Genomic DNA, 56,918 nt, shown 5'->3' on the forward strand with positions numbered 1-56,918 from the left:
ACGCCGTCAAGAAGTACAAGCACGTCTGATGACATTCGACGCGTCACCAGCGGTCGTGGCCGCGGGGGAAGACCGAGGTCGGTGAGATGGAGAAGGTCAGGACTCGGACCGGTCCGCGGGACGTGGGCAAGGTACGGCCCGTGAGCGGTCAGGACCCCCGGCCCGGGGTGGTCCGGTGGTTCCAGAAGTACGGCTTTGTCATCGGATTCCTGGTGCTGCCGGTCTCGTTGTACGCGGTCTTCGTGATCTCGCCGTTCGTCCAGGCCATCCTCTACTCGTTCACCGACTGGACCGGCCTGAGCTCCGACTTCAAGATGGTCGGGTTCGACAACTACGACTGGCTGCTCCACGACGACCTCTTCTGGAAGGCGGTCGGGCACAACGTCCTGCTGCTGCTGGTCGTACCGCTGGTGACGCTCGGCCTCGGGCTCTTCTTCGCCTTCATGCTCAACGTGGGCGGCCGGGGCCGGAAGAACTCGGCCGTGTCCGGAGTGCGCGGATCGAGCCTCTACAAGGTCGTGTACTTCTTCCCGCAGGTGCTGTCGATCGCGATCGTCGCCCTGCTGTTCCAGTTCACCTACAACCCGCGCAACGGGGCGCTCAACGCCTTCCTGGGCGGTATCGGGCTGGGCGCCCTGGAGCAGCAGTGGCTGGCCGATCCGAAGCTGGCCCTGTGGTGCCTGATGGTCGTGATGGTCTGGTGCAACGTCGGTTTCTACGTCGTGCTGTTCTCCGCCGGGATGAGCTCCATCCCCAAGGACTTCTACGAGGCGGCGCTGCTGGACGGGGCGAACCGGATCACCACCTTCTTCCGGATCACCCTGCCGCTGCTGTGGGACACGGTCCAGACCGGCTGGATCTACATGGGCATCCTCGCCCTCGACGCCTTCGCGGTCGTCCAGATCATGACCGTGGGGCCGGGCGGACCCGCCGATTCCACCCAGGTGCTGGGCTACTACGTCTACACCAAGACCTTCCGCGACGGGCAGGCCGGCCGCGCGACCTCGATCGGGGTGGCGATGCTCATCGTCACCATGATCTTCGCGGTCGTGGTGTCCAGGCTGGGCCGGCGCGAACGGCTGGAGTACTGATGCCCGGGCCGTCCACGCACGTCCATGACCACGACCGCCGCCCGACCGACGATCCGGGGGTATCGCAGTGACCTCACCCGCACAGCCCTCGGAACTCCGCGGCGCCGCCAAGGACGACGCCGCCCCGCATGAGCCCGCCGGGGACCAGCTGCCCCCGCGCTACACCCCCGAGGGCCGGATCGGCAGCGAGGGCAAGGTCCTCAACGTCTTCTCCCACGGGATGCTGGTGCTCTGGGCGCTCCTGGTCACCATGCCGCTGCTGTGGGCGGTGATGAGCTCCCTGAAGACCGACAAGGAGATCTTCACCTCCCCCTGGGGGCTGCCCGGCACCCTGCACTTCGACAACTGGTCGCGCGCCTGGAGCAAGTCGAACATCGGTGACTTCTTCGTCAACACCGTCGTGGTGGTGGGGTGCTCACTGGTCGGCACCATGCTGCTGGGCGCCATGGCGGCGTACGTCCTGGCCCGCTTCGAGTTCCCGGGCCGGCGCGTCGTCTACTTCATGTTCGTGGGCGGGATGAGCTTCCCGATCATCCTGGCGCTGGTACCGCTGTTCTTCGTGATGAAGAACCTGGCCCTGCTGAACACCTTCCACGGACTGATCCTGGTCTACATCGCCTATTCGCTGCCGTTCACCGTCTTCTTCCTCACCTCGTTCTTCAAGACCCTGCCGAGCTCGGTGGCGGAGGCCGCCCTGATCGACGGGGCCTCCCAGACCCGCACCTTCTTCCAGGTGATGCTGCCGATGGCCAAACCGGGCCTGATCAGCGTGGGGATCTTCAACTTCCTGGGGCAGTGGAACCAGTACATGCTGCCGACGGTGCTGAACACCGAGGAGGACAAGCGGGTGCTCACCCAGGGTCTGGTGCAGCTCGCGGCCAGTCAGCAGTACAAGGGCGACTGGTCGGCGCTGTTCGCCGGGCTGGTGCTGGCGATGCTGCCGGTGCTGGGTGTCTACATCATCTTCCAGCGGCAGGTCCAGGCCGGGCTGACGGCGGGCGCGATCAAGTAGCGGCGCCTCCTTACACCGGTTGACGGGGCGCCCCCGCCGTTCGGCGGGGGCGCCCCGTACCCTTGCGGAACAGTGGTGCCCCGGCGCGGAACGTCGCACATCAGTACGTTGGCCGCACACCGGCGCGGCGCCGTGCGCACCGTGGTGTCCGGGAGCCGTCCGGAAGGTGTCAAGGACTTGACGTGGGACAACCGAGGCGGCTCATCTTAGAGTTCACATGTTGGAGACACTGTCGGGCCTCACTGTTGCGGCCCGGCCGGCGGAGCGGTCGTCGTGCCGCCCGTGAAGGCGGGAGTGGATGGGCGTGGAGACTCCGGGATCGCAGTCGTCGCTGCACCGGGCCAACCTCGAGCGGGTGGTGCGGGCGGTGCGCATGGCGGGCTCGCTCACCCAGGCGGAGATCGCCCGGAGCACGGGGCTGTCCGCCGCCACGGTCTCCAATATCGTCCGTGAGCTCAAGGACGGGGGAACGGTCGAGGTCACGCCCACCTCGGCGGGTGGCCGCCGGGCCCGCAGCGTCTCCCTGAGCGGGGACGCGGGCATCGTCGTCGGCGTGGACTTCGGCCACACCCACCTGCGGGTCGCCGTCGGCAACCTCGCCCATCAGGTGCTGGCCGAGGAATCCGAGCCGCTGGATGTCGACGCATCCGCCTCACAGGGGCTGGACCGGGCCGAGCAGCTGGTCAGCAGGCTGATCGCGGCCACCGGACTGCGGCAGGACAAGGTGGTCGGCGTCGGCCTCGGTGTGCCCGCGCCGATCGACGTCGAGACGGGCACGCTGGGCTCCACGGCGATCCTGCCGGGCTGGGCGGGCACCAATCCGCGCGATGACCTCGCCCAGCGGCTCGGGGTGCCGGTGCACGTCGACAACGACGCAAACCTCGGCGCCCTCGGCGAGCTGGTGTGGGGATCCGGGCGGGGAGTCGCCGACCTCGCGTACATCAAGGTCGCCGACGGTGTCGGCGCCGGTCTGGTGATCAGCGGACAGATCTACCGCGGTCCGGGCGGCACGGCGGGCGAGATCGGGCACATCACCCTGGACGAGTCGGGTCCGGTCTGCCGCTGCGGCAACCGCGGCTGTCTGGAGACCTTCACCGCGGCCCGCTACATCCTGCCGCTGCTCTACTCCAGCCACGGCATGGATCTGACCGTTGAACGCATGGTGCAGCTGGCCCGCGAGGGCGACCCCGGCTGCCGACGGGTGATCGCGGACGTCGGGCGCCATATCGGCAGCGGAGTGGCGAATCTGTGCAATCTGATCAACCCGAGCCGCATGGTGCTCGGCGGTCAGCTCGCCGAGGCGGGGGAGCTGGTGCTCGCCCCGATCCGCGAATCCGTGGCCCGCTACGCCATCCCCAGCGCCGCACGGCAGCTCTCGGTGATGCCCGGGGCCCTCGGCGGCCGGGCCGAAGTGCTGGGCGCGCTGGCGCTGGTGCTGAGCGAGATGGGCGACTCGACGCTGCTGGACGGAGCCGCCGGTGCGGCGGGGCCGGTTCCGGCCGGAGCGCCTGCCCTGACCTGACCACCTTTGTCCGGTCACGCTGTGTCTATGCGGCCTCGTCCGGCTGCGTTCACTCAGATAACGAATGGCACCGTTGCCATCTCGTTAAGGATTTACTTCTTGACGTCATGCGGGCGGCCGAGTTGACTTCCAGCCACCTCGGCCGCGTGGACGCGGCCTCGTCAGGGAGGTCACCCCCAATATGAACGCAACGATGCGTCGCGTCGCCATCGCCAGTGCTGTCGTGTCCATGGCGGTCTCGCTTGCCGCCTGCGGTTCGGCGAAGGAAGCCGGCGACGACAAGTCGGACGGCAAGAAGAAGACCGGCCCCCTCACCATCGGACTGCTCCTGCCCGAGGACCAGACCGCGAGATACGAGAACTTCGACCGGCCGCTGATCACGAAGAAGATCAAGGCGCTCTGCGCGGAGTGCAAGGTCGTCTACGTCAACGCCAAGTCCGACCCCGCGCTCCAGCAGCAGCAGGTCGACTCGATGATCACCAAGAAGGTCGACGCGATCATCCTGGACGCGGTGGACTCCGAGGCCATCGCCGGCTCGGTCAAGAAGGCCGACGAGGCCGACATCCCGGTCGTCGCCTACGACCGGCTCGCCCAGGGCCCGGTCTCCGGGTACACCTCCTTCGACAACGAGAAGGTCGGCAAGGTCCAGGGCGAGGCGCTGCTGAAGGCGCTGGGCGACAAGGCCAAGGACGGCAAGATCGTCATGCTCAACGGCTGGGAGGCGGACCCCAACGCCGCGATGTTCAAGAAGGGCGCGCTCTCCGTCCTCAAGGGCAAGGTCGACATCGGCAAGAGCTACGACGTCGACCGCTGGCTCGCCGACGAGGCCAACAAGAACATGAACGGCGCCATCTCCTCCCTGGGCAAGAACAACATCATCGGTGTCTACTCCGCCAACGACACCATGGCCGGCGGTGCGATCACCTCGCTCAAGAGCGGCGGCGTGGACCCGCTGCCCCCGGTCACCGGACAGGACGCCGAACTCGCCGGTGTGCAGCGCATCCTGGCCGGCACCCAGTACATGAGCGTCTACAAGCCGTACGAGCCGGAGGCCACCGCCGCCGCCGAGATGGTCATCGCGCTCGGCCGGGGTGAGAAGCCCAACGAGTCCAACACGGTGGACAGCCCGACCACCAAGGGGATCCCGGCCACGCTGATCACCCCGGTCTCGCTGACCAAGGACAACATCAAGGACACCGTCGTCAAGGACGGTCTCTACAAGGTCGACAAGATCTGCACCGCCAAGTACAAGGCCGCCTGCGAAGAGGCCGGTCTCCTCAAGTAGTAGCGCCCGGTGGGCCGCCCGCGACCTGCGCGGGCGGCCCGCAACGGCCCCCTGACACCCCCCAGTCGAGGGGAGAGAGCGCTCTCCCCTCCGTTATGCAGCAGGGCTCGCCCTGCCCGGAACGGAGATGGCCATCGTGCCGAACGAACCCGTGTTGGCGTTGCGCGGGATCTCCAAGCGATTTGGCGCTGTCCAGGCGCTGAGCGACATCCACCTGGAGGTCCATGCCGGTGAAGTTGTCGCCCTGGTGGGCGACAACGGCGCGGGCAAGTCCACCCTCGTCAAGACCATCGCCGGAGTCGGCCCCGCCGACGAGGGCGTCCTCGCCTGGCAGGGCCGGCCGGTCCAGATCAACCGGCCGCACGACGCCCAGGAGCTGGGCATCGCGACCGTCTACCAGGACCTCGCCCTCTGCGACAACATCGACGTCGTCGGCAACCTCTTCCTCGGGCGCGAGATCCTGCGCGGCGGAGTGCTGGACGAGGTCGAGATGGAGCGCCGCGCCCGTGAGCTGCTCCAGACCCTGTCCATCCGGATCCCCAGCGTCCGGATTCCGATCGCCTCGCTCTCCGGCGGTCAGCGGCAGACCGTCGCCATCGCGCGGTCGATGCTGGGCGAGCCCAAGCTGGTGATCCTGGACGAGCCGACCGCCGCCCTGGGCGTCGAGCAGACCGCCCAGGTGCTGGACCTGGTCGAGCGGCTGCGCGAACGCGGTCTCGCCGTGATCCTCATCAGCCACAACATGGCCGACGTCAAGGCGGTCGCGGACCGGGTCGCGGTGCTGCGCCTGGGCCGCAACAACGGCACCTTCGAGGTCCGTTCCACCTCTCAGGAAGAGATCATTTCCGCCATCACCGGCGCCACGGACAACGCCGTGACCCGCCGCAAGGCGCGCACCGGGGAGGTCGCGAAGTGACCACCAACGTCCACAGGAAGAACGGCGGCAACAAGGGGAACGGCGGTGCGGCCGACCCCAACCCGGTCGCGAAGGACGCCGTCACCGTGGTCGACCCGCGGCTGCTGGTGCGCCAGGAGGGCTTCAAGGGCTATCTGACGGAGTTCAGCCGCAAGATGCGCAGCGGTGATCTGGGCGCGGTCCCGGTCATCGTCGGCATCGCCATCATCTGGGCGGTCTTCCAGTGGAAGGACAGCGCCTTCCTCTCGCCCAAGAACCTCTCCGACCTGTCCGTCCTGATCGGCGGCACCGGCATGATCTCGGTCGGGATCGTGTTCGTCCTGCTGCTGGGTGAGATCGATCTCTCCGTCGGCTCGGTCAGCGGTCTGGCCGCGGCCACCCTGGCGGTGCTCAACGTCAACCACGGGGTGCCCGAGGGCATAGCCGTGGCCGCGGCGCTGGGTGCCGGTGCGGTCCTGGGCGCGATCCACGGCTTCTTCTTCGCCAAGATCGGTGTACCGGCGTTCGTGGTCACCCTGGCCGGTCTGCTGGCCTGGAACGGACTGATGCTCCAGGTGCTGGGCACCACCGGCACCATCGGCATCGACGACGACAGCTTCGTCCGCACCCTGACCGATCACTACTTCACCCAGCTGGCCGCCGCGTACGGGGCTGCCACGGTCGCGGTGGTGGGCTTCTTCCTCGCCCAGTTCGCCGACACCAGGCGGCGCAAGGCGGCCGGCGTCCCGTCCCGACCGCTGAGCGAGATCGTGGTGCGCACCGTGGTGCTCGCGGCGATCCTCTTCACGGCGGCCTGGCGGCTGAACGAGTACAAGGGTCTGCCGCTCGGCCTGGTGATCTTCGTGGCGGTGCTGGTGCTGCTGGACTTCGTGGTCCGCCGCACCGCCTACGGACGCAAGGTGATCGCGCTCGGCGGCAGCGTCGAGGCGGCGCGGCGCGCGGGCATCAACGTCGCAGCCATCCGGGTGTCGGTCTTCGCCCTCGCCGGGCTGATGGCCGCCTGCGGTGGTCTCATGATCGCCTCCCGGGTGGGTTCCGCCAGCCAGCAGGCCGGTACCGGCAACCTGCTGATGGAGGCCATCGCGGCGGCGGTCATCGGTGGCACCAGCCTCTTCGGCGGCCGGGGCTCGGTCTGGTCGGCGATGCTCGGCATGCTGGTCATCGGTTCGATCTCGTCCGGGATGAGCCTCCTGGGTGTGGCCAACTCCGTGCAGTACATGATCACCGGCGGGGTGCTGCTGGCCGCCGTCGTGATCGACTCGGTGTCGCGCAGAACACAACGCTCCGCCGGACGCGGCTGATCCGCGGCGTCCGCGGGACCATGGCCCGGCACCGCCCCTGGGGCGGTGCCGGGCTCGTCCGTTCGCGTGACCGACATCGCATGGGCCGGGGTCTTCGGCACAGAGCGGAACACTAGACTCGGGCGGACCGGCAAGGCTCGATGGAGACGCTCGAAGCAAGGAGGCACGGGTGCTGCTGACCCGCATCAGGGGACCGCGCGATCTGGACCGGCTCGCTCCGGAGGAGCTGAACCAGCTGGCCGCGGAGATCCGCACCTTTCTCGTCGACGCCGTCTCCAAGACCGGTGGCCACCTCGGCCCCAACCTCGGTGTGGTCGAGCTGACCATCGCCCTGCACCGGGTCTTCGACTCCCCCCGGGACAAGGTGCTGCTGGACACCGGCCACCAGTCCTACGTCCACAAGCTGCTCACCGGCCGCCAGGACTTCTCCAGGCTCAAGAGCAAGGGCGGACTGTCCGGTTACCCCTCGCGTGCCGAGTCCGAGCACGACGTCATCGAGAACAGCCACGCCTCGACCGTCCTCGGCTGGGCCGAGGGCCTGGCCAAGGCCAACGAGCTGCTCAAGAAGCAGGACCACGTGGTCGCCGTGATCGGTGACGGGGCGCTCACCGGCGGTATGGCCTGGGAGGCGCTCAACAACATCGCCGCCGCCAAGAACCGTCCGCTGGTCATCGTCGTCAACGACAACGAGCGCTCCTACGGACCGACCATCGGCGGCCTCGCCAACCACCTCGCCACACTGCGCACCACCGACGGGTACGAGCGCTTCCTCGCCCGCGGCAAGGACCTGCTGGAGCGCACCCCGGTCGTCGGCCGGCCGCTCTACGAGACCCTGCACGGCGCCAAGAAGGGGCTGAAGGACTTCATCACCCCGCAGGGCATGTTCGAGGATCTGGGGCTGAAGTACGTCGGCCCGATCGACGGCCATGACATCGAGGCCCTGGAGTCCGCGCTGCAGCGCGCCAAGCGGTTCGGCGGCCCGGTCATCGTGCACTGCCTCACCGAGAAGGGCCGCGGCTACCAGCCCGCCCTCCAGGACGAGGCGGACCGGTTCCACGCGGTCGGCAAGATCCACCCCGACACCGGTCTGCCGATCTCCGCCTCCGGCGCGGACTGGACCTCGGTCTTCGGTGAGGAGATGGTCAAGCTCGGTGAGGAGCGCGAGGACATCGTGGCCATCACCGCGGCCATGCTGCACCCGGTGGGCCTCACCGAGTTCGCCAAGCGCTTCCCGGAGCGGGTCTACGACGTCGGCATCGCCGAGCAGCACGCGGCCGTATCGGCGGCGGGCCTGGCCACCGGCGGTCTGCACCCGGTCTTCGCGGTCTACGCCACCTTCCTCAACCGCGCCTTCGACCAGGTCCTGATGGACGTGGCGCTGCACAAGTGCGGGGTGACCTTCGTCCTGGACCGGGCGGGGATCACCGGTACGGACGGTGCCTCGCACAACGGCATGTGGGACATGTCGATCCTCCAGGTGATCCCGGGGGTGCGGATCGCCGCCCCGCGCGACGCCGACCAGGTCCGCGCCCAGCTGCGGGAAGCCGTCCAGGTCGATGACGCGCCGACCGTGGTCCGCTACTCCAAGGGCGCGGTGGGTCCCGCGGTGGCCGCCGTCGGCCGGATCGGCGGGATGGACGTGCTGCGCGAGCCCGCGCGGGCCGACCGCGAGCGGCCGGACGTGCTGCTGGTCTCGGTCGGGGCGCTCGCCCCGATGTGCCTGGAGGTTGCCGACCTTCTCGACAAACAGGGCATTTCCACCACGGTAGTGGACCCTCGCTGGGTCAAGCCGGTCGACGAGGAGCTGCCCGCGCTCGCCGAGCGCCACCGCGTCGTGGTCACCGTCGAGGACAACAGCCGGGTCGGCGGTGTGGGTTCCGCCATCGCCCAGGCGCTGCGCGACTCCGGTGTCGACATGCCGGTGCGTGACTTCGGCATCCCGCCGCGGTTCCTGGACCACGCCTCCCGCAAGGAGGTCATGGCCGAGATCGGGCTGACCGCCCCGGACATCGCCCGCCAGGTGACCGGCCTGGTCTCCCGGATCGGCAACCGCGACGACGACGGCGCGGCCGGGACCACCGGCCCGGCCGGTGCGGACCGGGACGCACAGGTGGCGCAGCGGACGTCCGCCGGGGAGCCGGTGCGCGACTAGACCCGGCCGTCACATCCTCCAGGGCCGGTCGGAGCCTCGTGCTCCGACCGGCCCAGCGCGTATCCCGCGGGCCCGCCCCATCGGGTGAATCGGCGGGGGCCCGGAGTGTGCCCCCGCCCGCTCCTCACCGGTTGGCTGAACCATGGGCCCGCACGGGGCACGGGCAGGCGTGGAGGTGGCACCGGTGAGCGAGCAGAAACCCGACGGCGGCTCCGCGGGCCGTGGTACCAGGGTCAGGGCCCGGCCGGACTATCTGCGGACCAAGTCCGTCGAGCAGTCCATCCAGGACACCGAGGAGCCCGAGCACGCGCTGACCCGGTCCCTCTCCGCCCTGGACCTCACCGTCTTCGGCGTCGGCGTCATCATCGGGACCGGCATCTTCGTGCTGACCGGATCCGTCGCCAAGGAGCAGGCGGGCCCGGCGACCGCCCTCGCCTTCGTCGTCGCGGGCATCGTCTGCGCGCTCGCGGCCCTGTGCTACGCCGAGTTCGCCTCCACCGTGCCGGTGGCCGGGTCCGCGTACACCTTCTCCTACGCCTCGCTCGGCGAACTGCCCGCCTGGATCATCGGCTGGGACCTGGTGCTGGAGTTCGCGCTCGGCACCGCCGTGGTCGCGGTCGGCTGGTCCGGCTATATGCGCTCGCTGATGGACAACGCCGGATGGCACCTCCCGGCCGCCCTCTCCGGCCCCGAGGCGGCCCACGGCTTCGGCTTCGACCTGCTCGCCTTCCTGCTGGTGCTCGTGCTCACCGTGATCCTGGTCGTCGGCATGAAGCTGTCCGCGCGGGTGACCTCCGTGGTCGTGGCGGTGAAGGTCACCGTGGTGCTGCTGGTCATCATCGCGGGCGCGTTCTTCATCAAGCCCGGGAACTACGACCCCTTCATCCCCGAGCCCAAGGGCACCGTCGAGGGCTCCGGACTCACCGCGCCGTTGATCCAGCTGATGTTCGGCTACGAGCCGACCACCTACGGCGTCCAGGGCATCTTCGCCGCCGCCGCGGTGGTCTTCTTCGCCTTCATCGGCTTCGACATCGTGGCCACCGCGGCCGAGGAGACCCGCAACCCGCAGCGCGACATGCCGCGCGGCATCCTCGGCTCGCTCCTCATCTGCACCCTGCTGTACGTCGCGGTGTCCATCGTGGTCACCGGGATGCGCAAGTACACCGAGCTGTCGATCGACGCCCCCCTCGCCGACGCCTTCAAGGAGACCGGCCATCCGTTCTACGCGGGCCTGATCAGTTTCGGCGCGGCCGTCGGCCTCACCACGGTGTGCATGATCCTGCTGCTCGGCCAGAGCCGGGTGTTCTTCGCGATGAGCCGGGACGGGCTGCTGCCGAGGGTCTTCTCCAAGGTGCATCCGCGGTTCGCCACGCCCTACCGGTCCACCGTCCTGCTGGGCGTGATCATCGCGATCGTGGCGGGGTTCACCAGCATCTCCGAACTGGCGGCGCTGGTGAACATCGGCACCCTCTTCGCCTTCGTCGTGGTCGCCCTCGGCGTGATCATCCTGCGCCGCACCCGCCCCGATCTGCCGCGTTCCTTCCGCACCCCCTGGGTGCCGGTGCTGCCGCTGGTGTCGGTGGCCGCCTCACTGTGGCTGATGCTCAATCTGCCCGCCGAGACCTGGCTGCGGTTCGGGGTGTGGATGGCCATCGGCTTCGTCGTCTACTTCCTCTACGGACGCCGGCACAGCCGGATGAACCTCCCGGCCGGGCGCTGACCCTCAACTCCCGGGGCGCACCGTCCGCGGGCCGGTGACCTCCGCGCCCAGCTCCCGCACCCGGGCGCGCAGCCCCCGGTCGGCGGTCACCACCAGGCACGGGCGGTCCGGCCCCCGCTCCGCGACGAGCTCCACGATCCGGTCGTCGCCGCTGCCCGGGGCGGCGACCACCCGGACCCCCGCCACCGACTCCACCCCGCGGGCCGCACCCTCGACCACCAGGACCAGGTCCAGCGGTGGACCGGTCGCCCAGGCGGGGACGCCCGGCGCCACGGGGAGGCCGTCGGAGGCGGGGGCGGCCAGCCGGTCGCGCAGCCGCTCGGCCGCGCCACGGCGGTCGCGCCACCAGCCGTCGGGCACCGAACCGACCACGTTCGCCGCGTCCACGACCACCAGACCGGGGGCCGGACCGGGACCGGCGTCAGAACCGTTCATAGACCAGGCAAAATACTATGGACGGGGTGTGAACACGGCGACAGTGCCGGGGAGGGTGGCGGCGGGCCATGGCGTTGCGGTTGCTCCGCGGCAAGGACGGCAGGCTCACGGCCTACGCACCGGTGGCGGGAGGTGTCGCCCGCTGGACCGAGGACCGTCCGGGAGGGCCGTCGTGGACGGGCCCCTGGCTGATAGCCGCCCCGGACCTCGGCGCGGTGACGGTCGCTCAGGGTGCCGACGGCTATGCGCATCTGGTGGGGCTGCGGCGCAAGCCCGGCCCCGGGGGCGAGCCCCCACGGATCGACGTCGTCCATGCCACCCAGTTCCAGACGGGCCGTCCGCTGACCGCGTGGCACGCGCTCGGCACCCCGCACCCCAAGGACCGGGGGAAGGCGGCGCGCACCGGTGCCCCCGCCGTGGCCGTGGACTCCTCGGGCGCGGTGCACGTCTTCGTCCGCAACGCCGGGCGCGGGGTGAGCTGCCGCCGCCAGGACGCCAAGGGCAAATGGGGCGGCTGGACCGATCTCAAGGGCAAGGACGTGCTCGACGGGCTGTCCGCCGCCGCGACCGCCGATGGCCGGGTCGAACTCCTCGCCCCGGCCGGTGCGGGAGCCGCCCTGCGCTGGTTCCAGCCGGAGCCCGGCGGCACCCTGCGCCGCGGGGACGACATACCGGCGCGTGTCCAGGCGTGGTCCGCCTCCGCCGTGGAGAGCAGCCGGGACACCGTCACCCACTACTGGCGGGACGCGGACGGCGGCGGGCTGCTCGCCTGGCGCCCGGAGACCGGGGACACCGTGGCCCTGGGCGGGGAGGAGGGCTCCGGACCGGTCGCCGTGCTGCGCGCCCCGGTGGACGGCCACGACTGCACCGTCCTGGTCCACCGCGACACCGGGAGCGGAAGGCTGTCCGTCGCCGCCCATCCGACGGAGGACGAGACGGCGGGCGTGTGGTGGACGCCCTCGGGCGAACAGGGCGCGCATGACCCGGCGCTCGCCCTCGACAGCCTGGGACGGGTGGTGCTGGCCGCCCTCTCCCTGGACGGCGCGCTGCTGGTGGCCCGTCAGAAGACCGATGAGCGCGGTCTGGCCCTCCGGGCCTGGAGCCGTGTCGGCGGCCGCTGAGCGGGCCGCCTGCGGCCCAGGAGACGCCAGAGGACGCCGACGGGCGCCGGACGGATCGTCAGGGATCCGTCCGGCGCCCGTGGATCAGGGGCCCGGAGGCCGCCGTCAGGCCGGGACGCTGGCCACGCCCGGAGCCAGGAACGGCTTGCCGTTCACCCGCTCCGAGACGCCCTCGCGGTCCAGGTACGGCGTGATGCCGCCCAGGTGGAAGGGCCAGCCCGCACCGGTGATCAGGCACAGGTCGATGTCCTGCGCCTCGGCGACGACACCCTCCTCGAGCATCAGGCCGATCTCCCGCGCCACGGCGTCCAGCACGCGGTCGCGCACCTGCTCCTCGGTCAGCACGGTGTCGCCCTGCTGCATCAGCGCGAGCACCTCCGGGTCCAGCTCCGGCTTCCCGGAGTCATGGACGTAGAAGCCGCGCTTGCCCGCCTCGACCACGCGCTTGAGGTTCTCCGAGACCGTGAAGCGGTCCGGGAACGCGCGGTTGAGGGTCTGCGAGACATGCAGACCGATGGCCGGGCCGACCAGCTCCAGCAGCACCAGCGGGGACATCGGCAGACCGAGCGGCTCGATGGCCCGCTCCGCCGTGTCGACCGGGGTGCCCTCGTCGATGACGTTCTGGATCTCGCCCATGAAGCGGGTCAGGATCCGGTTGACCACGAACGCCGGGGCGTCCTTGGTCAGCACGGCGGTCTTCTTCAGCTTCTTCGCCACGCCGAAGGCGGTGGCCAGCGACGCGTCGTCGGTCTGCTCACCGCGGACGATCTCCAGCAGCGGCAGCACCGCGACCGGGTTGAAGAAGTGGAAGCCCACGACCCGCTCGGGGTGCTTGAGCGTGGACGCCATCTCGGAGACCGACAGCGAGGAGGTGTTGGTGGCGAGGATGGCGTGCGCCGGCACGACCGCCTCGACCTCGGCGAACACCTTCTGCTTGACGCCCATCTCCTCGAAGACGGCCTCGATGACGAAGTCGGCGTCACCGAACGCGGCGGCCTTGTCCAGGGAGCCGGTGACCAGGGCCTTGAGGCGGTTGGCCTTGTCCTGGTTGACCCGGCCCTTGAGCAGCAGCTTGTCGATCTCGCCGTGGACGTAGCCGACGCCCTTGTCCACGCGCTCCTGGTCGATGTCGGTCAGCACGACCGGCACCTCCAGACGGCGGGCGAACAGCATCGCCAGCTGCGAGGCCATCAGACCGGCGCCCACCACGCCCACCTTGGTGACCGGACGGGCCAGCGACTTGTCCGGCGCACCCGCCGGACGCTTGCCGCGCTTCTGCACCAGGTTGAAGGCGTAGATACCGCTGCGCAGCTCACCGCCCATGATCAGGTCGGCCAGCGCCTGGTCCTCGGCGTCGAAGCCGCGGTCCAGGTCGCCGTCGCGGGCGGCGTCGATGATGTCCAGCGCCCGGTACGCGGCCGGGGCCGCCCCGTGCACCTTGCTGTCGGCGATGGCGCGGCCGCGGACGACCGCCTCGTGCCAGGCGTCGCCGCGGTCCACCTCGGGCCGGGCGATCCGGATCTCGCCGCGGAGGACGGCCGCGGTCCAGATCAGCGACTGCTCCAGGAAGTCCGCGCCCTCGAAGATCGCGTCCGCGATCCCGAGCTCGTAGACCTGCTCTCCCTTGAGCTGCTTGTTCTGGTTGAGCGAGTTCTCGACGATCACCTTGACCGCGCGGTCGGCGCCGATCAGGTTCGGCAGCAGCGCGCAGCCGCCCCAGCCGGGGACCAGACCGAGGAAGACCTCGGGCAGTGAGAAGGCGGGCAGCGCGGCCGAGACCGTGCGGTAGGAGCAGTGCAGCCCGACCTCGACACCGCCGCCCATCGACGCGCCGTTGTAGTACGCGAAGGTGGGCACGGCCAGCGAGGACAGCCGCTTGAAGACCGCGTGGCCGCCCTGGCCGATGGCGAGCGCGTCCTCGCGGCTGCGGAGCAGCTCCACGCCCTTGAGGTCGGCGCCGACGGCGAAGATGAACGGCTTGCCGGTCAGGCCCACACCGACGATCGTGCCGTCGGCCGCCTCCTTCTCGACCTGGTCGATCGCCGCGTTGAGGTGGGCGAGCGAGGCCGGGCCGAAGGTGGTCGGCTTGGTGTGGTCCAGGCCGTTGTCCAGGGTGATGAGCGCGAAGCGGCCCGCGTTCTGGGGGAGGTCGAGATGGCGGACGTGCGCCTGGGTCACGACCTCGTCCGGGAACAGCTCGGCGGCTCCCTTGAGAAGCTCTGCGGTGGTGGTCACTTGTTCCCCTCGAAGTGCGGGTTCTCCCAGATCACCGTGGCGCCCATGCCGAAGCCGACGCACATGGTGGTGATGCCGTAGCGGACCTCGGGCTGCTCCTCGAACTGCCGGGACAGCTGGGTCATCAGACGGACGCCGGAGGAGGCGAGCGGGTGGCCGAAGGCGATCGCGCCGCCGTACTGGTTGACGCGCGGGTCGTCGTCGGCGATGCCGTAGTGGTCCAGGAAGGACAGCACCTGGACGGCGAACGCCTCGTTGACCTCGAACAGGCCGATGTCGTCGATGGTCAGCCCCGCCTTGACGAGGGCCTTCTTGGTCGACGGGACCGGGCCGTAGCCCATCACCTCGGGCTCGACGCCCGCGAAGGCGAAGGAGACCAGCCGCATCCTGACCGGGAGGCCGAGCTCACGGGCGAAGTCCTCGGAGGCCAGCAGCGAGGCGGTGGCGCCGTCGTTGAGACCGGCGGAGTTGCCCGCGGTGACCCGGCCGTGCGGACGGAACGGGGTCTTCAGCCCGGCCAGGTTCTCCAGTGTGGTGCCCGGGCGCATCGGCTCGTCGGAGGTGGCCAGACCCCAGCCGGTCTCGCCGCCCTCGGGGCTGGTGCGGCGCACCGAGATCGGCACCAGGTCCTGCTGGATCTTGCCGTTGGCGTACGCCTTGGCGGCCTTCTCCTGGCTGCGCACCGCGTACTCGTCGGCCCGCTGCTTGGTCAGGTGCGGCAGCCGGTCGTGGAGGTTCTCCGCGGTCATGCCCATGAACAGGGCCGACTCGTCGACGAGCTTCTCCGAGACGAAGCGCGGGTTGGGGTCGACGGCCTCGCCCATCGGGTGGCGGCCCATGTGCTCGACACCGCCCGCGACCACCGCGTCGTAGGCGCCGAAGGCGATGGAGCCCGCGGTGGCGGTGACGGCGGTCATCGCACCGGCACACATCCGGTCGATGGAGTAGCCGGGGACGGACTGGGGCAGCCCGGCGAGGATGCCCGCGGTGCGGCCGAGGGTCAGACCCTGGTCACCGATCTGCGTCGTCGCGGCGACGGCGACCTCGTCGATGCGCTCCGGCGGCAGGTCCGGGTTGCGTCGCAGCAGCTCCCGGATGCACTTGACGACCATGTCATCGGCGCGGGTCTCGTGGTAGATGCCCTTCGGGCCCGCCTTGCCGAATGGGGTGCGGACGCCGTCGACGAAGACGACGTCCCTAGCGGTACGAGGCACGTTGGCTCTCCTCCAGGTGCGGGATGGCACTGCTGCGGGCACGCCTGTGACGGCGTGCGCACACCCTCATGCTACTTATGAGTAACCACGGTGCCCAGTCCCCGCCGCCGGAGCGTCGAAGGTCACAGACCCGAGCGGCCGCACACACCGCCCCTCCCCGTGCCGGGCCTCAGGCCGGGCTCGCCTCCAGGGCCCCGGTGAGCACCTCGGCCACCTGGTCGATCTGCCAGGCGCGGGCGCCGTGACCGGCCAGCACGGTGGCGACGGCCTCCGGGCTCGGCTCCTGCGGGGGCTCCCAGCACAGCCGCCGCACGGTGTCCGGGGCGATCAGGTTCTCCTGGGGCAGGTTCAGCCGCTCGGCCAGCGCCGTCACCGCGGCCCGCGCCGCGGAGAGCCGCGCCGCGGCGACCGGGTCCTTGTCGGCCCACGCCCGGGGCGGCGGCGGTCCGGCCACCGGCTGTCCCGGCTGGGGGAGTTCCGCCTCCGGCAGGGCGCGCGCCCGGTCCACCGCGGCCTGCCACTGCTCGAGCTGGCGGCGGCTGATCCGGTGGCCGAAGCCGTTCAGCGCGGACAGCGCCCGCACACTGGTCGGCACCGCGAGCGCGGCCTCGACGATCGCCGCGTCCCCCAGCACCTTGCCCGGGGAGACGTCGCGGCGCTGGGCGATCTGGTCCCGGGCCGTCCACAGCTCGCGCACCACGGCCATCTGCCGGCGCCGCCGGACCTTGTGCATCCCCGACGTACGGCGCCAGGGGTCCTTGCGCGGCGGGGCGGGCGGGGCCGCGGCGATGGCCGCGAACTCCTGGTGCGCCCAGTCCAGCTTCCCCTGCCGGGTCAGCTCCTCCTCCAGCGCGTCGCGCAGGTCCACCAGCAGCTCCACGTCGAGCGCGGCGTAGTGCAGCCAGGGCTCGGGCAGCGGACGGGTGGACCAGTCGACGGCGGAGTGGCCCTTCTCCAGGGCGTAGCCGAGGATGTTCTCGACCATGGCGCCGAGTCCCACCCGGGCGAACCCGGCCAGCCGCCCGGCGAGTTCGGTGTCGAAGAGCCGGGCCGGGACCATGCCTATGTCACGCAGGCACGGCAGGTCCTGGGTCGCGGCGTGCAGGACCCACTCGGTGTCGGCGATGGCGTCCCCCAGCCCCGAGAGGTCGGGGCAGCCGACGGGGTCGATCAGTGCGGTCCCCGCTCCGGCCCGGCGCAGCTGGACCAGGTAGGCCCGCTGTCCGTAGCGGTAGCCGGAGGCACGCTCGGCGTCCACGGCCACCGGTCCGTGGCCCGCGGCGAACGCCGCCACGACCTCGGCGAGCGCGTCCGCGTCCGCGGTGACGGGCGGGATGCCCTCGCGCGGCTCCAGCAAGGGGACCGGCGCCGGGGGGAGGTCGTCCGGAGGAGCGCCCCCGGTGGTTCGCAGTGTCGTCTCTGCTGCGGTCTCTTGGGCGTCGGTCACCTGTCAAGGGTAGCTGTGTACGCCGGGTACGCAGGGCGCCCGTCGACGGAACGTTCCGTCGACGGGCGCGGAGACCGGCGGGGCGGCGCGGTGGGCGGGCGGGTGGATACGGCTCAGTGGATGATCCCGGTACGCAGTGCGACCGCGACCATTCCGGCGCGGTCGCCGGTGCCCAGCTTGCGGGCGATCCGGGCGAGGTGGCTCTTCACGGTGAGGGCGGACAGGCCCATCGAGACGCCGATGGCCTTGTTGGACTGGCCCTCCGCAACCAGCCGCAGCACCTCGACCTCGCGGCCCGACAGCTCCCGGTAGCCCCCGGGGTGGCCGGGCGCGCCCGGCGGGCGGCGGTGCATCCGGGCGGCGGCGCCGAGCGGGGCGGCGCCCGGACGGCCCGGGATGCCCAGGTTGGTGCGGGTGCCGGTGACGACGTAGCCCTTGACCCCTCCGGCCAGGGCGTTGCGCACGGCGCCGATGTCGTCGGCGGCGGAGAGGGCGAGGCCGTTCGGCCAGCCCGCGGCCCGTGTCTCGGACAGGAGGGTGAGGCCGGAGCCGTCGGGGAGGTGGACATCGGCGACGCAGATGTCCCGCGGGTTGCCGATTCGGGGACGGGCCTCCGCGATGGACGACGCCTCGATGACGTCGCGCACCCCAAGGGCCCACAGATGACGGGTGACGGTGGAACGAACGCGGGGGTCGGCGACGACGACCATGGCCGTCGGCTTGTTCGGGCGGTAGGCGACCAGGCTGGACGGTTGCTCGAGGAGAACAGACACCAGGCCTCCTGGGAAGTGGTGGGACGGGTCACCACGTCCTTCGGCACCGATCCGGCCGGGCTTTAGAGAATGATCACGATTTGGTGAGTAACAATTCGGGCAATTAGGACGGCTTTTCGATCAATGGCGTTCTTTTTCGGGACCTGGCGCTCCCCGGACCGCTCCGGGGGGCGCTCCCGCCGGGGCGCGACCCCCGGGCGGGCGCGCGGGTGTCCGGGGTCCGGGAGCCGGACCGCGGGTGGGTCATGGCCGGCCGCCTCCGGGGGCCGGGGCGCCCCGGCGGCGCCCCGGGGCCGGCTTCACCGCGGCTGCGGCCCCCGGCGCTGCGGCAGGGAGACGATGCCCGCCTCGGCGGCCCCCGCCGGGGGCAGACCCGCGATCTGGCACAGCAGATCGCACCAGGCGGCCAGGTGCGCACCGGTGTCCGGGACGCCCGGCTCCGCCGCGTCCCCGCCCGGCCGCTCCTCCGGGTGCCGCGGGCCGGGGCGGGCCGGTTCGGGGGCCGGATGCTCCGAGGGGGTCCAGGAGGCGCGGATCTCGATCCGGGTGGACGGCTCCCGCTCGCCCATCGCGCCGAAATAGTGCGAGCTGGCCCGGGTCACCGTGCCGCTGGGCTCGCCGTAGGACAGCCCGCGCGCCTCCAGCGCACCGGTCAGCCAGGACCAGCACACCTCGGGCAGCAGCGGGTCGGCCGCGATCTCCGGCTCCAGATCCGCGTGGACCAGCGTGACCATGCGGAACGTTCCCTGCCAGGCGTCGTGCCCGGCCGGGTCGTGCAACAGGATCAGCCGCCCCTCGGCCAGCTCGTCGTCCTCGTCCGCACCGTCCCCGCCGTCCTCGGTGACCACGGCCTCCAGGGCGTACGAGAAGGGGGCGAGCCGCCGCGGGGGTGGGGTCGGGTCGAGCTCCACCTCGGGCCGCACCCGCGCACCGCGGAGCCCGGCGACCGCACGCCGGAAGGCGCGGGGGGCGCCCTCCCCACCCGCGTCCGTGTCGTCAGCCCCGTCAGCACCGTTCGAGAGGTGTCCTTGAACCGCTGCCATGCCCGGAAGACTAGGCGCATCGAGCGCCTCAATCGGGGAGGAACACCCGGGTTGGCGGGTCACTCGTTCGGCCCGTGCGAAGATTTGGGGCATGAGCGCCACAGAGCGGCCCTCGGGCCAGCAGCAGACCGGCCGTTCCGCGACCCGTGCCACCGACGATTCGGCCTTCGTCCGGGCCTGTCGGAGGGAGCCGGTGCCGCACACCCCGGTGTGGTTCATGCGGCAGGCCGGGCGCTCGCTGCCGGAGTACCGCAAGGTCCGCGAGGGCACCGCGATGCTGGAGTCCTGTATGCGGCCCGACCTGGTCACCGAGATCACGCTGCAGCCGGTGCGCCGCCACCAGGTGGACGCGGCGATCTACTTCAGCGACATCGTGGTGCCGCTCAAGGCCATCGGTCTCGACCTCGACATCAAGCCCGGGGTCGGCCCCGTCGTGGAAGAGCCCATCCGGACCCGGGCGGATCTGGAGCGGCTGCGTCCGCTCGAGCCGGATGATGTGAAGTACGTCACGGAAGCCGTCGGGATGCTCGTCGGCGAGCTCGGCGCCACCCCGCTGATCGGTTTCGCGGGTGCGCCCTTCACGCTCGCCAGCTATCTCGTGGAGGGCGGCCCCTCGCGGAACCACGAGCACACCAAGGCCCTGATGTACGGGGACCCGGAGCTGTGGGCCGATCTGCTGGACCGGCTCGCGGACATCACCGCGGCCTTCCTGAAGGTCCAGATCGAGGCGGGCGCCTCGGCGGTCCAGCTCTTCGACTCCTGGGTCGGCGCCCTGGCCCCGGCCGACTACCGGCGCAGCGTGATGCCCGCCTCCACCAAGGTCTTCGAGGCCGTCGCCGGATACGGCGTACCGCGGATCCACTTCGGCGTCGGCACCGGTGAGCTGCTCGGGCTGCTGGGCGAGGCGGGCGCGGACGTCGTCGGCGTCGACTGGCGGGTGCCGCTGGACGAGGCCGCCCGCCGGGTGGGCCCCGGCCGGGCCCTCCAGGGCAACCTCGACCCCGCGGTGCTCTTCGCCCCGCGCGAGGCGGTGGAGACCAAGGCGGCCGAGGTGCTGGACGCGGCCCGGGGCCTGGAGGGACACATCTTCAACCTCGGCCACGGGGTGCTGCCGACCACCGATCCGGACGCGCTGACCCGGCTCGTGGAGTACGTCCACACCCACACCGCGCGCTCGGTCTGACGGCCGGAACCGCGCCAGGACACCGCGCGTCGTTTCGATCATGAACGACTTGGACGCCGACGCCGTCGGGGAACTGACCGGCACCTGGGACGAGATCTGGCTCTACGGCGACGCCCGGGAGGACGGGTACGACCGCGCGGTGCTCGACTGCGCGGCCCGGCTCGCGGCCGATCCCGGCGGTCCGTCGGCGTATGTCTGGACCCTCGGCCTGGTGATGATGGCGCCGTATGTCAGCGGTCTGCGGGCCGAGGAGCTGACCGTCCCCGTGCGGGACGCCCTCGCCGCAGCCGACGGCGCCCTGCGCGACCGGCCCTGCGACCACGCCTCGCACCCCTACCGGACGACCTACGGCGACAGCGCCGAGGACCTCGCCGAGGACCTGCGGCTCACGGCCGACGAGACGGCGGTCTGGGAGCCGTCCGCGCCCCGCGAGGAATGGCGCTGCCCGCGCAACGTCGCCGGGTTCGCGCGGATCGCCTCGAACATCGTGGAACCCGGTTCGGCCGGGGACGTCCCGCCCCGGCTGCCGAGGGAGGACCTGCGGAGGATCAAGGAGCTCTCGGCGCTCCTCGAGGGCTATCCCGAGGGCGGGACCGACGAGGAGGTGGCGGCGGCGGGACGCGATCTGAGCCTCGCCGACGATCCGCTGGACATCGCCGGGTACGTCCTGCTCGTGCGGGCGGTGAGCTGGCACGCGGTCTCCGGGATGGTCCGCGCCGGGTTCGTCCTCGACGAGCTGATCGACGGGCTGGAGAAGGCACTCACCGGGTTCGCCGGGGCCGGGTGCGGGCACCGGACGCATCCGGCGCTCTCCGACAGCGGACCGGAGGCCGCCGAACTCGGCGTCGTCCTCAGCAGTCCCGCCGGACGTGAGGTCTTCGAGCACGGCTGGGGCAACAAGGGGATGGCCGCCCTGCTGTGCCCCGCCTTCATCGCCGGTCACGCCGAGGAGACGCTGGAGCTGCTGCGGACCGGCCGTGAGCGGCTCTTCGGGCGCCGGGACACCTCCGCCCTGGACGCCGAGTACCTGCGCCCGGACGGACGGCTGGAGATCGGGCTGATCGTCGAGCGGCTCCAGGACACCTCCGCCCAGCAGCCGCACGGCCTGGACCTCGGGCTGTGGGCCGCCCGCCGCCACGCCGGGACCACCGACCCGCGGGAGCGCGCCGTACTGCTGCTGACCGCCGGTCAGACGATGCGCACCGCCTATCCGGACCCACCGGTCTCGGTGCTGCGCGACGTCGTTCCGGCGCTGCGCGCCGCCGTCGCCGCCCGGCCCGAGGGGGAGTGCGCGCACCCCGCCCATCCGGTGCCGGACCGCGGTGGGTTCCTCGACGGACTGCCGCATCTGTACGCGCCCGGGGAGCACCCGGCGCCCGAGGGCGCCCTGGACCCGGACGCCTGGACGTGCCCGTGGTTCCTGGCCGGCTACGCGCGGGACCGGCTGACGCCGCTGGAAGGGCTGCTGGACGAGGCCTAGGCGGACTCCGCCGCCCGTACCTCCGCGGCCGCCTGACGCGCCGCCACCTGCACCGGGTCCCACACCGGTGAGAACGGCGGCGCGTAGCCCAGGTCCAGCGCGGCCACCTGGGCCACCGTCATCCCGGCGGTGAGCGCCACCGCCGCGATGTCCACGCGTTTGCCCGCGCCCTCGCGTCCCACGATCTGCGTGCCCAGCAGCCGTCCCGTACGGCGCTCGGCGAGCATCTTCACGGTCATGGGGCGGGCGCCGGGGTAGTACCCGGCCCGGCTGGTCGACTCGGTGGTGACGGTCACGAACCGCAGCCCCACGGCCGCCGCCTCGGTCTCCAGCAGCCCGGTGCGGGCGATCTCCAGATCGCAGACCTTGCTGACCGCCGTGCCCACGACCCCGGGGAAGGTGGCGTAACCGCCGCCCACATTGGTGCCGATGACCTGGCCCTGCTTATTGGCGTGAGTGCCCAGCGGGATGTGCCGGGTGCGGCCGGAGACCAGGTGGAGCACCTCCACGCAGTCGCCGCCCGCCCAGATGTGCTCCTGGCCGCGGACCCGCATCGCCAGATCGGTCAGCAGCCCGCCGGACTCGCCCAGCGGCAGCCCCGCCGCACGGGCGAGTGCGGTCTCGGGGGTCACCCCGAGCCCCAGCACCACCAGTTCGGCCGGATACTCGCTGACCTTGGTGGCCACGCCCCGCACCCGGCCGTCCTCACCGGTCATCACCTCGGTGACCTCGGCGCCGGTGACCGTGTCGATGCCCATCCCGGTCATCGCCTCGCGCACCAGCCGCCCCATGTCGGGGTCGAGCGTGGCCATCGGCTGCTCACCCCGCTCCAGCACGGTCACCCGGCAGCCGCGCCGCACCAGGGCCTCGGCCATCTCCACCCCGATGTACCCCGCGCCGACCACCACCGCGCGCTCGACGCGGATGCCCTCCAGGGTGTCCAGCAGCGCCCGGCCGTCGTCCAGGGTCTGCACACCGTGCACCCCGGGCGCGTCGATGCCCGGCATGGCCGGGCGGCGCGGCCGGGCGCCGGTGGCGATCACCAGGTCGTCGTAGTCGTACCAGCGCTCGCCGTCGTCCGGCCGCTCGAGGTCACGGACCAGGACCCGCTGTCCGGCCGGGTCGATCTCGATCGCCTCGGTGCGCGTCCGGACGTCGATACCGCGGCCGCGGTGGGTCTCGGGGGTACGGGCGACCAGGGAGCCGGGGCCGTCCACGTCACCGCCGACCCAGTAGGGGATGCCGCAGGCCGAGTACGAGGTGAAGTGGCCGCGCTCGAAGGCCAGGATCTCCAGCTCGCCCCGGCCGCTGAGTCTGCGTGCCTGGGACGCGGCGGACATCCCCGCCGCGTCGCCCCCGATGACCACCATCCGCCGCGCCGCCATGGCCCGTGCCCCTCCGCCGCCGTATCTCTCCGACCCTGCCGGGCCCACGCTACGGGCGCGCCGGGCCCGGTGTGGCGGGCGCCGGGGACGGGATCACCCACACGGAGGGTCCGCGGCGGGGACGCGCTCGCCCCGCGCGGTGCCGCCCCGGACGCCACCCGGCCCGCGCGGCACGGGGAGTGGGGTCTGAGACAGTGGGGACATGAACGCGAGCAGCACCCCCGGGGCGGGGCGTACCGGTCATGTGATCGTCATCGGTGGCGGGATCTCGGGCCTGGCGGCGGCCCACCGGCTGCTGGAGGCCGGGGCGCGGGTGACCGTCCTGGAGGCGACGGAGCGGCTGGGCGGAAAGCTGCGCGCGGGGGAGATCGAGGGCGTTCCGGTGGACCTCGGCGCCGAGTCGATGCTCGCCCGGCGCCCCGAGGCGGTGGACCTGGCGCGCGCGGTCGGCATCGGTGAGCGTCTCCAGTCCCCGGCGACGGCGAACGCCTCCCTGTGGACGCGCGGTGAGCTGCGGCCGCTGCCCAAGGGACATCTGATGGGCGTGCCCGGGGAGCTCGGCCCGCTGGCCGATTCGGGGGTGATCTCGCGGGAGGGACTCACGCGGATCGCCCAGGAGGAGACACTGCCTCCCACGGAGGTCGGCGAGGATGTGGCGCTCGGTGAGTTCATCGCGGCACGGCTCGGCCGGGAGGTCGTCGACCGGCTCGTCGAGCCGCTGCTCGGCGGGGTGTACGCGGGCGATGTCTACCGCACCTCGATGCGCGCGTCGGTGCCCACCCTGTTCGAGGTGGCGCGCTCCGGGCGCCCGCTGACCGAGGGGGTGCGGGAGCTGGTCGCGCGGGCCGCGCGGCGCCAGGGCGGCCCGGTCTTCATGGGGATCGACGGCGGCGTCGGACGGCTGCCGCTCGCGGTGGCCGACGCGGTGCGCGCCCGGGGCGGCGAGATCCGCACCCACACCCCCGTACGGGAGCTGCGGCGGACCGCCGACGGCTGGGCCGTCGCCACCGACGGCGGCGCGCTCCGGGCCGACGCGGTGGTGCTGGCCGCTCCCGCGCCCGCCGCCGCGCGGCTGCTCGCCGCCGACTCCCCGGCCGCCTCGGCCGAGCTGGCCACCGTCGACTACGCCTCGATGGCACTGATCACCATGGCCTTCCGCCGCGCGGACGTGGACGCGGTCGCCCGGGGCAGCGGCTTCCTGGTGCCACCGGTCGACCGTCACAGGATCAAGGCGGCCACCTTCTCCAGCCGCAAATGGGGCTGGCTGCGGGAGGCGGACTCCGAACTGTTCGTGCTGCGTACCTCGATCGGGCGGTTCGAGGACGAGGACGACCTCAGGCGCGACGACGCCGATCTGGTGGGGATGTCGCTCACCGATCTGGGCGAGGCGGTCGGCCTCACCGCCCGTCCGGTCGCCACCCGGGTCGACCGCTGGGACGGCGGACTTCCGCAGTACCCGGTGGGCCATCTGGACCGGGTCGCCCGCATCCGCGCGGAGGTCACCAAGCTGCCGGGGCTGCGGGTGTGCGGCGCGGTCTACGACGGTGTCGGCATCCCCGCGTGCGTCGCCAGCGCCCGCCGGGCCGCCGATGAGGTGCTGGAGCACACCGGGGCCACCCTGGGGCCGGACGCCGGAGACCGGGGGCGAGAATGGGGAGCATGACTGCTGCTCCTGACAAGACTCCCCACGCCGGCAAGAAGGCCAAGGACCTCAATGAGGTCATCCGCTACACCCTGTGGTCGGTGTTCCGGCTGCGCGACGTGCTGCCGGAGGACCGCACCGGCTACGCCGACGAGGTCGAGGAGCTCTTCGCCCAGCTCGCCGCCAAGGACGTCACCGTGCGCGGCACCTACGACGTCTCCGGGCTGCGCGCCGACGCGGACGTCATGATCTGGTGGCACTCGGAGACCTCCGACGCCCTCCAGGAGGCGTACAACCTCTTCCGCCGCACCCGGCTCGGGCGGGCCCTGGAGCCGGTCTGGTCGAACATGGCGCTGCACCGCCCCGCGGAGTTCAACAAGTCGCACATCCCCGCCTTCCTCGCGGACGAGCAGGCGCGTGACTATGTCAGCGTCTACCCCTTCGTGCGCTCCTACGACTGGTACCTGCTGCCCGACGAGGACCGCCGCCGGATGCTCGCCGACCACGGCAAGATGGCCCGCGGCTACCCCGACGTGCGCGCCAACACCGTCGCCTCCTTCTCGCTCGGCGACTACGAGTGGATCCTCGCCTTCGAGGCGGACGAACTGCACCGGATCGTCGACCTCATGCGTCATCTGCGCTCCTCCGAGGCGCGCCGCCATGTGCGCGAGGAGGTGCCGTTCTACACCGGACGGCGCAAGGAGGTCTCCGAGCTGGTCGCCGGGCTCGCCTGACGGGACGCCGCCCCCGCCGCCGCGCCCGGGGCGTCAGGACCTCACGGGGTCCCGGGCAGTGCGGCGGGCTGCTTGCCGGAGTCGGGCAGCGGGGCCGGTTCCGGCTGCGGTTCGGGCTGGGCGCGGCCCGCGCAGTCGGCGCTCCGGCCGGGGACCTTCCCGGTCAGCAGATAGGTGTCGACATGGCGGTTGACGCAGTCATCGGGCCCGCCCCACAGCCCGTGCGTCCCCGCGTTCCGCTCGGTCACCAGGGAGGAGCCGGGCAGCCGCCGCCACAGCTCCTTCGCCCCCGCGTAGGGCGTGGCCGCGTCGCGTTCGGCCGCCAGCAGCAGGACCGGTGGCAGGGCACCGCGGCCCCGCCCGGTGCGGGTTCCGGCACCGACGTCGACGGGGTGCTGGTGCTTCAGCGGCCAGAACGCGCACGGCAGGTTCATCGCGACGTTGTCCCACGTCTCGAAGGGCGCCCGGCGGGCCAGCGCGGTGTTGTCCCGGTCCCAGGTGGCCCAGGTGCGTGGCCAGGGCGCGTCATTGCACTCCACCGCCGTGTAGACGGCGGTGCCGTTCTCGTCCTCGGCCGCCGTGGCGGGGTCGGGCGCTGCCAGGGCGGTCAGCGGGGCGGAGTCACCGCGCAGATAGGCGGCCAGCGCCCGGGCGCTCGGGTCCCAGTAGGCGTCGTTGTAACCGGTCCGCAGGAACGCGTTCTGGAGCTGCGCGGTGCCCACCGTCCCCGCGGGCTCCCGCGTCAGCCGCGCCCGTGCCTTCTCGTACGAGGCGAGCACCCGCGCCGCGGTGTCGCCGAGGTGATAGACGGCGTCATGGCGGGCCACCCAGGTGCGCCAGTCCCGCCAGCGGCGCTCGAAGGCGAGTGACTGCTCCAGGTTGTTGCGGTACCAGATCTGCCAGGGGTCGGGGTTGACCACGCTGTCGAAGACCATCCGCCGCACATGGCCGGGGAAGAGCGTGGCGTACACCGCGCCGTAGTACGTGCCGTACGAGGCGCCCATGAAGGTCAGCCGCCGCTCGCCGAGCGCCGCGCGCAGCACATCGAGGTCCCGGGCGTTGTTGAGTGTGGTGTAGTGCGCGAGCGCGGATCCCGCGCGGCGGGCGCAGCCGCGCGCGTACGCCTGCGCCCGGGTCACCAGGCGCCGTTTGAACGCCGCCGACGGATGGGGCGGTGAGCTGGTCGGTGCCTTGGCGTAGGCGGCGGGCGACTGGCAGGACAGCGGCGCGGAGCGGCCGACCCCCCGGGGCGCGTAGCCGACGAAGTCGTAGACCGCCGCCACCCGCCGGAACCGCTCCTCGGTCGCGTACGAGGGGAACGCCATCCCGCTGGCGCCGGGTCCGCCCGGGTTGTAGACCAGTGCCCCCTGGCGGCGGGTCGCGGGGCCGGTGGCGCGCACCCGGCTGACGGTGAGCGAGATCTGCGGGCCGTCGGGCCGGGCGTAGTCCAGCGGGACGGAGACCGTGCCGCAGGCGATGGGGGCGGCCAGCCCCTCGGCGAGGGGGCAGCGGCCGAAGTCGATCCCGTGGGTGGTGGCCCGCCGGGCGGCGAGCGCGAGCCCCCGCGCTTCGGCGGAGCGGCCGGCGGGAGCCGCCGCGGCCGGTGCGGGGGCGACGGGGGAGGCGGGGGACGCGGACCAGGCGGCCGCGGCCGCCAGGGTGGCCGTGGCCCCGGCGGTCCCGGCGGCCCGGGCCCGGCCGTCGACGGCGCCGGTGGTGGCCGCCCCGGCCGCCCCTGCCGCCGCGGGGGAGGCGGCGGGCGCGGCCAGCGGACGCCCGGTGGCCGGGGCCGCGAGCAGTGTGGTCATCCCCAGTGACAGGGACAGCGGTCCGAGGATGCCGTACAGCGCTGCTGCTCTCACAAGCCATCCCTTTCCGCGGTGCGCGGTGCTGCGTGACGCGATAAAAGGCATGTTTCGTGCGGTTGTTGGCTGTGTAAAGCACCGCGTGGCGGTGTCGGGGTCATTGACCCCAATGCGCCTTCAGCGCCGCGCGCAGCGCGGGATCGGAGAGCGCGGCGGTGCCGTGGACGGCGACCGCGGTGAGCAGCTCGCCGTCGTCACCGCCCGGATCCGCCGCCGCTCCGCCGCCCCGCGCCGCGGCCCGGCGCGGCGGGACGTCGATCCGGCCCAGCAGCTGCTGTCCGGCCGGGGACGCCCAGCGCGAGTAGGGGTGCGCCTCCACCCGGGCGATCACCAGACAGGCCGCGGTGAGGACCAGCGGCAGGATGAACCAGGCCGCCACCGGTCCGTGCCCCGGGGCGGGCGGCACCAGCAGCAGCGCGCCCGCGGCCGACAGCAGCACCAGCACACACGCCGCCCCGACCTGCCGCACCGCGGCGGCCACATCGGTCCGCGCGGCGGCGGAGACCGCGAGCCCCGCGCCCACCAGCCGGTCGGCCAGGGCCCGCACCGGTTCGGCGGCGGCGAGCGCGGCCCGGACGGCCGGTACGGGCGACTGGCCCTCGGGGCCTATCGCGGAGATCACCGAACGTTCGAGCTCGTCGCGGCCCTCGGGGTCCACCACCGTGACCCAGCCGGTGTGCGCGAGCAGCAGACGGCGCTCGCGGTACATCGCCACCATCGCGAGATCGCCGACCCGGCGCGGGCCGCCCGCCAGGAAGGCCGTCTCGTACAGGCCCAGCGCCGCCCGGCCCACGGCCGGATCGGGATCCAGGGGGTGGGCGGCCGCGACCGCTGCCCGGCACAGCCGGACGCAGCTGATCACCGCGGCACCCCAGGCGACGAGCAGGAACGGGACCCACAACATGGCCGAGTTCTACTGGACCCGGCCCCGGCGCGCCACAGTTTTCACGATGTGGAACGGCACGGGCGGTTCACGCACCCCCGACGGGGGCGTCCGCACCGTGCCGTCCCGGAGCTCAGCCGCCGCCGCAGCCCCCGCCGCCACCGCAGCTCGAGCCACCCCCGCAGCTCGATCCGCCGCCGCACGAGGACCCGCCCCCGCAGGAGGAGGCGCTGCCGCAGGACGAGCCGCCGCCCCCACCGTCTCCGCCGCACCACCCACCGTCGGAGGAGTCCACCACGGAGATGCTGACGTCCCCGCCGAGGCCGCCCGACGCGGCGGCCGAGGCCGCGCCCGCCTCCAGCAGCTGGTCCCGCAGCGCCTCGTCCGCGGTCAGCGCCACCGCGCCGCCCAGGGCGACGGCCACCGCCACGCCGGTCATGGCCTGGGCGCCGTACGGGTCGTGGTGATGGCCCGGTCCGTGGCCTCCCGGCCCGGACGGGCCCGGACGGTCGTCCGGCACCGTGGCGGGCGGGGGAGCGGCCGGGGCACGGTGCTCCGCCGCCGAGGTGTACGTCCGCAGCGCCCGCTTCCCGGCCCCGGTCACCCGGCGCCGGCCCGCGGTCGCGCAGGCCGCGCCGGTGACGAAGCCGAGGAACAGCGCGGGGAGGACCGCGACGATGAACGGCAGGTCGGCCCGGCTGTCGCCGTCCTGGGCGACCGTGACCCAGATGCCCACGAACACCCCTGTCCAGGAGGCCACGATCTGCGTGATCGCCCAGCGCCGCCAGAAGCGGATCCGCTCGGGCCGCGCCATCAGCCCCCGACGCGCCAGCCCGTCGCCGATCGCCTGCACCTCCAGACTGCGCATCAGCTTCCGGCGCAGCAGGGCCAGTCCGCCGTGCGGCGCCTGGGCGCAGTGCCTGAGCAGCGCGTTCTCCACGGGGTGGCGCCCGACCGGCTGCCGTACCGAGACCACGCCGGGGCCGCCGACCGCCAGCCGTCCGTCGCTGTGCATCGCGCTGATCACGGTGTCGGCCACCCGGCCGGGCCCGCCCGCCAGGAAGGCCGCCTCCAGGGCGTCGTGCGCCTCGGGGGCCGCCGTGGGCCCGCCCGCGGTACGGGACCTGACGGTGCCCGTGATGAGGGTCGCGATGGAGGCGGCAGCCGCCGCGTAGACCAGGACCACTGTCGCGATCATGTCCGTCACCTTCCGCTCAGGGCGTGGCGCAGGGCGCGGGTGAGGCGGGCCGCGGGGTTCGCCCGCAGCGGTGCCGGTCCCGACCGCTCCTTCCACCACTGGGTCAGCCGCCGCCGTGCCGCCGGGTCCCGGGGCAGGTCCTCGGCGAGCAGGTGCTCGGCGAACAACAGGGCGTCGCGGCGGTAGCCGCCGGTCATCGGGCGGCGGTCCGCGTACGCCAGGAAGGCGGGGCGGAACCCGTCGCCCAGGATCTCCGGCAGTTCGGGCGCCACATGGGCGATCACCGAGGCGCGCTTGGCCGTCAGCGCCGCGCTCTGGACGCGCAGCCGCCGCCGGTCGAAGCCTTCGGGGGCCGGGGTGCCCGCGACGAGCGCGGACAGCAGGGAGGTCTGGGCGAGCGCGAGCCGCTGCCGGGCGGCGTCGAGCGCGGCCTCGCCGGGACCGCCGGCCGCCGGGCGGAGGTCCGGGGCCCCGGGGACCCACGGGGTCGCGGGCGCCGTCCCCGCCGCCGTCACCGCGCGGATGGCGTCGAGTTCGCCCGCCAGCTCCCCGGCCGACGGGAAGTCCTCATCGCGCTCCAGCAGCACTCCGGGCGGCGCCGTCCGCGCGCACAGCTCGGCGAGGACGTCCAGGACGGGCTGGGTCACCGGGTGGGCGTGGCTGTCGTGCCACACCCCGTCCCGCTCCACCCCGCCGGCCACATGGACATAGGCGATGGCCTCGGTCGGCAGCTCGTCCAGTGCCTTGGCCGGGTCCTCGCCCCGGTTGACGTGGTTGGTGTGGAGGTTGGCGACGTCGATCAGCAGCCGCACTCCGGTCCGCTCCACCAACTCGGCCAGAAACCGCCCCTCCGTCATCTCCTCGCCGGGCCAGGAGATCAGTGCCGCGATGTTCTCCAGCGCGAGCGGCACCGGCAGCGCGTCCTGCGCGATCCGCACGTTCGCGCAGAGCACGTCGAGCGCGTCCCGGGTACGGGGCACGGGCAGCAGATGGCCCGCCTCGATCACGGGTGACGCGGTCCTCGCGCCCCCGGCCCGTACGAACGCGATGTGCTCGGTGACCAGCGGGGCGCCCAGCGCCTCCGCCCGTTCGCCGAGCGCCTTGAGCCGCTCGGGGTCGGGCGGTTCGGCGCCGCCCAGGCCCAGTGAGACGCCGTGCGGCACCACGGTGGTGCCGCGCTCCCGCAGTCGCTCCAGCGCGTCGGGCACATGGCCGGGGCAGACGTTCTCCGCGACCACCTCCACCCAGTCGATGCCGGGCAGTCCCGCGATGTCATCGGCGATTTCCGGTCGCCAGCCGATTCCGGTACCGAGGCGCACCATGCTCCCCCTCCTCGTTCCGTCCCGCGTTCCCCGCGGTGTGTTCTCGCGTGCCGGGGTAATGACCCCACAGGAACAGGACGAACCCCCGGCCCGTACGGTTCAGAGCTTCATTTGAGCTTCGGTGGCGCGCTCCGGGAGACCCGCCGGGGGCGGGGACGGGGCCGTCCCCGGGCCCGTCCCGGACGCCCCGGAGCCCGCGCGGCGGCGGATGTCCGGGCTGATGTGAATGGTCACCGGGCGTCCTGAGTTGCGGAATTTCGTCACTGTTACAAAATTTTGGGCCCCTGTGGCGACAGGTGTTCGGAGGGGAAAATAGGATCGTGTGGTCGTGAGGGGATGGAAGATCACACCTTTGTGCCGCGCCCGCGCGCGGAGTGAGCGTGGGGGCAAGACGTGCAGGGCAGTAGCGACAACAACGCGGCGGGGAAGCACCGGAAGCACCGCCGTGCCGCGCCTCCGAAGGTCCGGGGCGGGGGGCCGGTTTTCCCGGGGCGCCGCCGCCGTTCGGCGGCCTCGGGGCGCGGGCTCATGCGGGTGCGCCGCTGGATGGCCGGACGGGTCCGGCTGGACTACCCCCGGGCGGGCCGCAGGGGGGTGTTGCGCTGGCTGCCGTCCTGGCGCCAGACGTCCCTGCTCTTCCTCTTCTGCGTGGGAATCCTCACCGGGCTGCTGAGCTTTCTCTATATGCGGACCGACATACCCGAGGACCTGAACGACTTCGCTACCCAGCAGGACAACGTCTACTACTGGGCCGACGGCAGCGAGATGGCCCGCACCGGACCGGTCAACCGCCAGGAGGTCCCCCTCGGCAAGGTGCCGGAGAAGGTCCAGTGGGCCGTTCTGGCCGCCGAGAACGCCAGTTTCTACTCCGACAGCGGGGTTTCGCCCAGCGGGCTGATGCGCGCCGTGACCCGGATGGTGACCGGCGGGGAGACCCAGGGCGGCTCCACCATCACCCAGCAGTACGTGAAGAACGCCTATCTGAACCAGCGCCAGACCTTCTCCCGCAAGCTCACCGAGATGTTCATGGCGATCAAGCTGGACGACCGGATGAGCAAGCAGGAGATTCTCCAGCGCTATCTGAACACCAGCTGGTTCGGCCGGGGCACCTACGGCATTCAGCGGGCCGCCTACGCGTATTACGGCAAGGACGTCTCAGAGCTGAATCCGAGTGAGGGCGCGATGCTCGCCGCCCTGCTCAAGGGCGCCGGGTCGTTCGACCCCACGCTCGGTGAGAAGAACCGCCAGCGGGTGACGGAGCGCTGGGAGTGGGTGCTCGACCGGATGGTGGACATCGGCAAGCTCTCGCGCGAGGAGCGCGCGAAGTACACCAAGTTCCCCGAGCCCAAGGCACCGCCCAAGCCCGCCGGGCTGACCGGACAGGTCGGATATCTGGTGGAGACCGCGCGGGCGTACGTCAGCTCCCACACCGATATCTCCGACGCCGACTTCGACCTCGGCGGGTACCAGATCCACACCACCTTCGAGAAGCCGAAGGTGACGGCGCTGGCCAAGTCGGTGAAGAAGGCGCGTGCCTCGTTCGACCCCGACGAGCGGCGGGGTGACCGCCATGTGCGGATCGGTGCCGCCTCGGTGGCGCCGGACGGCAGGATCGCCGCGCTGTACGGCGGACCGGGTTATCTGGAGCAGGGTTTCAACGACGCGAACGCCTCCAACGTGCCCGCCGGTACGGCCTTCACCCCGTTCGTCTACGCCGCCGGACTGCGCGACGGCGTGCTGCTCGACCGCGAAGGCCCGCGGGAACCCGTGACGCCCACCAGTCTCTACGACGGCAACAACAAGGTGGCCGTGCGGACGCCGGAGGGGCCGTACTGGGACCGCAGCGGGAAGATCGTGCGGGCGAACAACGAGGGCGACCGGTCCTACGGCCAGGTCAGCCTGCGCCAGGCCATGGTGCAGTCGATCAACACCCCGATGATGCAGCTCGGCATGGACGTCGGGCTGGACCGGGTCCGTCGCGCCTCCATCGACGCGGGGATGCTGCCCAGCAGCTTCGGCGCCCGGGTGCCCGCGTTCTCGCTCGGTACCGCCACCCCCAGCTCGATCCGGATGGCCAGCGCCTACGGGACGTTCGCCGCCCAGGGGATGCACGCACCGCCGTACTCGGTCACCGGACTCACCCGCAACGGGGACAAGTTCCAGCTCCGCAGGGACGCCACGAAGCGGGCGTTCAGCGCGACGGTCGCGAACCAGGTGGACGACGCGCTGCGCGGCGCGGTCCAGAGCGAGTCGGGTTCGGCGCGGGCCGCCCGGGTGGCCGGATCCGAGGTGGCGGGGAAGCGCGGGATGTCCCAGGACGACACCTCGGCCTGGTTCATCGGCTACACCAAGAAGCTGTCGACGGCGGTGTCCCTGTCGCGGGTGGACCCCAAGACCCAGGAGCTGCTGCCGCTGGAGGACTTGGGCGGGGCGGGCGCGGTCTCCTCGGTGGACGAGTATCCGCTGTCCATCTGGACGCGCTATATGACGGCGGCCGGCCGGGGGTGACGGCCGGGGATACCGGCCGGGAGTGAGAATCGTCCGGGCATGAAAAGGAATCACCCCCGGGAGCAATCCCGGGGGTGAGGGAACAAGGATCCGGACCGGCTACTTCTTGGTGAAGGTCCGCCAGTCCGGGGATTCCGCCGGATCCAGCATCCGCAGTTTCGCGAGGACTTCCGGGTCCTGGGCGTCCATCCAGTCGGCGAGCTGCTTGAACGATACGCACCGCACACCTTCACGAGGACAGACGCTCCGCATCACGTCCTCGATGGCCTGCATATAAATGCCGCCGTTCCAGTCCTCGAAGTGGTTTCCGATGAACAGCGGGGCGCGGCTGCCGTGGTAGACACGGTCGAAGCCGTTCAGATAGCCCTCACGGGTCAGCCGCTCCCACTCCGGGTACTTCGCCGGATCGCCCTCGGTGCTGTCCCCGGACTGGTTGAAGAGGAAGTTGAAGTCCATCGACAGGACCTGCTTCTCACTCTCCGGGTACGGCACCAGCTGCAGGGGGAAGTTCCAGATGTCGTTGACCTTCGACGGCCAGATCTGGAAGTCGCCCGGTGAACTGGCGTCATAACGCCAGCCGAGTGACTTGATGACCGGGAGCAGATTCTTCTGCCCCTCCAGGCACGGCGCGCGGCCACCCGCCAGTTCCACGTCGTAGTCGAAGGGCAGGGGCTTGATATCGGTGAAGCCGGTGTTGGTCTTCCAGTTCTTCACAAACGAATATGCCTGCTCGGTCTCGCTCTTCCACTCCTCAGTGGTCCAGTCCTGGCCGCCCTTGGTGCCGCAGAAATGACCGTTGAAGTGGGAGCCGATCTCGTTGCCCTCCCGCCAGGCACCGCTCAGCTGTTGCAGTGTCTCCCGGATGTGCTCGTCGGTCGGGAACGATATGGCGGCCGACCCCTGCTTGTGCTGGGGCGGCCGGTAGAGACCGCTTTTGGACTTGGGCAGCAGATACATACCGCTCAGGAAGAACGTCATGGTGGCGTTCGACTCCCGCGCGACCCGGCGGAACCGCGAGAAGAGCTGGTCGTCGCCCTCCAGGGCGCCGTCCCAGGAGAACACCACGAACTGCGGCGGCTTCTCACCGGGCTTGAGCTTCCGCGGCTTCAGCTGTTTGGGCTGCGGGCCCGTATAGGAAGTGGAGCCGTCACCGAGGACCTTGACCTTGCCGTCCCAGTCGGCGTACTTCTCCTTCTTCTTTTTCGCCTCCTTGGGCAAGCGGTCCGATCTCGGGGAGGCGGCGGCCGCCGGGACGTCTCCGTCCGGTGTGTCCCCCACACCTCCGCGCGAGGTCAGGGCTATCAGCAGGGCCACCACGACGGCCACGGCGGTGAGCGCGCCGAGGGGCCCCACCACTCCGTGGGCACTCCGCGCGATTAAAGCCTTCCACGCCTTCATGATCTTCAGCGCCTTCAACGGGTCCGCCCCCAGCACCAATACAGATGTACGTCCCCTCCAGTATCACAGAAGTATCACCTGCTCTTCACATCGGTCCCGTCACCAGCCGGTCAGCAGCAGATGATTGATGAGAAGTGCCACCGTGGCCTGGACCATAAGCCAGCGGCGCCGGTCCCGCACGGGCAGCAGAGCGGTTCCGGGCAGCATCCACAGGAGGAACGGCAGCCAGATGCGTTCCGTCTCCGCCTTGCTCATACCGGACAGATCGGCCACGGCCAGGGCGAGCAGCGCGGCGAAGGTCAGCACCAGCAGCCCGTCCGGGGCACCGGACGCGCCCCCGCGCAGCCGCCGCAGCGCCCCCGGGGCGGCCGCCGCCACCCGGCGCGCACCGGCCACACAGGCCGGGCCCGCGGCCACCCCCGCCACGGCGAGATTGGCCCACACCCAGTAGGCGTACGGCCGGTCCGAGGCCACGCCCTGGTAGTAGCGCTCGACCAGCAGGTCGTACCCCTCCCACCAGGCGAATCCGGACAGTGTGAACACCCCCGCCACCAGGGCGACTCCGCCCAGTACCCAGGGCAGCGGCCGCACCGTACGGGCCAGGAGCAGTACGGCCAGGGCGGGCAGTGCCAGCAGGGTGAGCCCGTAGGAGAGATAGGCGGTGAACCCCAGCAGCAGCCCCGATGCCAGTGCCACGGCGCCCGGCGCGCGCACCGTACGCCGCGCCGCGAGCGCCAGCAGCGCCAGACCCCAGGCGGCCACGGCCGCGAAGTAGCCGTCCGCGGAGGCACCGGCCCACACCGCCGTCGGGGCCAGCACCAGGAACGGGGCGGCGATGCGGGCCGCCCCCTCCTCGCCCAGCGCCCGCAGGGCCACCAGCACCGCGACCGCCGCCGAACTCCCCACCGTGACGCAGAACGCGCCCGCCCATGCCCCGCCGCCCAGCCCCAGCCGGTCCAGCCCGACGAACGTGAGCACCGCACCCGGCGGATGGCCCGCGATATGCGCCGGCCAGTGGTCGGGCTGGGTCAGCAGGATGTGCTCGGTGAACCCGCGCAGAGCCGCGCCGATGTCATCGAAGCGGTCCACACCGCGCAGATACTCATGGCGCTGGGTCAGCCGCCCGGCCAGCCCCCGCCCCCAGCCGTCGACCAGCGCCAGCGACCAGGTCCACGCCATGGCCGTCCCCCACACCGCCACCAGCAGCCCGCGCCACGGCAGCCGCATCGCGAGCCGTGGTCCGTGGACGACGACGAGCACGGCGACGGCCAGCGCGGCGGGCGTACCCGGCCCCACATGGGGCAGCCAGTCGGCGTAGAGCGGCGCCCAGTCGACGTACAGGGAGTGGTAGGCGCGCTGGATCAGGGTGCCGACGACGGCGGCGACCGCGAACAGGACGGCGCCCGCCACGGCGGTCAGCACGTCGAGGCGGCGGCCGGACCGGAGGGCCTGGGGGGTGCCCGGGCCGCGGTCGCCGGGGGAGGGGGGCCGCACGGGGCGGAGGGGGAGCCTCGCAGGGCGGAGGGGGAGCTTCACGACCTCACGCTACGTCCCGGCACCGGCCGGAGGTGCGCCGCGCCGCGGCCCGTCACCGAACCGTCAGATCCGTGCGGTGTTCCGCGCCGTGCCCCCGGCGCCACCGCGCTGACGTCAGCGTTTCGTCATCGGTTCACACCCCCGGAAAGCCCCCTGGCGGCTCTACGGTCGAGCCATGAGCCCCCCTTCCCACCCCGGCGGGCGCCGCACCCCATGGCGGAGCCCCCTGCGCGGTCCCTGGCTGACGTCCGTCTTCGGACTGCTGCTGCTCGTCGGCATCCCCGTGCTCTTCGTGACCGGTCTGCTCTCGTACGCGGCCTACAACCCCGGCCTGTCCCCGGTCAACGACAAGACACCGGACAAGGGGCTGCTCGGCTTCTATCTCTTCGACTGGCCGACGCACCCCTCCTGGCTCTACCGCGTCACCCAGGGCGTCCACGTCACCCTCGGCATCGTGCTCATCCCCGTCCTGCTGGCCAAGCTCTGGTCGGTCGTCCCCAAGCTCTTCGAACGGCCGCCGGTGCGGTCCCTGGCGCACGGGCTGGAACGGCTGTCGCTGCTGGCCCTGGTCGGCGGCGGGCTCTTCGTGTTCGCCACCGGTGTGCTCAACGTCCAGCTGGACTACATCTTCCCGGGGTCCTTCTACCCGCTGCACTTCTACGGGTCCTGGGTCTTCATGGCCGCCTTCGTCGTCCACGCGGTGCTGCGCTTCCCCCGGATGGTGCGTTCGCTGAAGGGCCGTGACCTGCGGGCGGAGCTGCGCACACCGGTCTCACGCACCAAGCCGGAACCACCGGACGAGACCGGTCTGGTGAGCCCCGACCCCGCCCCGCCCACCATCTCGCGCCGTGGCGCGCTCGGCATGGTCGGCGCCGGGTCGGCCGCCCTGCTGGTGGTGACCGCGGGCCAGAGCATCGGCGGACCGCTGCGCGAGACCGCGCTGCTCGCCCCGCACAACCGCGAACCCGGCCGGGGCCCCAATGGCTTCCAGATCAACAAGACCGCCGCGGGCGTCGGCATCACCGCCCGCGACATGGGCGCCGACTGGCGGCTGGTGCTGCGCGGCGGGGACCGCGAACTCGCCCTGACCCGTCAGGAGGTGCTGCGGCTGCCCCAGCACGGCGCGGCGCTCCCCATCGCCTGCGTGGAGGGGTGGTCCACCCCCGACCAGCGGTGGGAGGGCGTACGGCTGGCCGATCTCGCCGCGCTCGTCGGCCTCGGCGGCCAGCCGCCGGGCGTCCTGGTGGAATCCCTCCAGCGGCATGGCTCCTTCCGCACCGTCGCCCTCCGCGACAACCAGGTCCGCGACCCGCGCTCACTGCTCGCCCTCAAGGTCAACGGCGCGGAACTGTCACCGGACCACGGCTACCCCGCGCGGATCATCGTCCCCAACGCGCCGGGTGTGCAGAACACCAAATGGGTCGGACGGCTGAGCTTCGGGGAGACGGTATGAGGCGCTTCGGTTTCCGGCGCGGATACGGCGATTCGCCGTGGCATCTGCTCGCGCTGCTCTGCTCGTTCGCGCTGACCGCGTACGCCGGGGTCCGGCTGCTCGACGGCGACTGGCTGGGCATCGTGCTCTGGATCGTGGGCGCGGCGGTCCTGCACGACCTGGTGCTGCTGCCGCTGTACGCGCTCGCCGACCGCGCGGTGAGCGCGGCCCAGCCCGCCCCCGCCTCCTGGATCAACCACGTCCGGGTGCCCGCCTTTCTCTCCGGACTGTTGCTGCTGGTGTGGTTCCCGCTGATCCTGGGTGAGCAGAAGCGGCGCTACGAACGCTCGACCGGGCTGTCCGCCGATGTCTTCCTGGGGCGCTGGCTGTTGATCAGCGCCGCGCTGTTCGCGGCGTCGGCCCTGTGGCTGGGCCTCCGGCTCTGGCGCGCCCGCGCCCGCCGGGCCCCGCGTCCGAGCCCGCCCGCGCCGTGAGCGCGTGGCTCGCGCACTTCTGGGGATGCGACGCCCCGCCTTCTGACCCCGCCCTGGGCGGGGTCAGAAGGCGGGGCGCTTCTCGGTCCCGGACCGCCGGGGGCGGACAGGCCGGTCGGCGGTGCGGGTGGGGGTTCACCGCACCGCCGACCGGGGTCAGGGGGCCGGGGGGTGTCAGCCCTCGGGAGACGTACGCGCTCCGGGCAGCACCCGCCGCAGGGCCACGAAGTCGCGGTCGAGCGCCGACCACCGCTCGACGGCGCTCCAGCCCGCCGCATCCGCGTGGCGCAGCAGGGCGGGGGCGCCCACCCGGGCCCAGGGGAAGTCCGTGCCGACGCCGCCGTGTCCGTCGTCCACCCGGACCCGCACCCGTTCGTCGAGGTCCGCCGGTGCCACCTCGACGAGCACCAGCCCTTCCGGGGCGAGGATCCGGCCGACCCGGGCGAGCAGGGCCCGCGGATCGCCGCCGATGCCGATGTTGCCGTCGATCAGCAGCGCCGTACCCCAGCGCCCCTCACCCGGAATCGGCTCGAACACCGAGCGGCACAGGGCCGGTCCGCCCGCGCCGATCGTGCGGGCGACCGCCGCCTGGCTCATATCGATGCCCAGGCAGGGACGGCCCAGCAGGGCGAGTGCGGCCACCAGCCGTCCGGGGCCGCAGCCGATGTCGAGGACGGGGCCCCGGCAGCGCGTCAGTACGGTGCGGTCGGCGGGGTCGGCGTCCGCGCACCAGCGTTCGACCTCCAGCGGCAGCATCCAGCCGTCGGAGCGGCGCAGATACAGCGGGCCGCGTCCGGTGCGCAGCGCCCGCGTATAGGGGTCGGCACGCCATGAGGCCGGCTGCGCCCGGCCGTCGGCACGCTCACGCAGCCGGACGGCGTCCGGCCCGGTTCCGTTCCGTATCGACCCGGCCGCGCTCATCGGGCGCCCGCCCGGACCGGCATCCGGGACAGGGTCCGGGCGAACCGGCTGCCCGGGGCGGCCGCCGCCACCTTCAGCGCGTCGCTCGCGGTGTCGAGGTCGCGCAGGACCGGCAGGTCGTACACCCGCAGCCCGGCGTCGACGAGCCGACGGCGCTGTACGGCACCGGTGGTGGCGGTGGACATCGGCACCCCGCGCAGCAGCGCCGGGTCCGGGTCGGACAGGCCCAGGGCCCAGAAGCCACCGTCGGCGGCCGGGCCGAACCAGGCGTCGCGGCGTGTCCAGCCGCGCGGGTCCAGCACCGGGGCGAGCAGTGCGGGGGTGATCTGCGGGGTGTCCATGCCGAGCAGCAGCGTGGGTCCGTGGCAGTGCGCGAAGGCGTGCGCCAGCCGTTCGTCGAGACCGCCGCGGCATTGCGGGATGACCTCGAAGCCGAGCGGCAGCCATCTCCCCGGACGGCCGTCCAGCGCCAGCACCCGGCGGTGCGCGGGCATCCCGGCCACGGTGCGGAGGGTGTCGGTGAGGGCGGCCTCGGCGAGTGCCGCGGCCTCCACCGGGGTGTACGGGGGAGTGAGCCGGGTCTTCACCCGGCCCGCCACCGGCTCCTTGGCGATGACGAGCAGGGTGACCTTCGTCCGTGCGCCGTTCCGCGACGCGCCGCGCGCGGGGCTCACCGGGCAGTCCTGACCTGGCGGCTGACCTCGGCGACGGGTACCGGCGGCCGGTCGTGGAGCACCGCGCGCATATCGCGCACCGCGTGCCAGGTGCCCCGCCAGGTGCCGGTGACCTTCGACCGCCCCGCGCGCGGCAGATACGGCACGTCGCGTTCCTCGATCCGCCATTCCGCGTCGGAGCCGCGCACCACCATCTGCAGCGGATAGCCGCTGCGCCGGTCGCTGAGACCGAGGTCCAGCAGCGGTGCGCGGCGGGCCGCGCGCAGCGGGCCGAGGTCGTGCAGCCGCAGACCGGTCCGGCGGCGCAGCATCCGGGCGAGGGCGAGGTTGCCGGCCCGGGCGTGCGCGGGCCAGGTGCCGCGCCCCTGGGGGCGGCGGCGTCCCAGCACCAGATCCGCGCCGCCCTCGGCGAGGGTGGCGACGAAGCCGGTCAGCAGTCCGGGGTCGAGCGTGGCGTCGCAGTCGCAGAAGCAGACGAACTCCGCCTCGGCGGCCAGGAGTCCGGCGTGGCAGGCCGCCCCGAAGCCGCGGCGGGGCTCGTGTACGACGGTCGCTCCGTGGTCGCGGGCGATGGCGGCCGAGCCGTCCGTGGAGCCGTTGTCGACGACGATGGCGCGCCAGCCGTCGGGGATGCGGGCCAGCACCCAGGGCAGGGCGTCGGCCTCGTCCAGGCATGGCAGAACGACATCGGCGCGGGGAACACCGTCGGAACGGGGGGTGATCGCATGTGTCACGCGCTCCACACTACGGAGACGAAAGCGGCATTTCTGACTTCGGGACCTTACGAAACACGGACGTCGCCGGTCCCCGGCCACACCGGGGTGGGCCCGGATCCGGCCAGGTGCGAGGCTGTGGCCATGCAGCAGACCCCCACCCCCGGTCGGGTCCTCGTCGTGGACGACGATCCGACTGTCGCCGAGGTCGTCGCCGGATACCTCGACCGCGCGGGCTATGACGTCGACCGGGCCGCCGACGGCCCCGAGGCGCTCGCCCGCGCCGCCGCCCGCTGGCCCGACCTGGTCGTCCTCGATCTGATGCTGCCGGGCATGGACGGGCTCCAGGTGTGCCGGACGCTCCGCGAGCGGGGGCCGGTGCCGGTCATCATGCTCACCGCGCGCGGCGACGAGGACGACCGGATCCTCGGCCTGGAGATCGGCGCGGACGACTATGTGACCAAGCCGTTCAGCCCGCGCGAACTGGTGCTGCGCGTGGAGTCGGTACTCCGCCGCAGCCGTACCGGGCCGCGGGTCGTCCACCTCGGCGGGGCGCCCGGCGGAACCGGCGGCAGCGGTCCAGGCGGTGAGCCCGCGCCGCGGGACGGTGTGCTCCGGCACGCCGGGATCACCCTCGACCCCGCCGCCCGCCGTGCCACCCGGGAGGGCCGGGAACTCGCCCTCACCCTCCGCGAGTTCGACCTGCTGGCGCATCTGCTGCGGAACCCCGGTGTGGCCTGCACCCGCGAGGAGCTGATGCGGGACGTGTGGGGCTGGGACTTCGGCGATCTGTCCACCGTCACCGTCCATGTGCGGCGGTTGCGCGGGAAGATCGAGGACGATCCGGGCGCACCGCGCCTCATCCAGACCGTCTGGGGCGTCGGCTACCGCTTCGACGCCCCGTCCGGGTCCGCCGCCGCGGACCACGAGGGCGAGGGCTGACCGCCGTGCGAGACATCCTCCTGATGGCCCTGTTCGCGTTCCTCGGCGCCGCCGCGGCCGGGCTGCTCGGCGCGCTCGCGCTGCGGCTGCTGCGCGGACGTTCCGTCGCCGTGTCCCTCACCGTGGTCGCCGCCGTCACGGTCACCGCGATGCTGACGGGCACCCTCGCCGTCGCCTGGGCCATGTTCCTGTCCGCGCACGACCTCTCGGTCGTCACCACCGTCTGCGCGATGGCCGCCGTGGTGTCGATGGCCACCGCGGTGCTGCTGGGCCGGTGGGTCGTGGCGCGCAGCAACGAGCTGACACAGGCGGCCCGTTCGTTCGGTGACGGCGGTGCCTTCGCCGCCCCCGACGGCGAGGCCACCGCCGAACTCGCCGCCCTCGGCCGTGCCCTCGCCGACACCAGCGCCAGACTCGCCGCCTCCCGCGAACGCGAACGGGCCCTGGAGGCCTCACGCCGTGAGCTCGTCGCCTGGATCTCCCACGACCTGCGCACCCCGCTGGCCGGACTCCGGGCGATGTCGGAAGCGCTGGAGGACGGGATGGTGCCCGACCCGGAACGCTATCTGCGGCAGATCCGCACCGAGGTGGAACGGCTCAACGGGATGGTCGGCGACCTGTTCGAACTCTCCCGCATCCACGCCGGGGCGCTGTCCCTCAGCCTCACCCGGGTCTCCGTCTACGACCTGGTCGGGGACGCCCTCGCGGGCGCCGATCCGCTCGCCAGGGAACTGGGCGTACGGCTGATCGGCAACTCCGTCGACCCCGTTCCCATCGAGGTCGACGGCAAGGAGATGACCCGCGTCCTGGGCAACCTCCTCGTCAACGCCATCCGCCGCACCCCGGCCGACGGTACGGTCGCGGTCACCGCCGAGCGCGAGGCGGACCATGTGGTGCTGTCGGTGACGGACGGCTGCGGCGGCATCCCCGAGGAGGACCTGCCGCGCGTCTTCGACACCGGCTGGCGCGGCAGCCACGCCCGTACGCCCCCGGCGGGCGCGGGCCTGGGCCTCGCCATCGTCCGCGGCATCGTCGAGGCCCACGACGGCCGCGCCGCGGTCCACAACGTGGTCGGCGGCTGCCGCTTCGAGGTCCGCCTCCCCGCGGCAGGCGTCTGACCCCTCCCGGCCCGGCGGCGTCTGGCCGGCGGGCCGCCGGGCCGCAGGCGGGATCGGCGATGGCGGCTCCCGTCGGCGCGGTCCGCGGTGTGTCCGCGTGGGCTTCCCGGAGTGCGCTGGGGTCGGCGCGGAGCGACGCCGTCGCGGGCGCCCGGCGCGCCAGCGGGTCCGGCGTGACCGGGGACCCGTGACGGCTGTTGCGTCGTGCGGTGGGCGTGACGCCCGTCCCCGTCACGCTTCCGTGTGCGGCGCCGCCGCACGCGGATGTCCTGCCGTGGCCGGACGAGCCCGGCGTGGCCTGGGGCGCCCGGGTCCCGAGGGGAGCGGCCCGCCGCCGACCGATGATGGCCCATGCCGCCAACGGCTGGGGCGGAGCGTGCGGTTCGTGGCGCGTACGCGCGGGCCGCCGGGGGCGCTGAGGGCCGGCGCCGGCCATCGCCGCCGGGCGTCGGTGCGGAGCCGCGCTCCGCGTGACCTTCGCGCACCCGCGGGGTGAGCCCGGTGCGATCCGCGCGGCCGGGGTGCCCGCGCGCCGCCGACCGGGGATGGCTCATGCCGCCAGGGTCCGGTGCGGTGCGTGCGGTGCGTGGCACGTCGGCGCGCTCCGGTGGGCCTTGCGAGGTGAGCCCGGCCCGGCCGGGACCGGGTATCGGCCGTACTGCCACGCGTCAGCGCAGGGGTGCGCCCGGTCCCGGACGGGGGCCGGGACCGGGCGCGGTACGTGGGGGCTACGGGACCGGGGCGGGCTGGGGCGTCGCGCGCTGGGGGGCGCGGGCGAACTCGGCCATGCCGTCCACGAACGGCACCGTCGCCCGCCACCCCAGCCGTTCCCGGATCCGCCGCGACGAGGCGGTGATGTGGCGGACGTCGCCGAGCCGGTACTCGCCGGTCACCACCGGTGCCGGACCGCCGTGGGCCGCCGCGAGGGCGGCCGCCATCCCGCCCACGGTCTGCGGGTCGTCGCTCCCGGTGTTGTACGCGGTCAGCGCGCCCGCCTCCGTCGCTTCGGCGCCCGCCTCCAGCGCGGCCACGTTCGCCGCCGCCACATCGCGTACGTGGATGAAGTCCCGGCGCTGACCGCCGTCCTCGAAGACGGTCGGTGCCTCACCGCGCGCGAGGGCCGAGCGGAAGAAGGAGGCGACACCCGCGTACGGGGTGTCGCGCGGCATCCCCGGGCCGTAGACGTTGTGGTAGCGCAGGGACACCGCGCGGCCGTCCACGGCCCGCGCCCACGCCGCCGCCAGATGCTCCTGCGCCAGCTTCGTCGTGGCGTAGACATTGCGCGGATCGGCCGGGGCGTCCTCCCCGACGAGCCCCGCCACCAGCGGAGTACCGCACCGCGGGCAGGGCGGTTCGAACCGGCCCGCCGCGAGATCGGCCTCCGCGCGGGGACCGGGCCGCACCCATCCGTGCCGGGGGCAGTCGTAGCGCCCCTCCCCGTAGACGACCATCGACCCGGCGAGCACCAGGGTCCGCACCCCGCCTGCGGCCATGGCCGCCAGCAAGACGGCGGTGCCCAGGTCATTGCAGCCGACGTAGTCCGGCGCGTCGGCGAAGTCCTTGCCGAGGCCGACCATCGCCGCCTGGTGGCAGACCGCGTCCACGCCGCGCAGCGCGGCGTCCACCGCCGCGCGGTCCCGTACGTCGGCGTGGATCCACTCGGCGTCGGGCAGCGGTGGCGGTGCCGGGTGGGCGGCCGGGAGCAGGGCGTCGAGGACGACCGGCTCATGGCCGTGGGCGGTGAGTGCGGTGACGATGTGCGAGCCGATGAAGCCCGCGCCTCCGGTGACCAGTACGCGCATGGGGGCGACGTTAGGCCGTGACGGCCCGCGCCGTCCGCCCACGCGCCGTGCCGTCACCGCTCCGTAAGGGTTCGGAGGCGGTCCCGGGCGCCCGTGCCGGCTCCGTGATGCGACCCCGCCGCTCCTGGGCGATCCTGTGATGACCAGCGTCGAGAGGCCAACGATGCGCACCACAGGTCTGACATCCCGGACGCTGACCGCCCTCCGCGCCAAGAGGCCCTATCCGGCGGTCACCATCACCCTCCCGACCCACCGCCGCGAAACGGACAACGCCCAGGACTCGGTGCGGCTGCGCAACCTCGTCGCCGAGGCCAAACGGCGTCTGGAGGCGGCCCCGGACGTGCCGCGCGACGCCCGCTTCGACATCAGCGCGCAGCTCGACCGCGCCGTGGCCGACGCGGATCTGCGCTACGCCCTGGACTCACTGGTGATCTTCGCGGCGAAGGGCGAGTACGAGGTCTGGTCACTGCCGAGGACGGCTCCCGAGCGCGTGGTCCTGAGCGACACCTTCCTCACCCGCAACCTGGTCGCGGCGCGTGAGCGGACCCGTCCGTACTGGGTGCTCACGGTCGCCTCGGACCACACCGCGCTGTGGGGCGGCACCGACGGCTCGCTCCAGCAGGTGCGCGCGGCCGGGTTCCCGATGGCCCCCGAGCCGGGCGACAACGAGGACGTGGAGCGCGAGGAGCGGATCGGCAACGCGCCGGGGATCTACGACGACGAGCGCACCCGGCAGTATCTGCGGCAGGTCGACACCGGCCTCGAAGGTCTGCTCGCGGGGGACCCCCGCCCGCTCTACCTGGTCGGGCTCGCCCCCGCGCTGAGCCTGCTGGACGAGGTGGGCTCGGCGGCGAAGGCCGCCGTGAGCCGGGTGCCCAAGGGCGGACTGGCCGGTGGCCCGGCCAAGGCGCTGACCGAGGCGCTGCGCCCGGCGCTGGGCGAGCAGGCCGCCCGCCACGCCGAACGGGTCATCCAGCGCACCGAGCAGGCCCAGGGGCGGCGGGCCTTCGCCGCCGGGCTGGAGGAGGTGTGGCAGGTGGTCCGGGAGGGCCGGATCGACCTGCTGGCGGTCGAGGAGAACTACCAGCGGCCCGTCCGGGTCACCGACGGACATCTGATCCCGGTCGACGCGGACGAGATGACCTCCGCCGAGCACGGTCCGGCCGTGCAGGAGGACATCGTGGACGAGATCATCGAGGCCGCGCTGGACACCGGCAGCGAGGTCGCCTTCGTCCCGGACGGCTCCCTCGCAGGGTGCGAACGCATCGCGGCGGTCCTCCGCTTCTGAGCACGGGCCGCTGGGCCCCCGTCGTCCGCCTGCTCGTCGATTTCCGGCCACCCGGCGCCCCGTTACGCCCGGATATGTGCCGGTACGGCCATCGCGTTGCCCTGCCCCTTTCGGTCACACGACACACACCACGGGGACCCTCCGGCGTTGCCTTCCGCTGTCAGCGTGGCGGCCACGCACGCAACCGAGGGACTGGGAGCAGCATGACGGCCACCACCGGGCACACCGCGCGGCGCCCCCGCGGCCTCGACGACGTCAAGGGCTGGTTCCCCAGTCTCGACCAGGTGCTCTTCGACCGCTTCCTGGCCCGCCAGGAGCGCCATGAGCAGCGCGGGGACCTTCTGGAGATGGGCGCCTACCTGGGCAAGAGTGCCATCTTCACCGCCGCCTATCTGCGGAGCGGCGAACGCTTCACGGTCTGCGACCTCTTCGGGGCCGACGCACCGGACGAGCGGAACGCGGCGGAGGCCCGTACCTCGTACGCCACCCTCACCCGTACCGCCTTCGAGCAGAACTACCTGGCCTTCCACGACGAACTGCCCGAGGTGGTCCAGGGCCCGACCTCCGTGGTGCCGCACCACGTCGGTCCGGACAGCTGCCGTTTCGTGCACATCGACGCCTCGCACCTGTACGAGCACGTGGTGGGCGACATCGACACCGCGCGCACCGCGCTCGCCCCCGACGGCCTGGTCGTACTGGACGACTTCCGCTCCGAGCACACCCCGGGCGTGGCCGCCGCGGCCTGGGAGGCGGTGTTCACCCGGGGGCTGCGGCCGGTCTGCCTCAGCACCCAGAAGCTCTACGGGACCTGGGGCGACCCCACCGCGTTGCAGGACGAGCTGCTCGCCGACGAGGAGTGGCGGTCGGCGCTGCGCACGAGCGTGCAGGAGATCGCGGGACGCCGGATACTGCGGTTCTCCGGCAAGCCGCCGAACCCGGCCGCACCGCGTTCCCGATACGCCGGTGAGCCGTGCGGGACCACCCGGGCCCCGTCCGGCGCGCCGGGCCGGGCCGGGGCGGGCCGCACCCCGCCCTCGCCGGTCCGGCGGCTCGCCGCCGATGTCCTGCCGCCGGTGGTCACCCGGGCGATCCGCCGCAGGCGACGTCCCGCCGGCTGAGCGCGACCGTCCGCCATGCCCCGGCGGTCCGCCCGCGCCCCGGCGGTCAGCGCCGCCGCAGGGCCGGGTGGTCCGCCACCACCGTGCAGGACCCGGGCGCCACCTCGGTGAAGCCCGCGTCCCGCACCACCGGAAGCCCGCTCGTGGTGAGCGCCTCCCAGCGCGCGGGTGACGCGGTGCGCACCGCCAGCGGGAAGCCCGCGGCCCGCCAGGCCGCCCGCGCCGTGCCGTCCAGCCGCCACCAGGCGAGCTGGGCGCCGTGCCCGGCCTGGGCCATCGCCTTGCCCGCCGACATATCGACATGGGGATTCATCCACAGGACCGGCTCGTCAGGGCCGGGCGAGGCCGGGGGCTCCGGATCGTCCAGGTCGGTGCCGGACACCTGGAGCTTGACCAGCTCCTTCGGCCAGCCGTTCAGCGGCACCGGCGGGAAGACACGTACCTCCGCCTCCGCCCGGCCGTCCGTCACCCGCCCGGTCAGGGTGATGCCCGGCAGTGTCCCGGCACGCCGCCACTCCGCGCCGCGTGCCCGCCGCACCACCTTGCGGATCCGGGCGTCCTGCCAGGCCGCCACGGCCTCGGCCCATTCGCCGTCCGCCGCGGTCGCCCGCTCGTCCGACAGCAGGACCAGCACCGCGCGGGCCGCCGTCTCCAGGGCGTCGGTACGGGTCGGCGGCGCGGCCTTCTCGATCCGGACCACCAGGGGCAGGACGAACTGCGGCGCGGCGTCCCGGTCGGTCTCCGCGGTACGGAACGGGCTGGTCTCGGGGTGGGTTCCGGAGCTGGTCACGCGCCCCAGTCTGCCAGCAGGGCGTACGTCACGAGTCCGTCGGATATTGCGAAATGATCAGCAAGCCCGGAATTATGTGTACATGCAGAGTGATCTCTTCTCCCCGGAGTACATGGCGCAGTTCGCCACCGCGCCGGGGATGACCCTCCAGAACCCGAAATCGATCAAGTACGCGGTCAACGGCGAGTGTTACGCCCGCCAGGGCGCCATGGTCGCCTTCCGCGGTGACCTCACCTTCGAGAAGCACGGCCAGGGCGTCGGTAAGTTCCTCAAGCGCGCGGTCACCGGCGAGGGCCTGGCGCTCATGGTCGTCCGGGGCCAGGGCGAGGCGTGGTTCGCGCACGAGGCGGCCAACTGCTTCGTGGTGGACCTCGCCCCCGGCGACAGCCTCACCATCAACGGACGCAGCGTCCTGTGCTTCGACTCCTCCCTCTCCTATGAGATAGCGATGCTCAAAGGCGCGGGGATGACGGGCGGAGGTCTGTTCAACACCGTGTTCAGCGGCGCCGGACGGCTCGGCCTCATCTGCGAGGGCAACCCCATCGTCATCCCGGTGTCCGCCACCGACCCGGTGTGCGTGGACACCGACGCGGTCGTCGGCTGGACGACCTCGCTGCGCACCTCGCTGCACCGCTCACAGAGCTTCGGCTCGATGCTGCGCGGCGGTTCGGGGGAGGCCGTCCAGCTCCGGCTGGACGGGGAGGGGTTCGTCATCGTGCGCCCGAGCGAGGTCAAGCCCGAGAAGAACGGCTCCAACTGAGCCACGGCGGTGGCCGGTCCTCGGGCAGGACACGGCCTAGGCTCAACCGGTATGAGACTGCGAGGAGTCGGCCGGCGCTACGGTCTGGGCGGGCCCTGGGTGCTGCGGGGGATCGACCTCGAACTGGCACCCGGTTCGCTGGTCCGCGTGGAGGGCACCAACGGCAGCGGGAAGTCCACCCTGCTGCGGCTGCTCGCCGGGATCGACGCGCCGAGCGCGGGCCGGATCACCGGCCGTCCGCGCACCGCGTACGTACCCGAGCGCTTCCCGGCCGAACTCCCCCTCTCCGCCCGTGGCTACCTGGTCCACCTGGGGCGCATCCACGGACTGGGGCGTACGGCGGCGGAGCGCGGGGCGGGGGAGTGGCTGGAACGGTTCGGCGCTGCCGGACACGCCGACACCGCGCTCACCGAGCTGTCCAAGGGCAGCAGCCAGAAGGTGGCCGTGGCGCAGGCGCTGCTCGGCGCCCCCGGGCTGCTGGTCCTGGACGAGGCGTGGACCGGCCTGGACCAGGCGGCGCGCGCCGAACTGGACGCCGCCGTCGCCGAACGGGTCGCGGCGGGAGGCACGGTCGTCTTCGTCGACCACGACCCCCGGCGGCTGTCCGGCGCCGCCGACACCGTCCTCCGCGTCGCCGACACGCGGCTGACGCCGGTGGCGGTGCACCGGCCGGACACGTCGGGCCCGCGGCCCAGGGACCCGGAGGACGGTGCGGGGCCGTGGGTGGCGGTGGTGACCGAGGGCCCGCCGGGCACCGGACTCCCGCCGGATCTGCCCGGCGCGCCGCGCCACGAGCCCCTCGCGCCGGGGCGCGCCGGCACCGGCCCCGTACGGCTGACCGTCGGCGCCGTGCACTCCGACGCGCTGCTGCGCACCCTGCTCACCGCCCATCCGCCGTGGCACATCCGCTCCGTGACGGAGCCACCGGTCACGGCGGCGACGCCCCCGGAGGGACCATGACCGCCCTGCTGCGCTACCAGGCCGCGCTGCTGGTCCGTTCACAGCGCTGGCTGTCGCCGGTGCTGCTCTACGCCGCCTTCATGGGCATCGCGGTGCGGGCCGGGGACCCGGTCCTCGACTCCTTCGGCTACGCCGCCGCCGCGCTGCTCCCGGTGGCGGCCTGGCTGGTGCGGGTGTGCACCACCACCGAGCCCGCCGCGGCGCGGACCTGCGCGGCCGCGGCGGCGGGACCCGCCCGGGCGCACCTCGCCTCGGTGCTCACCGCGCTCCTCGGCGCACTCGCGCTCGGCACCGTGGGGACCCTGTACGTCGCCCTCATCGGCGATCCGCACACCGCGGACCACCGGACCGGGATCCCGCTGGGGAGGGCGACCGCCGCGGGGCTGCTGGCCGCCCTCGCCTGCGCGCTGCTCGGCACGGCCGTCGGCGCGCTGTGCAACCGGCCGCTGCTGCGCGGCCCCGGCTGGGCCGTCTCCGCCACCGCGGTCACCACGCTGCTGGTGCTGGTGGCCGGTGCCTCGCCCGCGAACGCCGCGGTGTCGGGGCTGGTCGAGGGGTCGCACACCGGCGCCGTACCGCTGCCGCTGCTCCCGCTGGCCGTGACCTGCCCGGCCGCCGCCGGGGCGATCGCCCTGGCCTGCGCCCTCAGCTCCCGCCGGACGTAGCGGGGCCCGGGCGCGACGGCGTCCGGGGAACCGCGCGACCGCCCATGACGCGGCCGCGCGGCACGTCCCGCGGAGCGCTCAGTGCTTCCAGGGGCCGGTCACCGCGAACGTGGTCCCGGGCGTGTAGCAGTTGACGTACATCGTCCCGCCGTCCGGGGCGAAGGTGACACCCGCGAACTCACCCCATTCCGGCTTCTCCGGGGTGCCGATGTTCTGCCGTCCGCGGGCCATCGGATAGACCTCGCCGCGCCGGGTCAGCCCGAAGACGTGCTGGGCGCCGTCACCGTCCTCGCACACCATCAGGCCGCCGCTGGGCGCCAGCGTGATGTTGTCGGGGGACTCGCCGGGCAGCTGGAGGTCGGTGTCCGGTCCGAAGACGATCACCAGGGTGAGCCGCCTCCGCTGCGGGTCGTAGCGCCAGATCTGGCCGTAGTGGTCGGCCGCCGAACCGTCCGAGCTCTTGGCGAAGCTGGAGACGAAGTAGACCGACGACCCGCCCCAGTAGCAGCCCTCCAGCTTCTGGGCGTGGGTGATACCGCCCGCGCCGAAGTCCTGGAAGCGGATGGGGGTCTCCTTGGCGAGCGGATCGGGGACCGTCACCCACTCGATGCCGTCGAAGGTGGTGCCGGTCTCCTGGATCGTGGAGAGGTCGCGTACACCCGGCACCCGCATCGCCTGGAGTTCACCGCCCGCGCGGAGCGAGCCGGTGCCGCCGAGGGGCTTCTTCGGACGGAACCGGTAGAAGAGCCCGAACGGCTTCTCGAAGGCGTCCTCGGTCTCGTAGACGATGCCGTTGCGCGGGTCGACCGCGATGGCCTCGTGCTGGAAGCGGCCCATGGCGGTGAGCGGCACGGCGCCGGTGCGGCGCGGGTCGTAGGGGTCGACCTCGAAGATGAAGCCGTGGTCCTTGGTGTACCCGTTGGTCCCGGCCTTGTCCTCGGTCTCCTCGCAGGTCAGCCAGGTGTGCCAGGGGGTGGGGCCGCCCGCGCAGTTGACCGCGGTGCCCGCGATGGCGACGCGCTCGGAGATCACCTGGTTGCGGGCGTCGAGCTCGAGGGCGGTACAGCCGCCCAGGCCCGCCGGGTCGTAGGTGAGGCCCTTGACGGCGGGGACGCGGATCTTGGCGGTCACGCGGTTCTCGTGGTTGCGGACGAGGTGGGTGCGGCCGTGCCTGCCGCTGGACCGGCCCGGGAAGGCGGCCATGCCGTCGCAGTTGCTGGGCACCTTGCCCTCGCCCGAGCGCAGTTCGTCGCCCTCCCGGGACAGCACCCGGTAGCGGAATCCCTTGGGGAGGTCGAGCAGACCGTCGGGGTCGGGGACGAGCGGGCCGTAGCCACCGTGGGCGGCCGCCCCGGCGGCGGAGTCGGATTCGGCGGCCGAGGCCGTACCGGCGAAGAGTTCCGGGATGGCTCCGGTGAAGGCGATGGAGGCGCCCAGCGCACCGGTGCGGCCCAGAACCTGACGTCGTGTCGCTGACATGCGGTAACTCCCTGCTGGCGGACAGGAAATATGACCGCACGTGTGTATCACGCGCACGCCCGCGCGGGAACCATCTGATCCGTGTCGGCTGCGCGCGTCCCTCCCGGTGGCGGCCGGGGTGCGGTGCGGGCCGGCCGGCGGCTCAGTGTCCGCCGTGCGTCCCGGCGAGCCCCTTGGCGTCCCGGGCCAGGGCCGTGAGCCGGGATATCGCCCGGAAGTACTTCTTCCGGTAGCCGCCGTTGAGCATCTCCTCGCTGAACAGCTGGTCGAAGGGGACACCGGACGCCAGCACCGGCACCTCGCGGTCGTAGAGCCGGTCCGCCAGGACCACCAGCCGCAGCGCGGTGGACTGGTCCGGTACCGGGCCGACTCCGGTCAGGCATACGGCCTGGACGCCGTCGCACATCGCGCCGTAGCGGCTCGGGTGCACGCGGGAGAGGTGCTCCAGAAGGGAGGGGAAGTCGTCGAGCGAGGCGCCGGGGGTGCGGTACGCCGCGCGCGTCACCGTGTCGTCGGAGTGCGGGGCGGGAGCCTCGGGCAGCCCGCGGTGCCGGTAGTCCTCGCCGTCGATGCGCAGGGGACGGAAGTGGGCGGACAGCCCCTGTATCTCGCGCAGGAAGTCGGCGGCGGCGAACCGGCCCTCGCCCAGCTTGCCGGGGAGCGTGTTGGAGGTCGCGGCCAGTGCCACGCCCGCCTCGACCAGTTTGCCGAGGAGGGTGGAGACCAGCACGGTGTCGCCCGGGTCGTCCAGTTCGAACTCGTCGATGCACAGCAGCCGGTGGCCACTGAGAGTCCGCACGGTCTGCTGGAAGCCGAGGGCGCCGACCAGGTTGGTCAGCTCCACGAAGGTGCCGAACGCCTTCTGCTCGGGGGCGGCCGGGGTGGCGTGCCAGAGGGAGGCCAGCAGATGGGTCTTGCCGACGCCGTAGCCGCCGTCCAGGTACATCCCGCGCGGGCCGCTGGGGACGGTGGGCTTGGGCTCCCGCCGGAACCAGTGCCGCCGCCGCCCGTCCTTCGCGCTCGCCCCGCCGCCGAGTCCCTCGGCGAAGTCGCTGAGCGCCTTGACGGCCTCGGCCTGGCTGGGCTGGTCGCGGTCCGGGATGTAATTGTCGAAGCTCACCGTCGCGAAGCGGGGCGGCGGCACCATCTCGGCGACCAGGCGCTCGGCAGGAACCTGCGGCGCGCGGGCGGTGAGGGCTACCGGGGCTTCGGCGGCTATCGGGCCTGCCGAGCCAGAAGTGGTGGTTGGTGCAGACACGGAAGTCCAGGGTAGTCGCTTTTCCGGGGCCGACCGACCGAGAGGGAGGCATGTCACACTGCGCCGTATGCGACGCCTGTTCCCGCTGTCCACCGAACCGACCACCGGATCCGCCGCGGCACGCGGCGCCGAGGACCGTGAATGGGGGCTGGACGAGCTCGCCGACGCCTATGCCTACCCGGACCGGCCGCCGGGTCCCACCGGAGCCGTACTGCGGGCCAACATGGTCTCCTCGCTCGACGGCGCGGCCCATCACGACGGCCGCTCGCAGCCGCTGTCGTCCACCGCCGATATGCGGATCTTCGGAGTGCTGCGCGGTCTTGCCGACGCCGTCGTCGTCGGTGCCGAGACCGTCCGCAGGGAGGGCTATCGCCCCGCGCGGGCCCGGGGGGCGTTCGCCGAGCGCCGGGCGGCGCTCGGCCAGGCCCCCGCGCCCGCCATCGCCGTCGTCAGCGCCGGTCTGGACCTGGACTTCTCGCTGCCGCTGTTCACCGAGCCGGTGGTGCCGACGCTGGTGATCACCGGCGGCCGGGCGGCCGGGGACCGGCTGGCGGCGGCCCGCGCGTCCGGCGCCGAAGTGGTGCTCGCCGGGGACGCGGAGTCCGGCCGGGTGGACGCCACCACGATCGTGACCGCCCTGGCCGCGCGCGGTCACACCCGGCTGCTGACCGAGGGCGGCCCGAAACTCCTAGGACTGTTTGCCGCAGCCGGGGTACTCGACGAGCTATGTCTGTCGGTGGCGCCCATGCTGGCCGCGGGGGATGCGGCGCGCATCGTCAACGGTCCCGCCCTGGTGGAACCGGAACGGTTCGCTCTTGCTTCTGTCCTGGAGGAAGCCGGTTTCCTTTTCACCCGCTACCGTCGGATTTACCAATAATGTTGCAGTAAAGGCATAAACGGACTGGATTCCTGGATTCCGGTATTGGATCCGTGAATGGAGAAGGGCGCCTGCCGTGTTCACGAGCGTTTTGATGATCGAGAAGCCCCTGACCCCTGCCGACGTGGAGTTCGTCACCACCCTGCACGGTGCGGACGCGGTGTCCTTCATCGTGTTGATGCAGCCCCGGGGCAGCAAGGACCGGCTGCTGCGCGCCATTGACGACATCGCGCTGGGCGAGCTGGAGCAGGCCGCGCAGGAGCGGGAGGAGCCCGAGGGCAGCGAGGCGCTGGAGCCCGCCGAGCGCGCCCTCAACCACTCGGTGGCGGCCCTGGAGAAGGCCGGGTGCAAGGCCAGAGGCCATGTCGTCCAGCGCCGCCCGCTGGAGGTGCTGCGCGGTGTGGTCGAGGAGACCGGCGCCGACGAGGTGATCGTGCTGACCGCCCCGCACTTCGTGGAGGAGTTCTTCCACCGCGACTGGGCCTCCAGGGCCCGCCACACCGTCGGCGTCCCGGTGCTCAAGCTGTTCTCCCACGCCGTGGACGAGGAGCAGACGACGGGAGGCTGAGCGCGGCGGTCGCGGCCTTGGGCGGGGCCGGGCGGCACGGGGTGCGAGAATCGGGGCCGACAACGAGAACCGCGAACCAGGGAGACCCGTACATGGCACCGGCCGGCACCGCCTCCGACGCGCTGGATCGACCGCATTTCATCGGCATCGGCGGCGCCGGGATGTCGGGCGTCGCCAAGGTGCTCGCCCAGCGCGGCGCCCTGGTCGCGGGCAGTGACAGCAAGGACTCCCCGACCGTCGCCGCGCTGCGCGCCGCGGGCGCCACCGTGCACATCGGCCACGCCGCCGAGCACATCGCGTCCGACGCCACCAGCGTGGTGATCTCCAGCGCCATCCGCGCCGACAACCTGGAGCTGGTCACCGCCGTCGAGCGCGGCATCCCGGTGGTGCACCGCTCCGACGCGCTGGCCGCGCTGATGGACGGCGCCCGGCCGATCGCTGTCGCGGGCACCCACGGCAAGACCACCACCACCTCGATGCTCGCCGTCTCCCTGGGCAGCCTGGGCCTCGACCCCACCTACGTCATCGGCGGTGACCTGGACGCCCCCGGCTCCAGCGCCCGCCACGGCAAGGGCGAGATCTTCGTCGCCGAGGCCGACGAGAGCGACCGCAGCTTCCACAAGTACGCCCCCGAGGTCGCCATCGTCCTCAACGTGGAGCTCGACCACCACGCCAACTACGCCTCGATGGACGAGATCTACGAGTCCTTCGAGACCTTCGTGGGCCGGATCCGGCCGGGCGGCGCGCTCGTGATCTCCGCCGACCACGACGGCGCCCGTGAGCTGACCGCCCGGGTGAAGGGCCGCGAGGGGCTGCGGGTCCTGACCTACGGCGAGGACGAGGGTGCGGACGTCCGGGTGCTCGACATCGTCCAGCACGGTCTGACCAGCCAGGTCACCGTGCGGCTCGCCGATGTCCTGGGCGGCCGGGAGCTCACCTTCGCCGTCTCCGTCCCCGGCCGCCACTACGCGCTCAACGCGGTGGCCGCGCTCACCGCGGGCGCCGCCCTCGGTGTGCCCGCCGCCGACCTCGCCCCCGCGATCGCCGCGTACACCGGCGTCAAGCGACGGCTCCAGCTCAAGGGCACCGCGGCCGGGGTGCAGGTCATCGACTCCTACGCGCACCACCCCACCGAGATCGCCGCCGACCTGGAGGCGATCCGCGGCGGCGCCGGGGAGGGGCGGGTCCTGGTGGTCTTCCAGCCGCATCTGTTCAGCCGCACCCAGGAACTGGGCACCGAGATGGGCGAGGCCCTGACGCTCGCGGACGCCTCCGTGGTCCTGGACATCTACCCGGCCCGCGAGGACCCCGTCCCGGGCATCACCAGCGCCCTGGTCATCGACGCCGCCGCGCGCGGGGGCGCCGATGTGACCGCCGAGCACGACCGGACCGCGGTCCCCGGGCTGATCGCCGGAATGGCCAAGCCCGGTGACCTTGTTCTCACCATGGGCGCGGGCGACGTGACCGATCTCGGTCCGGAGATCCTCGCCCGTCTGGAGAGCCCGGAGAGCCGCGAGAGCTGAGGAGTCCGCCGATGGCGTACGAGATCGACAAGCCGGACGAGCAGTGGCGCGCGGAGCTGAGCCCGGAGGAGTACCAGGTCCTGCGGGAGGCCGGTACCGAGCGTGCCTTCACCGGTGAGTACACCGACACCAAGACGACCGGCGTGTACTCCTGCCGGGCGTGCGGGGCCGAGCTGTTCCGCTCGGACACCAAGTTCGAGAGCCACTGCGGCTGGCCGTCGTTCTACGACCCGGCGGACACCTCCGCGGTCGAGCTGATCGAGGACCGCTCGTACGGCATGGTCCGCACCGAGGTGCGCTGCGCCCGGTGCGGGTCCCACCTGGGACACGTCTTCGCGGGTGAGGGCTATCCGACCCCGACCGACCAGCGGTACTGCATCAACTCCATCTCGCTGCGGCTGACGCCCCGGGAGAGCTGAGGCCGGGCGCCGGATGGTCCCGGTGGATATGCGAAGGGGTGGCGTGATCGGTGCGGCCGGGCCCACGATGGCCGGATGCTGAGTACCTTCATCGCCTTCCTGGGGGCCTGCACCCTGATCGCCGCCTCCCCCGGCCCGAGCACCGTCCTGATCATCCGGCAGTCGCTCATGAGCAAGCGTGCGGGGCTGCTGACGGTCCTCGGCAATGAGACGGGGATCTTCATCTGGGGCCTGGTCGCGGCCTTCGGGCTCACCGGGCTGCTCGCCGCCTCCGAGCTGGCGTACGACGTCATGCGGATCACCGGCGCGGTGGTGCTGGTGGGCTTCGGCGTCCAGACACTGCGCTCGGCGCGCCGCGCCAAGCGGGAGGGCGAGGACGCGGCGGCCGACGGGGCAGCCACCGCACCGGCCCCGCTCGGACGCGGCTCGGGGTGGCGCTCCTACCGCGCGGGGCTGGTGATGAACCTGGCCAACCCCAAGGCGGCCGTCTTCGCGCTGTCCTTCCTGCCGCAGTTCGTACCGTCCGGCGCGCCGAAGCTGCCCACGATGGTGGCGCTCGCGGCGGTGTGGGCGGTCTACGAGATCGGCTACTACTCGGTCTACGTCTGGTGCGTGAGCCGGCTGAAGGGTCTGCTGAGCCGGGCCACCGTACGCCGCAGGATGGAGCAGGTCTCCGGCGGGGTGCTGGTGGCCCTGGGCGTGCGTATGGCCGTCGA

Annotated in this window: 49 protein-coding genes (2 of these 49 only partly in view); 29 read left to right on the plus strand and 20 right to left on the minus strand. The window is 72.7% G+C overall.

The window, feature by feature from the left end:
• The 9 genes from ngcE to AC07FT_RS05735 form a co-directional block, all read left to right on the plus strand.
• Positions 1–29, plus strand: partial view of an N-acetylglucosamine/diacetylchitobiose ABC transporter substrate-binding protein gene (gene ngcE / locus AC07FT_RS05695; RefSeq protein WP_471192981.1) — the final stretch only. Its footprint begins 1,408 nt before the window's first position; only the last 29 of its 1,437 coding nucleotides appear in the window; its start codon lies off the left edge, out of view; its stop codon occupies positions 27–29.
• Positions 30–140: 111 nt separating this feature from the next.
• Positions 141–1,091 carry a carbohydrate ABC transporter permease gene (locus tag AC07FT_RS05700; RefSeq protein WP_471192983.1) on the plus strand — a complete coding sequence of 317 codons (951 nt, stop codon included), beginning with the start codon at positions 141–143 and terminating at the stop codon, positions 1,089–1,091.
• Positions 1,092–1,158: 67 nt separating this feature from the next.
• Complete coding sequence (locus AC07FT_RS05705) at positions 1,159–2,103, plus strand: carbohydrate ABC transporter permease (RefSeq protein ID WP_471192985.1); 945 nt, start codon at positions 1,159–1,161, stop codon at positions 2,101–2,103.
• A 304-nt stretch (positions 2,104–2,407) separates the two neighbouring features.
• Positions 2,408–3,625, plus strand: a complete 1,218-nt coding sequence (locus AC07FT_RS05710) for an ROK family transcriptional regulator (protein ID WP_471192987.1) — start codon at positions 2,408–2,410, stop codon at positions 3,623–3,625.
• Between the two features lie 181 nt (positions 3,626–3,806).
• Complete coding sequence (locus tag AC07FT_RS05715; RefSeq protein ID WP_471192989.1) at positions 3,807–4,910, plus strand: ABC transporter substrate-binding protein; 1,104 nt, start codon at positions 3,807–3,809, stop codon at positions 4,908–4,910.
• Between the two features lie 127 nt (positions 4,911–5,037).
• The gene (locus AC07FT_RS05720) at positions 5,038–5,826 is read left to right on the plus strand and encodes an ATP-binding cassette domain-containing protein (protein WP_471192991.1); all 789 of its coding nucleotides are present in this window, start codon (positions 5,038–5,040) and stop codon (positions 5,824–5,826) included.
• Positions 5,823–7,127 carry a sugar ABC transporter permease gene (locus tag AC07FT_RS05725; protein ID WP_479174223.1) on the plus strand — a complete coding sequence of 435 codons (1,305 nt, stop codon included), beginning with the start codon at positions 5,823–5,825 and terminating at the stop codon, positions 7,125–7,127. Before AC07FT_RS05720 ends, AC07FT_RS05725 begins: the two co-directional genes overlap by 4 nt.
• 169 nt (positions 7,128–7,296) lie before the next feature.
• On the plus strand, positions 7,297–9,279 hold the full coding sequence (gene dxs, locus AC07FT_RS05730; RefSeq protein ID WP_432586407.1) for a 1-deoxy-D-xylulose-5-phosphate synthase: 1,983 nt from the start codon (positions 7,297–7,299) through the stop codon (positions 9,277–9,279).
• A 253-nt stretch (positions 9,280–9,532) separates the two neighbouring features.
• Positions 9,533–10,999: an amino acid permease gene (locus AC07FT_RS05735; protein WP_479174520.1), complete on the plus strand. Its 1,467-nt coding sequence runs from the start codon at positions 9,533–9,535 to the stop codon at positions 10,997–10,999.
• A 3-nt stretch (positions 11,000–11,002) separates the two neighbouring features.
• Here the strand turns inward: AC07FT_RS05735 and AC07FT_RS05740 are convergent, their stop codons facing one another.
• A complete protein-coding gene (locus tag AC07FT_RS05740; protein WP_479174225.1) occupies positions 11,003–11,434 on the minus strand; it encodes a PIN domain-containing protein in 432 nt (143 codons plus the stop codon).
• A gap of 68 nt (positions 11,435–11,502) precedes the next feature.
• Here AC07FT_RS05740 and AC07FT_RS05745 point away from each other — a divergent pair, with 68 nt between their 5' ends.
• Positions 11,503–12,555, plus strand: a complete 1,053-nt coding sequence (locus tag AC07FT_RS05745) for a PLL family lectin (protein ID WP_479174227.1) — start codon at positions 11,503–11,505, stop codon at positions 12,553–12,555.
• Between the two features lie 105 nt (positions 12,556–12,660).
• Here the strand turns inward: AC07FT_RS05745 and AC07FT_RS05750 are convergent, their stop codons facing one another.
• The 5 genes from AC07FT_RS05750 to AC07FT_RS05770 all read right to left on the minus strand — a co-directional run bounded on the left by AC07FT_RS05750 (position 12,661) and on the right by AC07FT_RS05770 (position 19,267).
• Positions 12,661–14,790, minus strand: a complete 2,130-nt coding sequence (locus tag AC07FT_RS05750) for a 3-hydroxyacyl-CoA dehydrogenase NAD-binding domain-containing protein (RefSeq protein ID WP_479174229.1) — start codon at positions 14,788–14,790, stop codon at positions 12,661–12,663.
• Positions 14,787–16,004 (minus strand): thiolase family protein, encoded by a 1,218-nt coding sequence (locus AC07FT_RS05755; protein ID WP_479174231.1) that lies wholly within the window; start codon positions 16,002–16,004, stop codon positions 14,787–14,789. The genes AC07FT_RS05750 and AC07FT_RS05755 overlap by 4 nt, the downstream gene beginning before the upstream one ends.
• 169 nt (positions 16,005–16,173) lie before the next feature.
• The gene (locus AC07FT_RS05760) at positions 16,174–17,451 is read right to left on the minus strand and encodes an HRDC domain-containing protein (protein ID WP_479174233.1); all 1,278 of its coding nucleotides are present in this window, start codon (positions 17,449–17,451) and stop codon (positions 16,174–16,176) included.
• Positions 17,452–17,564: 113 nt separating this feature from the next.
• Positions 17,565–18,224 carry a response regulator transcription factor gene (locus AC07FT_RS05765; protein WP_014175686.1) on the minus strand — a complete coding sequence of 220 codons (660 nt, stop codon included), beginning with the start codon at positions 18,222–18,224 and terminating at the stop codon, positions 17,565–17,567.
• A gap of 299 nt (positions 18,225–18,523) precedes the next feature.
• The gene (locus AC07FT_RS05770) at positions 18,524–19,267 is read right to left on the minus strand and encodes a DUF3000 domain-containing protein (protein WP_479174235.1); all 744 of its coding nucleotides are present in this window, start codon (positions 19,265–19,267) and stop codon (positions 18,524–18,526) included.
• 91 nt (positions 19,268–19,358) lie between these two features.
• Here AC07FT_RS05770 and hemE point away from each other — a divergent pair, with 91 nt between their 5' ends.
• Both hemE and AC07FT_RS05780 read left to right on the plus strand, forming a co-directional pair.
• Positions 19,359–20,450, plus strand: coding sequence for a uroporphyrinogen decarboxylase (gene hemE / locus AC07FT_RS05775; protein WP_479174237.1), 1,092 nt, complete (start codon positions 19,359–19,361; stop codon positions 20,448–20,450).
• Positions 20,451–20,490: 40 nt separating this feature from the next.
• Positions 20,491–21,930, plus strand: coding sequence for a hypothetical protein (locus AC07FT_RS05780; protein WP_479174239.1), 1,440 nt, complete (start codon positions 20,491–20,493; stop codon positions 21,928–21,930).
• On the opposite strand, the gene AC07FT_RS05785 is transcribed toward AC07FT_RS05780, so the two are convergent.
• Positions 21,927–23,315 (minus strand): FAD-dependent oxidoreductase, encoded by a 1,389-nt coding sequence (locus AC07FT_RS05785; protein ID WP_479174241.1) that lies wholly within the window; start codon positions 23,313–23,315, stop codon positions 21,927–21,929. The genes AC07FT_RS05780 and AC07FT_RS05785 overlap by 4 nt on opposite strands.
• 202 nt (positions 23,316–23,517) lie before the next feature.
• On the opposite strand from AC07FT_RS05785, the gene hemG reads away from it, so the two are divergent.
• Positions 23,518–24,978 carry a protoporphyrinogen oxidase gene (hemG, locus tag AC07FT_RS05790; RefSeq protein ID WP_479174243.1) on the plus strand — a complete coding sequence of 487 codons (1,461 nt, stop codon included), beginning with the start codon at positions 23,518–23,520 and terminating at the stop codon, positions 24,976–24,978.
• Complete coding sequence (gene hemQ, locus AC07FT_RS05795) at positions 24,966–25,691, plus strand: hydrogen peroxide-dependent heme synthase (protein ID WP_479174245.1); 726 nt, start codon at positions 24,966–24,968, stop codon at positions 25,689–25,691. The genes hemG and hemQ overlap by 13 nt, the downstream gene beginning before the upstream one ends.
• 41 nt (positions 25,692–25,732) lie before the next feature.
• On the opposite strand, the gene AC07FT_RS05800 is transcribed toward hemQ, so the two are convergent.
• The 4 genes from AC07FT_RS05800 to AC07FT_RS05815 form a co-directional block, all read right to left on the minus strand.
• Complete coding sequence (locus AC07FT_RS05800) at positions 25,733–27,553, minus strand: alpha/beta hydrolase (RefSeq protein WP_479174247.1); 1,821 nt, start codon at positions 27,551–27,553, stop codon at positions 25,733–25,735.
• A gap of 100 nt (positions 27,554–27,653) precedes the next feature.
• Positions 27,654–28,460 (minus strand): TIGR04222 domain-containing membrane protein, encoded by an 807-nt coding sequence (locus AC07FT_RS05805; protein WP_479174249.1) that lies wholly within the window; start codon positions 28,458–28,460, stop codon positions 27,654–27,656.
• A gap of 112 nt (positions 28,461–28,572) precedes the next feature.
• A complete protein-coding gene (locus tag AC07FT_RS05810; RefSeq protein ID WP_479174251.1) occupies positions 28,573–29,637 on the minus strand; it encodes a TIGR04222 domain-containing membrane protein in 1,065 nt (354 codons plus the stop codon).
• A 5-nt stretch (positions 29,638–29,642) separates the two neighbouring features.
• On the minus strand, positions 29,643–30,959 hold the full coding sequence (locus tag AC07FT_RS05815; protein WP_479174253.1) for a multinuclear nonheme iron-dependent oxidase: 1,317 nt from the start codon (positions 30,957–30,959) through the stop codon (positions 29,643–29,645).
• Positions 30,960–31,505: 546 nt separating this feature from the next.
• Between AC07FT_RS05815 and AC07FT_RS05820 the strand changes: the two genes are divergently transcribed.
• On the plus strand, positions 31,506–33,467 hold the full coding sequence (locus tag AC07FT_RS05820; protein WP_479174255.1) for a transglycosylase domain-containing protein: 1,962 nt from the start codon (positions 31,506–31,508) through the stop codon (positions 33,465–33,467).
• A 99-nt stretch (positions 33,468–33,566) separates the two neighbouring features.
• Here AC07FT_RS05820 and AC07FT_RS05825 read toward each other — a convergent pair whose 3' ends face one another.
• Positions 33,567–34,865 carry a polysaccharide deacetylase family protein gene (locus AC07FT_RS05825; protein WP_479174522.1) on the minus strand — a complete coding sequence of 433 codons (1,299 nt, stop codon included), beginning with the start codon at positions 34,863–34,865 and terminating at the stop codon, positions 33,567–33,569.
• 99 nt (positions 34,866–34,964) lie between these two features.
• Entirely contained in the window at positions 34,965–36,359 is a 1,395-nt protein-coding gene (locus tag AC07FT_RS05830; protein ID WP_479174257.1) for a hypothetical protein, read from the minus strand.
• A gap of 217 nt (positions 36,360–36,576) precedes the next feature.
• Between AC07FT_RS05830 and AC07FT_RS05835 the strand changes: the two genes are divergently transcribed.
• Together AC07FT_RS05835 and AC07FT_RS05840 are read left to right on the plus strand one after the other, a co-directional pair.
• The gene (locus AC07FT_RS05835) at positions 36,577–37,854 is read left to right on the plus strand and encodes a molybdopterin-dependent oxidoreductase (protein ID WP_479174259.1); all 1,278 of its coding nucleotides are present in this window, start codon (positions 36,577–36,579) and stop codon (positions 37,852–37,854) included.
• Positions 37,851–38,327 (plus strand): hypothetical protein, encoded by a 477-nt coding sequence (locus AC07FT_RS05840; protein WP_479174261.1) that lies wholly within the window; start codon positions 37,851–37,853, stop codon positions 38,325–38,327. Before AC07FT_RS05835 ends, AC07FT_RS05840 begins: the two co-directional genes overlap by 4 nt.
• Positions 38,328–38,501: 174 nt before the next feature.
• Here the strand turns inward: AC07FT_RS05840 and AC07FT_RS05845 are convergent, their stop codons facing one another.
• The 3 genes from AC07FT_RS05845 to AC07FT_RS05855 are packed head-to-tail and all read right to left on the minus strand — an operon-like array spanning position 38,502 to position 40,656.
• On the minus strand, positions 38,502–39,248 hold the full coding sequence (locus AC07FT_RS05845) for a methyltransferase domain-containing protein (protein ID WP_479174263.1): 747 nt from the start codon (positions 39,246–39,248) through the stop codon (positions 38,502–38,504).
• Complete coding sequence (locus AC07FT_RS05850) at positions 39,245–39,922, minus strand: TIGR04282 family arsenosugar biosynthesis glycosyltransferase (protein ID WP_479174265.1); 678 nt, start codon at positions 39,920–39,922, stop codon at positions 39,245–39,247. The genes AC07FT_RS05845 and AC07FT_RS05850 overlap by 4 nt, the downstream gene beginning before the upstream one ends.
• Positions 39,919–40,656, minus strand: coding sequence for a glycosyltransferase family 2 protein (locus tag AC07FT_RS05855; RefSeq protein ID WP_479174267.1), 738 nt, complete (start codon positions 40,654–40,656; stop codon positions 39,919–39,921). The genes AC07FT_RS05850 and AC07FT_RS05855 overlap by 4 nt, the downstream gene beginning before the upstream one ends.
• A 123-nt stretch (positions 40,657–40,779) precedes the next feature.
• Between AC07FT_RS05855 and AC07FT_RS05860 the strand changes: the two genes are divergently transcribed.
• Entirely contained in the window at positions 40,780–41,577 is a 798-nt protein-coding gene (locus AC07FT_RS05860; protein WP_471193032.1) for a response regulator transcription factor, read from the plus strand.
• Between the two features lie 5 nt (positions 41,578–41,582).
• Complete coding sequence (locus AC07FT_RS05865) at positions 41,583–42,695, plus strand: sensor histidine kinase (RefSeq protein ID WP_479174269.1); 1,113 nt, start codon at positions 41,583–41,585, stop codon at positions 42,693–42,695.
• A 728-nt stretch (positions 42,696–43,423) separates the two neighbouring features.
• On the opposite strand, the gene AC07FT_RS05870 is transcribed toward AC07FT_RS05865, so the two are convergent.
• On the minus strand, positions 43,424–44,497 hold the full coding sequence (locus tag AC07FT_RS05870) for an NAD-dependent epimerase/dehydratase family protein (protein ID WP_479174271.1): 1,074 nt from the start codon (positions 44,495–44,497) through the stop codon (positions 43,424–43,426).
• A 163-nt stretch (positions 44,498–44,660) separates the two neighbouring features.
• Between AC07FT_RS05870 and AC07FT_RS05875 the strand changes: the two genes are divergently transcribed.
• Positions 44,661–45,785 carry a baeRF3 domain-containing protein gene (locus AC07FT_RS05875; protein WP_471193038.1) on the plus strand — a complete coding sequence of 375 codons (1,125 nt, stop codon included), beginning with the start codon at positions 44,661–44,663 and terminating at the stop codon, positions 45,783–45,785.
• 203 nt (positions 45,786–45,988) lie between these two features.
• Positions 45,989–46,903 carry a class I SAM-dependent methyltransferase gene (locus tag AC07FT_RS05880; RefSeq protein WP_479174273.1) on the plus strand — a complete coding sequence of 305 codons (915 nt, stop codon included), beginning with the start codon at positions 45,989–45,991 and terminating at the stop codon, positions 46,901–46,903.
• A 46-nt stretch (positions 46,904–46,949) separates the two neighbouring features.
• Here AC07FT_RS05880 and AC07FT_RS05885 read toward each other — a convergent pair whose 3' ends face one another.
• Complete coding sequence (locus tag AC07FT_RS05885; protein ID WP_479174275.1) at positions 46,950–47,693, minus strand: peptidyl-tRNA hydrolase; 744 nt, start codon at positions 47,691–47,693, stop codon at positions 46,950–46,952.
• An 82-nt stretch (positions 47,694–47,775) separates the two neighbouring features.
• Here AC07FT_RS05885 and AC07FT_RS05890 point away from each other — a divergent pair, with 82 nt between their 5' ends.
• The 3 genes from AC07FT_RS05890 to AC07FT_RS05900 are packed head-to-tail and all read left to right on the plus strand — an operon-like array spanning position 47,776 to position 50,078.
• The gene (locus AC07FT_RS05890) at positions 47,776–48,453 is read left to right on the plus strand and encodes an AIM24 family protein (protein ID WP_471193044.1); all 678 of its coding nucleotides are present in this window, start codon (positions 47,776–47,778) and stop codon (positions 48,451–48,453) included.
• A 51-nt stretch (positions 48,454–48,504) separates the two neighbouring features.
• The gene (locus AC07FT_RS05895) at positions 48,505–49,413 is read left to right on the plus strand and encodes an ABC transporter ATP-binding protein (RefSeq protein WP_479174277.1); all 909 of its coding nucleotides are present in this window, start codon (positions 48,505–48,507) and stop codon (positions 49,411–49,413) included.
• Complete coding sequence (locus tag AC07FT_RS05900; protein ID WP_479174279.1) at positions 49,410–50,078, plus strand: ABC transporter; 669 nt, start codon at positions 49,410–49,412, stop codon at positions 50,076–50,078. The genes AC07FT_RS05895 and AC07FT_RS05900 overlap by 4 nt, the downstream gene beginning before the upstream one ends.
• 78 nt (positions 50,079–50,156) lie before the next feature.
• Here the strand turns inward: AC07FT_RS05900 and AC07FT_RS05905 are convergent, their stop codons facing one another.
• Both AC07FT_RS05905 and zapE read right to left on the minus strand, forming a co-directional pair.
• Positions 50,157–51,557 carry an alkaline phosphatase PhoX gene (locus tag AC07FT_RS05905; RefSeq protein WP_479174281.1) on the minus strand — a complete coding sequence of 467 codons (1,401 nt, stop codon included), beginning with the start codon at positions 51,555–51,557 and terminating at the stop codon, positions 50,157–50,159.
• A gap of 142 nt (positions 51,558–51,699) precedes the next feature.
• On the minus strand, positions 51,700–52,815 hold the full coding sequence (zapE, locus tag AC07FT_RS05910; protein ID WP_479174283.1) for a cell division protein ZapE: 1,116 nt from the start codon (positions 52,813–52,815) through the stop codon (positions 51,700–51,702).
• Between the two features lie 67 nt (positions 52,816–52,882).
• Here zapE and AC07FT_RS05915 point away from each other — a divergent pair, with 67 nt between their 5' ends.
• The 5 genes from AC07FT_RS05915 to AC07FT_RS05935 form a co-directional block, all read left to right on the plus strand.
• Positions 52,883–53,692, plus strand: coding sequence for a pyrimidine reductase family protein (locus AC07FT_RS05915; RefSeq protein WP_479174285.1), 810 nt, complete (start codon positions 52,883–52,885; stop codon positions 53,690–53,692).
• A gap of 94 nt (positions 53,693–53,786) precedes the next feature.
• Positions 53,787–54,260, plus strand: a complete 474-nt coding sequence (locus AC07FT_RS05920; protein WP_471193055.1) for an indole-3-glycerol phosphate synthase — start codon at positions 53,787–53,789, stop codon at positions 54,258–54,260.
• Between the two features lie 92 nt (positions 54,261–54,352).
• Positions 54,353–55,783 (plus strand): UDP-N-acetylmuramate--L-alanine ligase, encoded by a 1,431-nt coding sequence (murC, locus tag AC07FT_RS05925; RefSeq protein ID WP_479174287.1) that lies wholly within the window; start codon positions 54,353–54,355, stop codon positions 55,781–55,783.
• Positions 55,784–55,794: 11 nt separating this feature from the next.
• Positions 55,795–56,202 (plus strand): peptide-methionine (R)-S-oxide reductase MsrB, encoded by a 408-nt coding sequence (msrB, locus tag AC07FT_RS05930; protein WP_254737346.1) that lies wholly within the window; start codon positions 55,795–55,797, stop codon positions 56,200–56,202.
• Between the two features lie 75 nt (positions 56,203–56,277).
• Positions 56,278–56,918, plus strand: the 5' portion of a protein-coding gene (locus AC07FT_RS05935; protein ID WP_479174289.1) for a LysE family translocator. 7 nt of this gene lie beyond the right edge of the window; only the first 641 of its 648 coding nucleotides appear in the window; its start codon is at positions 56,278–56,280; the stop codon falls past the right edge of the window.

The organism is Streptomyces sp. NPDC045899 (assembly GCF_056431485.1).

Excerpts from the sequence above, each read along its gene's own strand:
- AC07FT_RS05820 (WP_479174255.1), top strand. The coding sequence starts at position 31,506 with ATGGCCGGACGGGTCCGGCTGGACTACCCCCGGGCGGGCCGCAGGGGG.
- AC07FT_RS05905 (WP_479174281.1), bottom strand. The coding sequence starts at position 51,557 with ATGTCAGCGACACGACGTCAGGTTCTGGGCCGCACCGGTGCGCTGGGC.
- AC07FT_RS05870 (WP_479174271.1), bottom strand. The coding sequence starts at position 44,497 with ATGCGCGTACTGGTCACCGGAGGCGCGGGCTTCATCGGCTCGCACATC.
- AC07FT_RS05890 (WP_471193044.1), top strand. The coding sequence starts at position 47,776 with ATGCAGAGTGATCTCTTCTCCCCGGAGTACATGGCGCAGTTCGCCACC.
- hemG (WP_479174243.1), top strand. The coding sequence starts at position 23,518 with ATGAACGCGAGCAGCACCCCCGGGGCGGGGCGTACCGGTCATGTGATC.
- AC07FT_RS05920 (WP_471193055.1), top strand. The coding sequence starts at position 53,787 with ATGATCGAGAAGCCCCTGACCCCTGCCGACGTGGAGTTCGTCACCACC.
- AC07FT_RS05835 (WP_479174259.1), top strand. The coding sequence starts at position 36,577 with ATGAGCCCCCCTTCCCACCCCGGCGGGCGCCGCACCCCATGGCGGAGC.
- AC07FT_RS05740 (WP_479174225.1), bottom strand. The coding sequence starts at position 11,434 with ATGAACGGTTCTGACGCCGGTCCCGGTCCGGCCCCCGGTCTGGTGGTC.
- AC07FT_RS05780 (WP_479174239.1), top strand. The coding sequence starts at position 20,491 with ATGAACGACTTGGACGCCGACGCCGTCGGGGAACTGACCGGCACCTGG.
- AC07FT_RS05810 (WP_479174251.1), bottom strand. The coding sequence starts at position 29,637 with ATGATCGCGACAGTGGTCCTGGTCTACGCGGCGGCTGCCGCCTCCATC.
- msrB (WP_254737346.1), top strand. The coding sequence starts at position 55,795 with ATGGCGTACGAGATCGACAAGCCGGACGAGCAGTGGCGCGCGGAGCTG.
- AC07FT_RS05880 (WP_479174273.1), top strand. The coding sequence starts at position 45,989 with ATGACGGCCACCACCGGGCACACCGCGCGGCGCCCCCGCGGCCTCGAC.
- AC07FT_RS05840 (WP_479174261.1), top strand. The coding sequence starts at position 37,851 with ATGAGGCGCTTCGGTTTCCGGCGCGGATACGGCGATTCGCCGTGGCAT.
- AC07FT_RS05875 (WP_471193038.1), top strand. The coding sequence starts at position 44,661 with ATGCGCACCACAGGTCTGACATCCCGGACGCTGACCGCCCTCCGCGCC.
- AC07FT_RS05845 (WP_479174263.1), bottom strand. The coding sequence starts at position 39,248 with ATGAGCGCGGCCGGGTCGATACGGAACGGAACCGGGCCGGACGCCGTC.
- AC07FT_RS05900 (WP_479174279.1), top strand. The coding sequence starts at position 49,410 with ATGACCGCCCTGCTGCGCTACCAGGCCGCGCTGCTGGTCCGTTCACAG.
- AC07FT_RS05805 (WP_479174249.1), bottom strand. The coding sequence starts at position 28,460 with ATGTTGTGGGTCCCGTTCCTGCTCGTCGCCTGGGGTGCCGCGGTGATC.
- hemQ (WP_479174245.1), top strand. The coding sequence starts at position 24,966 with ATGGGGAGCATGACTGCTGCTCCTGACAAGACTCCCCACGCCGGCAAG.
- AC07FT_RS05860 (WP_471193032.1), top strand. The coding sequence starts at position 40,780 with ATGCAGCAGACCCCCACCCCCGGTCGGGTCCTCGTCGTGGACGACGAT.
- hemE (WP_479174237.1), top strand. The coding sequence starts at position 19,359 with ATGAGCGCCACAGAGCGGCCCTCGGGCCAGCAGCAGACCGGCCGTTCC.
- murC (WP_479174287.1), top strand. The coding sequence starts at position 54,353 with ATGGCACCGGCCGGCACCGCCTCCGACGCGCTGGATCGACCGCATTTC.
- AC07FT_RS05770 (WP_479174235.1), bottom strand. The coding sequence starts at position 19,267 with ATGGCAGCGGTTCAAGGACACCTCTCGAACGGTGCTGACGGGGCTGAC.
- AC07FT_RS05895 (WP_479174277.1), top strand. The coding sequence starts at position 48,505 with ATGAGACTGCGAGGAGTCGGCCGGCGCTACGGTCTGGGCGGGCCCTGG.
- AC07FT_RS05815 (WP_479174253.1), bottom strand. The coding sequence starts at position 30,959 with ATGGTGCGCCTCGGTACCGGAATCGGCTGGCGACCGGAAATCGCCGAT.
- AC07FT_RS05715 (WP_471192989.1), top strand. The coding sequence starts at position 3,807 with ATGAACGCAACGATGCGTCGCGTCGCCATCGCCAGTGCTGTCGTGTCC.
- AC07FT_RS05720 (WP_471192991.1), top strand. The coding sequence starts at position 5,038 with ATGGCCATCGTGCCGAACGAACCCGTGTTGGCGTTGCGCGGGATCTCC.
- AC07FT_RS05745 (WP_479174227.1), top strand. The coding sequence starts at position 11,503 with ATGGCGTTGCGGTTGCTCCGCGGCAAGGACGGCAGGCTCACGGCCTAC.
- AC07FT_RS05785 (WP_479174241.1), bottom strand. The coding sequence starts at position 23,315 with ATGGCGGCGCGGCGGATGGTGGTCATCGGGGGCGACGCGGCGGGGATG.
- AC07FT_RS05825 (WP_479174522.1), bottom strand. The coding sequence starts at position 34,865 with ATGAAGGCGTGGAAGGCTTTAATCGCGCGGAGTGCCCACGGAGTGGTG.
- AC07FT_RS05915 (WP_479174285.1), top strand. The coding sequence starts at position 52,883 with ATGCGACGCCTGTTCCCGCTGTCCACCGAACCGACCACCGGATCCGCC.